The sequence below is a fragment of the Citrobacter sedlakii NBRC 105722 genome (genome assembly GCF_000759835.1).
Taxonomy (GTDB): domain Bacteria; phylum Pseudomonadota; class Gammaproteobacteria; order Enterobacterales; family Enterobacteriaceae; genus Citrobacter_A; species Citrobacter_A sedlakii.
In genome coordinates, this window is record NZ_BBNB01000001.1 from 793043 (window position 1) to 850713 (window position 57671).

The 57671-nt window shown below is 55.6% G+C and carries 53 protein-coding genes (2 of these 53 running past the window's edge); 23 read left to right on the forward strand and 30 right to left on the reverse strand.

All coding sequences use genetic code 11. The features are described from left to right. The 4 genes from CSE01S_RS03865 to bglX all read right to left on the reverse strand — a co-directional run. On the reverse strand, positions 1–283 hold the 5' portion of the coding sequence (locus CSE01S_RS03865; RefSeq protein ID WP_042284447.1) for an ABC transporter ATP-binding protein. The gene continues 665 nt to the left of window position 1, outside the view; only the first 283 of its 948 coding nucleotides appear in the window; the start codon lies at positions 281–283; its stop codon lies beyond the left edge, outside the window. Next, positions 276–1442: an ABC transporter permease gene (locus CSE01S_RS03870; RefSeq protein ID WP_042284449.1), complete on the reverse strand. Its 1167-nt coding sequence runs from the start codon at positions 1440–1442 to the stop codon at positions 276–278. The genes CSE01S_RS03865 and CSE01S_RS03870 overlap by 8 nt, the downstream gene beginning before the upstream one ends. Positions 1443–1458: 16 nt before the next feature. Further along, a complete protein-coding gene (osmF, locus tag CSE01S_RS03875; RefSeq protein WP_042284451.1) occupies positions 1459–2376 on the reverse strand; it encodes a glycine betaine ABC transporter substrate-binding protein OsmF in 918 nt (305 codons plus the stop codon). Between the two features lie 143 nt (positions 2377–2519). Further along, entirely contained in the window at positions 2520–4817 is a 2298-nt protein-coding gene (gene bglX / locus CSE01S_RS03880) for a beta-glucosidase BglX (RefSeq protein WP_042284453.1), read from the reverse strand. 216 nt (positions 4818–5033) lie between these two features. Here bglX and dld point away from each other — a divergent pair, with 216 nt between their 5' ends. Together dld and CSE01S_RS03890 are read left to right on the forward strand one after the other, a co-directional pair. Then, a complete protein-coding gene (gene dld / locus CSE01S_RS03885) occupies positions 5034–6764 on the forward strand; it encodes a D-lactate dehydrogenase (RefSeq protein WP_042284455.1) in 1731 nt (576 codons plus the stop codon). A 101-nt stretch (positions 6765–6865) separates the two neighbouring features. Continuing rightward, a complete protein-coding gene (locus tag CSE01S_RS03890; protein ID WP_042284457.1) occupies positions 6866–7420 on the forward strand; it encodes a GNAT family N-acetyltransferase in 555 nt (184 codons plus the stop codon). A 47-nt stretch (positions 7421–7467) separates the two neighbouring features. Here CSE01S_RS03890 and pbpG read toward each other — a convergent pair whose 3' ends face one another. Both pbpG and CSE01S_RS03900 read right to left on the reverse strand, forming a co-directional pair. Further along, positions 7468–8394 carry a D-alanyl-D-alanine endopeptidase gene (gene pbpG / locus CSE01S_RS03895; RefSeq protein WP_042284459.1) on the reverse strand — a complete coding sequence of 309 codons (927 nt, stop codon included), beginning with the start codon at positions 8392–8394 and terminating at the stop codon, positions 7468–7470. Positions 8395–8563: 169 nt separating this feature from the next. Then, positions 8564–9151: a Yip1 family protein gene (locus CSE01S_RS03900; RefSeq protein WP_042284461.1), complete on the reverse strand. Its 588-nt coding sequence runs from the start codon at positions 9149–9151 to the stop codon at positions 8564–8566. Positions 9152–9319: 168 nt separating this feature from the next. On the opposite strand from CSE01S_RS03900, the gene CSE01S_RS03905 reads away from it, so the two are divergent. Next, positions 9320–9889 (forward strand): DedA family protein, encoded by a 570-nt coding sequence (locus tag CSE01S_RS03905; RefSeq protein ID WP_042284463.1) that lies wholly within the window; start codon positions 9320–9322, stop codon positions 9887–9889. Positions 9890–9897: 8 nt separating this feature from the next. Here CSE01S_RS03905 and CSE01S_RS03910 read toward each other — a convergent pair whose 3' ends face one another. Continuing rightward, entirely contained in the window at positions 9898–10659 is a 762-nt protein-coding gene (locus tag CSE01S_RS03910) for an SDR family oxidoreductase (RefSeq protein ID WP_042284467.1), read from the reverse strand. Positions 10660–10747: 88 nt separating this feature from the next. Continuing rightward, the gene (mdtQ, locus tag CSE01S_RS03915; RefSeq protein WP_042284468.1) at positions 10748–12187 is read right to left on the reverse strand and encodes a multidrug resistance outer membrane protein MdtQ; all 1440 of its coding nucleotides are present in this window, start codon (positions 12185–12187) and stop codon (positions 10748–10750) included. A gap of 244 nt (positions 12188–12431) precedes the next feature. Between mdtQ and yohP the strand changes: the two genes are divergently transcribed. After that, positions 12432–12515, forward strand: coding sequence for a small membrane protein YohP (yohP, locus tag CSE01S_RS23655; protein ID WP_015572324.1), 84 nt, complete (start codon positions 12432–12434; stop codon positions 12513–12515). Positions 12516–12557: 42 nt separating this feature from the next. On the opposite strand, the gene dusC is transcribed toward yohP, so the two are convergent. From dusC to mhbT, 6 genes are all read right to left on the reverse strand, one after another. Next, positions 12558–13496, reverse strand: a complete 939-nt coding sequence (dusC, locus tag CSE01S_RS03920; RefSeq protein WP_042284470.1) for a tRNA dihydrouridine(16) synthase DusC — start codon at positions 13494–13496, stop codon at positions 12558–12560. Positions 13497–13606: 110 nt separating this feature from the next. Next, positions 13607–14800 (reverse strand): 3-hydroxybenzoate 6-monooxygenase, encoded by a 1194-nt coding sequence (locus CSE01S_RS03925; RefSeq protein WP_042284472.1) that lies wholly within the window; start codon positions 14798–14800, stop codon positions 13607–13609. 14 nt (positions 14801–14814) lie between these two features. Then, on the reverse strand, positions 14815–15459 hold the full coding sequence (gene maiA / locus CSE01S_RS03930) for a maleylacetoacetate isomerase (protein WP_042284474.1): 645 nt from the start codon (positions 15457–15459) through the stop codon (positions 14815–14817). Positions 15460–15467: 8 nt separating this feature from the next. After that, a complete protein-coding gene (locus CSE01S_RS03935) occupies positions 15468–16169 on the reverse strand; it encodes a fumarylacetoacetate hydrolase family protein (protein ID WP_042284475.1) in 702 nt (233 codons plus the stop codon). A 14-nt stretch (positions 16170–16183) separates the two neighbouring features. Further along, positions 16184–17221: a gentisate 1,2-dioxygenase gene (gene gtdA / locus CSE01S_RS03940; protein ID WP_042284478.1), complete on the reverse strand. Its 1038-nt coding sequence runs from the start codon at positions 17219–17221 to the stop codon at positions 16184–16186. 11 nt (positions 17222–17232) lie between these two features. Next, positions 17233–18594 carry a 3-hydroxybenzoate transporter MhbT gene (gene mhbT / locus CSE01S_RS03945; RefSeq protein ID WP_042284481.1) on the reverse strand — a complete coding sequence of 454 codons (1362 nt, stop codon included), beginning with the start codon at positions 18592–18594 and terminating at the stop codon, positions 17233–17235. A 126-nt stretch (positions 18595–18720) separates the two neighbouring features. Here mhbT and CSE01S_RS03950 point away from each other — a divergent pair, with 126 nt between their 5' ends. The 6 genes from CSE01S_RS03950 (at position 18721) to CSE01S_RS03975 (ending at position 23022) form a co-directional block, all read left to right on the forward strand. Then, positions 18721–19629, forward strand: coding sequence for a LysR substrate-binding domain-containing protein (locus tag CSE01S_RS03950; RefSeq protein WP_042284482.1), 909 nt, complete (start codon positions 18721–18723; stop codon positions 19627–19629). Positions 19630–19760: 131 nt separating this feature from the next. Then, a complete protein-coding gene (locus tag CSE01S_RS03955; RefSeq protein WP_042284484.1) occupies positions 19761–20159 on the forward strand; it encodes a CidA/LrgA family protein in 399 nt (132 codons plus the stop codon). Further along, the gene (locus CSE01S_RS03960) at positions 20156–20851 is read left to right on the forward strand and encodes a CidB/LrgB family autolysis modulator (RefSeq protein ID WP_042284486.1); all 696 of its coding nucleotides are present in this window, start codon (positions 20156–20158) and stop codon (positions 20849–20851) included. The genes CSE01S_RS03955 and CSE01S_RS03960 overlap by 4 nt, the downstream gene beginning before the upstream one ends. 129 nt (positions 20852–20980) lie before the next feature. Beyond that, positions 20981–21865, forward strand: coding sequence for a cytidine deaminase (cdd, locus tag CSE01S_RS03965; RefSeq protein ID WP_042284488.1), 885 nt, complete (start codon positions 20981–20983; stop codon positions 21863–21865). 196 nt (positions 21866–22061) lie between these two features. Then, positions 22062–22781: an outer membrane permeability protein SanA gene (sanA, locus tag CSE01S_RS03970; RefSeq protein WP_042284490.1), complete on the forward strand. Its 720-nt coding sequence runs from the start codon at positions 22062–22064 to the stop codon at positions 22779–22781. A gap of 1 nt (position 22782) precedes the next feature. Next, positions 22783–23022 carry a DUF2542 family protein gene (locus CSE01S_RS03975; RefSeq protein ID WP_042284493.1) on the forward strand — a complete coding sequence of 80 codons (240 nt, stop codon included), beginning with the start codon at positions 22783–22785 and terminating at the stop codon, positions 23020–23022. 44 nt (positions 23023–23066) lie between these two features. Here CSE01S_RS03975 and mglC read toward each other — a convergent pair whose 3' ends face one another. The 6 genes from mglC to folE form a co-directional block, all read right to left on the reverse strand. After that, positions 23067–24077 (reverse strand): galactose/methyl galactoside ABC transporter permease MglC, encoded by a 1011-nt coding sequence (mglC, locus tag CSE01S_RS03980; protein ID WP_042284495.1) that lies wholly within the window; start codon positions 24075–24077, stop codon positions 23067–23069. A 15-nt stretch (positions 24078–24092) separates the two neighbouring features. Continuing rightward, positions 24093–25613, reverse strand: a complete 1521-nt coding sequence (gene mglA / locus CSE01S_RS03985) for a galactose/methyl galactoside ABC transporter ATP-binding protein MglA (RefSeq protein WP_042284498.1) — start codon at positions 25611–25613, stop codon at positions 24093–24095. Positions 25614–25680: 67 nt separating this feature from the next. Next, positions 25681–26679: a galactose/glucose ABC transporter substrate-binding protein MglB gene (gene mglB / locus CSE01S_RS03990; RefSeq protein WP_042284499.1), complete on the reverse strand. Its 999-nt coding sequence runs from the start codon at positions 26677–26679 to the stop codon at positions 25681–25683. Positions 26680–26973: 294 nt separating this feature from the next. Beyond that, the gene (gene galS / locus CSE01S_RS03995) at positions 26974–27999 is read right to left on the reverse strand and encodes an HTH-type transcriptional regulator GalS (protein ID WP_042284501.1); all 1026 of its coding nucleotides are present in this window, start codon (positions 27997–27999) and stop codon (positions 26974–26976) included. A 142-nt stretch (positions 28000–28141) separates the two neighbouring features. After that, positions 28142–29299, reverse strand: coding sequence for a DUF418 domain-containing protein YeiB (yeiB, locus tag CSE01S_RS04000; RefSeq protein ID WP_042284505.1), 1158 nt, complete (start codon positions 29297–29299; stop codon positions 28142–28144). A 14-nt stretch (positions 29300–29313) separates the two neighbouring features. Continuing rightward, positions 29314–29982: a GTP cyclohydrolase I FolE gene (gene folE / locus CSE01S_RS04005; RefSeq protein WP_042284508.1), complete on the reverse strand. Its 669-nt coding sequence runs from the start codon at positions 29980–29982 to the stop codon at positions 29314–29316. A gap of 307 nt (positions 29983–30289) precedes the next feature. Here folE and fghA point away from each other — a divergent pair, with 307 nt between their 5' ends. Both fghA and CSE01S_RS04015 read left to right on the forward strand, forming a co-directional pair. Beyond that, positions 30290–31126 (forward strand): S-formylglutathione hydrolase, encoded by an 837-nt coding sequence (gene fghA / locus CSE01S_RS04010; RefSeq protein ID WP_042284510.1) that lies wholly within the window; start codon positions 30290–30292, stop codon positions 31124–31126. Between the two features lie 343 nt (positions 31127–31469). Continuing rightward, the gene (locus CSE01S_RS04015) at positions 31470–33455 is read left to right on the forward strand and encodes a ligand-gated channel protein (protein ID WP_042284512.1); all 1986 of its coding nucleotides are present in this window, start codon (positions 31470–31472) and stop codon (positions 33453–33455) included. Between the two features lie 97 nt (positions 33456–33552). Here the strand turns inward: CSE01S_RS04015 and lysP are convergent, their stop codons facing one another. After that, the gene (gene lysP, locus CSE01S_RS04020; RefSeq protein WP_042284515.1) at positions 33553–35028 is read right to left on the reverse strand and encodes a lysine-specific permease; all 1476 of its coding nucleotides are present in this window, start codon (positions 35026–35028) and stop codon (positions 33553–33555) included. Positions 35029–35247: 219 nt separating this feature from the next. Then, positions 35248–36111, reverse strand: coding sequence for a DNA-binding transcriptional regulator YeiE (gene yieE / locus CSE01S_RS04025; protein WP_042284517.1), 864 nt, complete (start codon positions 36109–36111; stop codon positions 35248–35250). A gap of 98 nt (positions 36112–36209) precedes the next feature. Between yieE and CSE01S_RS04030 the strand changes: the two genes are divergently transcribed. From CSE01S_RS04030 to CSE01S_RS04040, 3 genes are all read left to right on the forward strand, one after another. Next, the gene (locus CSE01S_RS04030) at positions 36210–37259 is read left to right on the forward strand and encodes a YeiH family protein (protein ID WP_042284519.1); all 1050 of its coding nucleotides are present in this window, start codon (positions 36210–36212) and stop codon (positions 37257–37259) included. Between the two features lie 113 nt (positions 37260–37372). Then, positions 37373–38236, forward strand: a complete 864-nt coding sequence (nfo, locus tag CSE01S_RS04035; protein WP_042284522.1) for a deoxyribonuclease IV — start codon at positions 37373–37375, stop codon at positions 38234–38236. After that, positions 38233–39324, forward strand: a complete 1092-nt coding sequence (locus tag CSE01S_RS04040) for a sugar kinase (RefSeq protein WP_042284525.1) — start codon at positions 38233–38235, stop codon at positions 39322–39324. The genes nfo and CSE01S_RS04040 overlap by 4 nt, the downstream gene beginning before the upstream one ends. Before the next feature lie 60 nt (positions 39325–39384). Here CSE01S_RS04040 and CSE01S_RS04045 read toward each other — a convergent pair whose 3' ends face one another. The 6 genes from CSE01S_RS04045 to fruB all read right to left on the reverse strand — a co-directional run bounded on the left by CSE01S_RS04045 (position 39385) and on the right by fruB (position 46642). Next, entirely contained in the window at positions 39385–40635 is a 1251-nt protein-coding gene (locus tag CSE01S_RS04045; protein WP_042284526.1) for a NupC/NupG family nucleoside CNT transporter, read from the reverse strand. 82 nt (positions 40636–40717) lie between these two features. Then, positions 40718–41653 (reverse strand): pseudouridine-5'-phosphate glycosidase, encoded by a 936-nt coding sequence (locus CSE01S_RS04050; RefSeq protein ID WP_042284527.1) that lies wholly within the window; start codon positions 41651–41653, stop codon positions 40718–40720. Then, positions 41641–42582 carry a pseudouridine kinase gene (locus CSE01S_RS04055; protein ID WP_042284529.1) on the reverse strand — a complete coding sequence of 314 codons (942 nt, stop codon included), beginning with the start codon at positions 42580–42582 and terminating at the stop codon, positions 41641–41643. The genes CSE01S_RS04050 and CSE01S_RS04055 overlap by 13 nt, the downstream gene beginning before the upstream one ends. 283 nt (positions 42583–42865) lie before the next feature. Next, the gene (gene fruA / locus CSE01S_RS04060) at positions 42866–44557 is read right to left on the reverse strand and encodes a PTS fructose transporter subunit IIBC (protein ID WP_042284531.1); all 1692 of its coding nucleotides are present in this window, start codon (positions 44555–44557) and stop codon (positions 42866–42868) included. A gap of 16 nt (positions 44558–44573) precedes the next feature. Beyond that, positions 44574–45512 carry a 1-phosphofructokinase gene (gene fruK / locus CSE01S_RS04065; protein WP_042284532.1) on the reverse strand — a complete coding sequence of 313 codons (939 nt, stop codon included), beginning with the start codon at positions 45510–45512 and terminating at the stop codon, positions 44574–44576. Next, the gene (fruB, locus tag CSE01S_RS04070; protein ID WP_042284534.1) at positions 45512–46642 is read right to left on the reverse strand and encodes a fused PTS fructose transporter subunit IIA/HPr protein; all 1131 of its coding nucleotides are present in this window, start codon (positions 46640–46642) and stop codon (positions 45512–45514) included. The genes fruK and fruB overlap by 1 nt, the downstream gene beginning before the upstream one ends. Before the next feature lie 367 nt (positions 46643–47009). Here fruB and setB point away from each other — a divergent pair, with 367 nt between their 5' ends. Next, a complete protein-coding gene (gene setB / locus CSE01S_RS04075; protein WP_042284537.1) occupies positions 47010–48191 on the forward strand; it encodes a sugar efflux transporter SetB in 1182 nt (393 codons plus the stop codon). Here the strand turns inward: setB and CSE01S_RS04080 are convergent. Further along, positions 48188–48442, reverse strand: a complete 255-nt coding sequence (locus CSE01S_RS04080) for a YkgJ family cysteine cluster protein (protein ID WP_042284539.1) — start codon at positions 48440–48442, stop codon at positions 48188–48190. The genes setB and CSE01S_RS04080 overlap by 4 nt on opposite strands. Before the next feature lie 139 nt (positions 48443–48581). On the opposite strand from CSE01S_RS04080, the gene yeiP reads away from it, so the two are divergent. Continuing rightward, positions 48582–49154, forward strand: coding sequence for an elongation factor P-like protein YeiP (yeiP, locus tag CSE01S_RS04085; protein WP_042284542.1), 573 nt, complete (start codon positions 48582–48584; stop codon positions 49152–49154). Between the two features lie 111 nt (positions 49155–49265). Here the strand turns inward: yeiP and uxuA are convergent, their stop codons facing one another. Then, entirely contained in the window at positions 49266–50456 is a 1191-nt protein-coding gene (gene uxuA / locus CSE01S_RS04090) for a mannonate dehydratase (RefSeq protein WP_042284545.1), read from the reverse strand. A 203-nt stretch (positions 50457–50659) separates the two neighbouring features. Between uxuA and CSE01S_RS04095 the strand changes: the two genes are divergently transcribed. From CSE01S_RS04095 to CSE01S_RS04120, 6 genes are all read left to right on the forward strand, one after another. Beyond that, positions 50660–52126, forward strand: coding sequence for a mannitol dehydrogenase family protein (locus CSE01S_RS04095; RefSeq protein ID WP_042284548.1), 1467 nt, complete (start codon positions 50660–50662; stop codon positions 52124–52126). Positions 52127–52242: 116 nt separating this feature from the next. Next, on the forward strand, positions 52243–53229 hold the full coding sequence (locus CSE01S_RS04100; protein ID WP_042284764.1) for a CobW family GTP-binding protein: 987 nt from the start codon (positions 52243–52245) through the stop codon (positions 53227–53229). A 38-nt stretch (positions 53230–53267) separates the two neighbouring features. Next, entirely contained in the window at positions 53268–53981 is a 714-nt protein-coding gene (locus CSE01S_RS04105; RefSeq protein ID WP_042284552.1) for a phosphatase PAP2 family protein, read from the forward strand. A gap of 414 nt (positions 53982–54395) precedes the next feature. Beyond that, on the forward strand, positions 54396–54965 hold the full coding sequence (gene mepS, locus CSE01S_RS04110; protein ID WP_042284555.1) for a bifunctional murein DD-endopeptidase/murein LD-carboxypeptidase: 570 nt from the start codon (positions 54396–54398) through the stop codon (positions 54963–54965). Between the two features lie 197 nt (positions 54966–55162). Continuing rightward, positions 55163–56719: a cyclic di-GMP phosphodiesterase gene (locus CSE01S_RS04115; RefSeq protein WP_042284559.1), complete on the forward strand. Its 1557-nt coding sequence runs from the start codon at positions 55163–55165 to the stop codon at positions 56717–56719. 91 nt (positions 56720–56810) lie between these two features. Continuing rightward, a protein-coding gene (locus tag CSE01S_RS04120) for an extracellular solute-binding protein (protein WP_042284562.1) crosses the window boundary here: on the forward strand, positions 56811–57671 show its 5' portion. The gene runs 954 nt beyond the window's last position; 861 of the gene's 1815 nt are visible here — the first part of the coding sequence; it begins with the start codon at positions 56811–56813; its stop codon lies off the right edge, out of view.

Below are 57671 nucleotides of genomic sequence, written 5' to 3' on the forward strand. Positions count from 1 at the left end.
TTTGCGCCACGGTCCAGTGTGGAAACAGACCGATCGACTGAATGGCGTATCCCATACGTCGGCGAAGTTCGAGCAGCGGCAGAGAGCGGATCTCCTCACCGGCAAAGCGAATTCGTCCGCTGTCATGTTCCACCAGGCGGTTGATCATCTTCAGCGTGGTTGATTTTCCCGAACCGGAGGTGCCAATCAGCACCGAAAAACTGCCTTCTTTAAAATGCAGATTGAGATCGTTAACCGCTCTCTGCTCACCGAAGGTTTTACTCACGTGGTTAAATTCAATCATGATGGGTTACCTTCAGCAAAGCGCTCCCTAAGTCAAACAGCGCGTCAATCACTACCGCCAGCACAATCACCGGGATCACGCCAAGCAACACTAAATCGATGGCGCTGCTGAGCAGTCCCTGAAAAACCAACGCGCCGAAGCCGCCCGCGCCAATCAACGCGGCAATCACGGCCATCCCGACTGTTTGTACCATGACCACGCGCAGGCTGCGCAAAAATACCGGTAACGCCAGCGGCAACTGGACGTGAAAAAAGCGCTGGGCGGCGCCCATGCCCATCGCGCGCGCGCTTTCCAGCACGTCACGCGGCACCTGGTCCAGCCCGGCGACCACGCCGCGCACCAGCGGCAGCAGCGCGTACAGCACCAGCGCGATCAGTGCTGGCGTCAGACCGGTTCCCGCGACGCCCAACGATGAAAGCCACGGGAAGGCCTTTACCAGCCCGGCGAGCGGCGCAATTAACAGACCAAACAGCGCCACCGACGGAATGGTTTGGATCACGTTTAACACGGTAAACACCGGTCCCTGACGGGCAGCGGAAAAGTGGCACCAGATGCCCAGCGGCACGCCAATCGCCAGCGCAGGCAAAACGGTTCCCAGCAGCAGCGTCAGATGCTGCGCCAGCGCGTCGTCAAAGACGTCCTGCCGGTTGGCGTATTCTTTAAGCAGAGAAAGCGCGTCGAACGCGCCGGAAAACAGCAGCGCCAGCGGCACGATGGCGATCTGGGCATGCAGAACCCAGCGCCAGAGCGGCTGGACGGTGATTCTGCGAATCGCGTCGCTACAGGCCAGCAGCCCTAACGCCAGCGCCAGCCACAGACCGCTTCCCAGGCTGGTCCGCGCCAACGGCGAGCCCGTTTCAGCCAGATGGCTGGCGGCTTTTCCCGCGCTCCAGAGCATCAGGATCACCAACAGTTGCGCAACAGCAAGCGTGAGCGCAGCGCCTCGTCTTCCCGGCACGAAGCACAGCGTGAGCAAGGCGCACCCGGCGCCCACCAGCAGCGAAACCGAACCGGGCCAGACTGCCCAGATCGGACGCCCCTCGCCAGAAACCAGTCGGTTAGGAGCATAGTTTACGAACGGCAGCGCGGCGGCAACTGCGGTGAGCGCCACCAGCAGCAACAGCACGCGGTTAATACTGACTTTTGCCACGTCACCCAGCCTTATTTCAGTCCTTTTACTTCACCCATCCCTTTTGCTTCAGGTAATCTGCGGCGACTTTTTTCGCGTCCAGCCCTTCCACGGCAATACTGGCGTTTAACTGCTGCAGGGTTTTCGCATCAAGGCTGGCGAATACCGGCTGCAGCCATTCGGCCATTTGAGGATAGTCTTTCAGCACTGCTTCACGCACTACCGGCGCAGGGGCATAGATCGGCTGTACGCCTTTCGGATCGCTCAGGGTTTGCAACCCCAACGCGGCCACCGGACCGTCCGTACCGTAAGCCATCGCCGCGTTTACGCCGGACGTTTGCTGTGCTGCCGCTTTGATCGTTACCGCGGTGTCGCCGCCCGCCAGCGAAAGCAGTTGATCCTGACTCAGTTTAAAATCGTAGGCTTTTTCAAAAGCGGGAAGCGCATCGGCGCGCTCAATAAACTCGGCCGAGGCGGCCAGCTTAAAGGTTCCGCCCGCTTTCAGGTAGCGTCCGAGATCGGCCAGCGAAGTGAGTTTATTTTTCTCAGCGACATCGCTACGCACTGCGATGGTCCAGGTATTATTGGCCGGCGCTGGCGTTAACCACACCAGCTTATGCTGTTCGGCATCGAGCTTTTTGACCTTCTCATAGCCCGCGTTGGCGTTTTTCCACGCCGGGTCGTTTTCATCTTTAAAGAAGAAGGCCCCGTTGCCGGTGTATTCCGGATAAATATCCAGTTCGCCGGAGGTGATTGCCCCGCGCACAACCGGAGTCGTGCCCAGTTGGACTTTATTGACCGTTTTAACGCCGTGGCTTTCCAGCACCTGCAAAATGATATTGCCGAGCAGAGCCCCTTCGGTGTCGATTTTCGACCCCACCGTCACCGGCGACGCCGCCTGCAGGGGTAAACTCACCGCCGCTAACAGCGCCAGCGAGCCCGCACAGATCTTTGAGAGTGTCATTATGCTTTCCTCATCCTTTTGCCGCCCTTTTCAGCGACTTGAGCAAAAAGCATAGTCGAAAAGTGTCTCTTTAACCGGGGAATTCAGTTTTTTCGCGCCAGCGCAAAAAAGAGAGACGGGATTACGCCCGCCTCTCGTCTCTGTTACAGCAGCTCAAATTCCCCTTGCTTGACCCGCGCTGAGTCTACGCCGATAAAGACGTTAAACTTGCCCGGTTCGGCATCATACTGCATTTGTTGATTCCAGAACTTCAGCGCCTCGACGTCAATCGGGAAACTGACGGTCTGAGTTTCCCCTGGTTTCAGGGTCACCTTCTTAAAGCCCTTCAGCGCTTTCACGGGACGACTCACAGACGCCGTCACGTCCTGCAGGTACATCTGAATCACCGTCGCGCCTTCCCGTTTACCGGTGTTCGTCACCTGCACGCTCGCGGTTACGCTGCCGTCACGCGTCATGCTCGGGGCGGAAAGTTTGACGTCAGACACGGTAAACGTGGTGTAGCTCAGACCGTAGCCAAACGGATACAGCGGGCCGTTAGCCTCGTCAAAGTAGCGTGACGTGTATTTATTGGGTTTATCGGCGTTATACGGACGACCGGTATTAAGGTGGCTGTAGTAGACCGGGATCTGCCCGACGGAACGCGGGAAAGACATCGGCAGTTTACCGGACGGGTTGTAGTCGCCAAACAGCACGTCGGCAATGGCGTTACCGCCTTCGGTACCGGCAAACCAGGTCTCCAGGATCGCGTCGGCCTGTTGATTTTCTTTCACCAGCGCCAGCGGACGGCCATTCATCAGCACCAGCACCAGCGGCTTGCCGGTCGCTTTCAGCGCCGCGATCAGATCGCGCTGGCTCTGCGGAATAGTGATATCGGTCCGGCTGGAGGCTTCGTGGGCCATGCCCTGCGCTTCACCGACGACGGCAACCACCACGTCGGACTGTTTCGCCGCGTTCACCGCTTCGTCGATCATCGCTTTCGGCGTGCGTGGATCCACCTTCACCGCTTCTTCGTACTGGTTGAGGAACGTGACGATGTCTTTATCGTCAGTGACATTCGCGCCTTTGGCGTAAACGATTTTTGCTTTATCACCCACGGCGTTCTGAATGCCGGTCAGTACGGTCACTGACTGATCCGCCACGCCCGCCGCGGACCAACTGCCCATCACGTCACGTTTGCTGTCTGCCAGGGGGCCTACCACCGCAATGGTGCCGGATTTTTTTAACGGTAGGGTTTCCAGACGGTTTTTCAGCAGTACCAGACTTTCGCGCGCCACTTCTCGCGCCTCTTTACGATGCAGGCGGCTTTCGGCGTTGGTGTCCGCCGGGTCAGACTCTTTCGGCCCCAGATGGCTGTACGGATCGTTGAACAGCCCCATATCATATTTGACGTTCAGCACATGACGGGCGGCGTCGTCCAGTTCCTCCATCGTCACCTTGCCGGATTTGATCAGCCCCGGCAGGTATTTACTGTAATACTCGTCGCTCATGCTCATGTTGATGCCGGACTTGAGCGCCACGCGCACCGCATCCTCGGGATCGGCGGCGGTACCGTGTTTTATCAGCTCTTTGATCGCGCCGTGGTCGGAAACGGTAATCCCCTTAAAGCCCCATTTGTCGCGCAGAATATCTTTTAGCAGCCAGGCATCAGACGTGGCGGGCGTTCCGTTCAGCGAGTTCAGCGCCACCATGACGGCGCCACTGCCCGCGTCCAGCCCCGCTTTGTACGGCGGCATATAGTCGTTAAACAGACGCTGTGGACTCATGTCGACGGTGTTGTACTCTTTGCCGCCTTCCACCGCGCCGTAGGCGGCGAAGTGCTTCACGCTGGTCATCACCGAATAGCGGTCCGCCGGGCTTTTACCCTGCATCGCTTCCACCATCGTCTTGCCCATGATCGATGTGAGATAGGTGTCCTCGCCAAAGCCTTCGGAAGCGCGTCCCCAGCGCGGGTCGCGGGAAACGTCGACCATCGGCGCCCAGGTCATATTCAGGCCGTCATCTGCCGCTTCATATGCCGACACGCGCCCGACGGTTTTCACCGCCTCAAGGTTAAAAGAGGAAGCCAGGCCCAGGCTGATGGGGAAAACGGTACGCTGACCGTGCAACACGTCATACGCGAAAAAGAGAGGGATCTTCAGGCGGCTCAGTTCCATCACCTGATCCTGCATTTTGCGGATATCCTGGCGGGTGACGGTATTGAAGATCGCCCCAACCTGTCCGTCCTTGATCATTTCCCGGATCGCTTCTTTCGGGTTATCCGGGCCGACGCTAATCAAGCGAAGCTGACCAATCTTCTCATCAACGGTCATTTTGGTCAGGAGTTCAGTCACAAACGCATCCCGCGCTTCCGGCGTCAGCGGGTGGTTACCAAACAGATCTTCCGCCAGCGCTGGCTGCAACGCCAGACTCACCGCGACACCTACAGAACATAGCCATTTCATGTTGTTTCTCTCTTTCTCATTAGCCCGACGTGGCTGCGAAAATATAACAAAAACCGCACGTTGCCATAAGCCTAATTGGCCGCCACGCAGAAAGCGAAGGTTATTCTCTTAATTTTCACCGCCGCTGATTCACAGACAGGGTAAATGAGTAAGCGCAGGGTCAGACAAAGCGCTATGCTTGAACGTGATATTTTGTCCCACCACAAGGAGTGGAAAATGTCTTCCCTGACAACAACTGATAATAAAGCCTTTCTGAATGAACTCGCCCGTCTCGTGGGTCATTCACACCTGCTGACTGAACCTGAGAAAACCGCCCGCTATCGCAAGGGCTTCCGTTCCGGCCAGGGCGATGCGCTGGCGGTGGTCTTTCCCGGCTCGCTGCTTGAACTCTGGCGCGTCCTTAACGCCTGCGTGAATGCCGACAAAATTATTCTGATGCAGGCCGCCAACACGGGCCTGACCGAAGGTTCAACGCCAAACGGCAACGACTACGATCGCGATATTGTGATTATCAGCACTCTGCGCCTCGACAAGCTGCACCTCCTTGGCAAAGGCGAGCAGGTGCTGGCCTGGCCGGGCACCACGCTGTATTCACTGGAAAAAGCGCTGAAACCGTTGGGGCGCGAACCGCATTCGGTCATTGGTTCGTCGTGCATTGGCGCCTCGGTGATTGGCGGTATCTGTAATAACTCCGGCGGCTCGCTGGTTCAGCGCGGCCCTGCCTATACCGAAATGTCGCTGTTTGCGCGTATTGATGAAAACGGCAAGCTCCAGTTGGTCAACCATCTCGGCATCGACCTTGGTCAAACGCCGGAGCAGATCCTCAGTCAACTGGACGATGAGCGCATCAAAGAAGAAAACGTGCGTCACGACGGGCGTCACGCCCACGATCACGACTACGTAACCCGTGTGCGCGATATCGAGGCTGACACGCCGGCGCGTTATAACGCCGACCCGGACCGCCTGTTTGAAGCCTCCGGCTGCGCCGGAAAGCTGGCGGTGTTTGCGGTACGCCTCGACACTTTTGAAGCGGAAAAAAACCAGCAGGTGTTTTACATCGGCACCAATCAGCCTGACGTGCTGACCGAAATCCGCCGCCATATTCTGGCAAACTTTGAGAATCTGCCAGTCGCGGGCGAGTACATGCATCGTGATATTTACGATATCGCGGAGCAGTACGGTAAAGATACGTTCCTGATGATCGACAAGCTCGGTACCGACAAAATGCCGTTCTTCTTTACCCTGAAGGGCCGTACCGACGCAATGCTGGAGAAAGTGAAATTTTTCCGTCCGCACTTCACTGACCGCGCAATGCAGAAGTTCGGTCATCTGTTCCCCAGTCATTTGCCGCCGCGAATGAAAAGCTGGCGCGATAAATACGAGCATCATCTGCTGTTAAAAATGGCCGGGGACGGCGTGGCGGAAGCGCAAAGCTGGCTGAGCGAATTCTTTAAAGCCGCGGAAGGCGACTTCTTCGCCTGCACGCCGGAGGAAGGCAGCAAAGCATTCCTGCACCGTTTCGCGGCGGCGGGCGCGGCAATCCGCTATCAGGCAGTGCATGCCGACGACGTGGAAGATATTCTGGCGCTGGACATCGCCTTGCGTCGTAATGACACTGAGTGGTATGAACATCTGCCGCCGGAACTTGACAGCCAGTTAGTGCATAAGCTCTATTACGGACACTTTATGTGCTACGTCTTCCATCAGGATTACATCGTTAAAAAAGGCGTTGACGTACATGCGTTGAAAGCGCAGATGCTTGAACTGCTTCACCAGCGCGGCGCGCAGTATCCCGCCGAGCACAACGTCGGGCATCTGTACAAAGCCCCGGAGGCGTTGACCCGTTTTTATCGCGAAAATGACCCGACCAACAGTATGAATCCCGGAATTGGCAAAACCAGCAAGCAGAAATTCTGGAAAGACCCCTCTACCGGGCAAACCGTGTAAGCAGGCCCGCCGTGCAGGCTGGATCTGCTCGAAATATCGTGCAAAAGTAACGACATGTGCCGGAGCTATGACTCCGGCTTTTTATCCTGAAGGTGATAACCATGTCTGCTGCCGATACGCTTTCTGATGATGATATTGTGGTGCGCGACGCTTCGCCCGGCGACGTGGAGGCCATTTCCGCGCTGTATGCCTGGCATGTGCTGAATGGTCGCGCCTCTTTCGAAGAGATCCCCCCGACGGTAGAAGAGATGCGCCAGCGAATGCTCAAGGTCGCGCAGTATGGCCTGCCCTGGCTGGTGGCTTTGTATCGCGGCGTGGTGGTGGGCTATTGCTATGCCACTCAGTACCGCCCTCGCCCCGCCTACCGTTATACCCTGGAAGAGTCGATATACGTTGACGCCAGCATGACCGGGCGCGGTATCGGTAGTCTGTTAATGTCCACGCTCATCAGTCGCTGTGAAGCAGGCCCATGGCGACAAATGGTGGCGGTGATCGGCGACGGGCACAATAACCCTGGCTCATTACGGTTACATAAAAAACATGGTTTTGAAATTGCCGGACAGCTTCGCAGCGTCGGCTACAAGAAAGGCGACTGGCGGGACACATTGATTATGCAGCGCCCGCTTAACGAGGGTGACTGGACGCTGCCGGAATAACGTTGATGTCGCCGGATGGCGGAGAACCGCCTTATCCGGCTTTCAGCTCAATCGTTTTGCGCGGTCTGCTGCGCCATCTGCGCGGCTTTTTGCTTTTTATAGCTTAATGCCGCCGCCGGAACCGGCATCACTTTGCCGGTCTCAATCCAGGTACGTAAACGGCTGGCGTCGGCAAAATGGGTATATTTGCCAAAGGCGTCCATCACGACCAGCGCCACCGGTTTGTGATTAATTACCGTGCGCATCACCAGGCAGTGCCCCGCCGCGTTGGTGAAGCCCGTTTTCGTCAACTGAATGTCCCAGTTGTCGCGGTACACCAGATGGTTGGTATTGCGAAACGGCAGGGTATACGCCGGGTTCGAGAAGGTCGCCATATCCTCACGCGTCGTACTCAGTTGCCCAATCAGCGGATACTGCTTGCTGGCAATCAGCATTTTGGTGAGATCGCGCGCGGTAGATACGTTGTGAATGGATAACCCGGTCGGCTCGACAAAACGCGTATGGGTCATGCCGAGCGCTTTCGCCTTCGCATTCATCGCCTTAATAAAGGCGTTATAGCCTCCCGGATAATGGTGCGCCAGGCTTGCCGCCGCGCGGTTTTCCGAGGACATCAGCGCCAGCAACAGCATGTTTTTACGACTGATCTCACTGTTCAGCCGCACACGGGAATAGACGCCTTTCATTTCTGGCGTCTGGCTGATATCGATCTTCAGCTTCTCGTCCAGCGGCAGTCGCGCGTCCAGCACGACCATCGCGGTCATTAATTTGGTTATCGAGGCGATCGGACGCACCCGATCCGGATGGTTCGAATAGATCACCTTATTGGTGTTCAGATCGACGATCATCGCGCTACCGGAGGCGATTTCCGGTTGGGAGGCCGCGGTCGTCGCCGCCGCTTTGGCCATCGCCTGCGGTGCAAAAGGCACCGCCAGTATTAACGCCAGGCTAAGAACAGAAACTCGGAATGTCAGCATGATGAGATTTCAGAAAATGATTCACACGTGTGATAACACGCACCGCTTGAGTGAGAATTTACTTAAGCTAGCGAAAGAATCATAGCGAGCTAATAACGTTGCCGCCATAAGAGAATCGTCAGGAAAGGCTGCATTGCTGGCTTTTACACCAACAATGCAGAGAATGACCTCAGAAGACCCGGTAACCGTATCCCCACAGAATAACGGTCAGCGCGAGCAGCACTTCCAGCACCAGCACGCCAATCGCCAGCGTCGAACTGGAGAAGCTCAGCCCCTCCTCCTTATTAATGTTCAGGAAGGTCGGTATACCGAGATACAGTAAGTAACCGGTATAAAACAGCGCCACCGTTCCCACCAGCGCGCACAGCCAGACCAGCGGATACAACGCCACCACCCCACTCAGAAACAGCGGGGTCGCTACATAACCGGCAAACACCATACAGTGCGCCAGCGACGGGCGCTGCGGAAAGCTACGCGCCATCCACCAGATCACCCGTCCCATCACCGCCACGCCAGCGAGCATGACGGCGTAGAACAGCACAGCCAGCGCAAGCCCCGTTACCGGCGACAGCTTCAGTACGTTGCCGTCGCCAAAATTCCAGCCGATTTGCGTGGTGCCAATAAACGCGCAGATAACCGGAATCGCCGCCATCAGCAGTACATGATGGGTGTAGTGATGCGATACCGTTTCATTCTCGCTTTTGATCACCTGCATTTCACGATCGGGATGGGAAAACAACCCCCAGACATGGTTCATACCGCCCCCTTGTGTCAGTTCCGGCCCCTAACACCTCAAGTATAATTCGCTTTTCGATTATTTTATGTACAGTTCAGGAAATGTCAGGGCGGACGATCCCCTCCTCCTTTTTCATTCAGCAACATAAATTCACAAGGTGTATGCTTAGTGCGGAGGTCATTCAGACACATGGATATAAACAGTCTTATTGCACAATACGGTTATGCCGCGCTGGTCATCGGTAGTCTGGCGGAAGGCGAAACGGTGACCCTGCTGGGCGGCGTCGCCGCTCATCAGGGATTACTGAAGTTTCCTTTGGTGGTATTGGCCGTCGCCGTAGGCGGCATGATTGGCGATCAGGTATTGTATTTGCTCGGGCGCCGCTACGGTGACCCGCTCCTGCGCCGTTTTTCCCGTCATCGTGACAAAATCCGCCAGGCGCAAAAGATGATCCAGCGTCGTCCATATCTGTTCGTCATCGGCACGCGCTTTATGTACGGTTTTCGCGTCATTGGCCCGCTGCTGATTGGCGCAAGCCATCTGCCGCCAAAAATTTTTCTGCCGCTGAATATTCTCGGGGCGCTGATCTGGGCGCTGATCTTCACCACACTCGGCTACGCGGGTGGTGAAGTCATTGCCCCCTGGCTGCACAGCCTTGATCACCATCTAAAACATCTGGTCTGGCTGTTTCTTGCCATTGCGCTGGTGGTCGGCGTTCGCGGGTGGCTAAAACGCCGCAGCCGCCGCAAAGCCGACTAATACGAACGCTACTGCGGTGTAAACTGTGGATTGGCGAGCATAAATCCGCCGTCGACGATCAGCGACTGACCGGTGGTGTAGCTTGCCCCGTCCGAACACAGCCACGCCACCAGGCTGGCAATTTCGCGCGTCGCCCCCATTCTGCCCAGTGGGATCGACGGTTCAGCGCCAGGCTTCACGTCGCTGTCGTCCATATCATTCATCGGGGTGGCGATGGCTCCCGGCGCCACGGCGTTGACCAGAATATTGTGTTTGACCAGCTCAAGCGCCATGGATTTGGTCAGCCCGCCAAGAGCGTGTTTCGCGGCGGTATAAGCGCTGGCCTCGGGCAGCGGCGTATGCTCATGTACCGAGGTGATATTGATAATACGGCCGCCCTCCCCCTGTTTTACCATCTGGCGAGCAGCCAGTTGGGAACAGAGAAATGCGCCGTCGACGTCCACCGTGAAAATCTGTCGCCAGTCGTCGAAGGGCATCTCAAGAAACGCGGCTTTGCGCATTGTGCCCGCATTATTCACCAGCACGTCAATCCGGCCCAGCCGGGTAATCAGTTGCTCAAGCGCCTGTACCCCCGCAGGTAGCTGGCTGAGATCTAACTGGACGGTCTCAGCGCGAACGCCGTGCTTCATCACCTCTTGCGCTGTCGCGCGCGCGCCCTGTTCATCGGAATGCCAGGTGATGCCAATATCAAATCCCTGCTGCGCCAGATGCAGGGCGCAGGCTTTGCCGATACCTGAATCAGACGCGGTGACAATGGCCACTTTTCTCATAATATCTCCGGTTGAATCAAACTGAACCTTAAGAATCTGTCTCATCAGGCTCTAAGTATAGAAGCTCAGTCTGAGAGAGCCGGAAAGATCAGGAGTGCGGGTAGCCGCCGCCGAGCGCGCTGGTGAGCTGTACCGACGCGTCCAGCCACTGGCCTTGTAAAATCAGGCCGTTACCCTGTTCGCGCAGCGCCGGAATTTTCGCCTCGCTAACGCGGGAACCGGCAATAATCCCCGCCCTGAAGCGCGCTTCAGCCAACGTTACCACCCGTCGGGCATCGTGCTCAATCTGCTGCTGATGGGCATTTTTTTGCGCCAGCGTTGCCACCTGACTGGCGGCGCGTGCGACGTCATTTACCGCCTCCACCACCGCTTTGTTGTAATTCGCGATCGACAAATCGCTTTGCGCCTGGGCGATATCCAGATTCGCGTTCAGTCTGCCGCTGTCGAAAATCGGTAGCGTCAGCCCGGCGGTAACGCCCATCTGCTGCGCGGAGCTACGGAACAGATCGCTTAAATGCAGCGCATCCTGTTGCAGAAAAGCCATCAGGTTGATATCAGGATAAAACGCCGCTTTCGCCGCCTCCACGCTGCTGAGCGACGATTCGATATACCAGTGCGCCGCCTGCAAATCTGCCCTGCGCGCCAGCAATTCATAGCCCAGGCGATCCGGCAGTCGGCTTTCCACGTTCGGCAGCGCCACCGGGTGAAGCGCCAGCGAGGTCGACTGGGCATTAATGAGCGCGCTGAGTCGCGCCTCTATGACCTTCATCTTTCCGGCAGCATCATTCAGTTGCTGTTGTGTTTTGCTGTCATCGATATCGGTTTCAACACCCTCGACCGAAGACGTTATCCCGTTCTGGTACAGCTGGCGATCGCTGTTAATAATATTGCGCTGTTCGTCTTCGATTTGCTGGAGCAGCGTGCTTAACGCCGCCTGCGTTTGCCATTCCCAGTACAACCGCGTGACGCTGCTTGCCAGCAACTGGCGGGTCTGCTCACGTTCCGCTTCCCGCGCTTTCACCGCGCCGATTCGCGCCGTCACTTCCGCACGATTTTTCCCCCATAAATCCAGATCCCAACCGGCGGTTAAGCCAAACGTACCGTTGGTATACCACGGTCCCGTGGTGCCTGCCGCGGGATCGGTCAGTGCGAACGGCCCCATTAACCCTTCCGCTGACATTTTCTGCCGCTCGAGATCCGCTGAAAAATCCAGTTGCGGACCGTCCTGGGTTTCAACCGCTTTCGCCTGCGCTTCCGCCAGTTGAATGCGTTGTTCAGCCACCTGCATATCCGGCGAGTGCAGCAGGGCGTGCTCAATCAGACCGTTGAGCTGGGGATCGTGATATACCTGCCACCATTGGCTTTCCGGCCACCCTTTTTTGAGTGACGCAGGCAGTGAGGCGTCAACGTGAGTCGCGGGGGTTTGCTGCGCCAGCGTCTGATGACTGTCATGCATGGGGGCGCATCCCGCCAGCAAAAGTGCAAAGGGGAAGCACGCTTTCACAGCGTGAAAAGAGTTACGATTCATGAAGAAGTTCTGCTTAGAAAGGGTGCGCGGAGCTTACCCGTTGTTGAATGCGGTTTTTTAGTTACGCGTGGCATAACATCTTTGGCAAATAACCGTCATATCCGGCAATGTATTTTTCAAATAAATATCATTAATGGGATTTATTTATCTGATTTATGTGTTTGTTATTTACGGACGATATCCCGGCGGCAGGTTGCAGAAGATTTCCTATACTTAATCTGAACGTACCAATAAGGGAACGGCAATGAAGATTTTACTGTGGGTGATTTTGATTATTTTTCTGATTGGGCTGTTGGTGGTCACCGGCGTGTTTAAGATGATTTTTTAACGGCTGCGCCGGGTAGCGACGTTTCGCTTACCCGGCCAGTTATCATAGGGTTATCGCCTGGATCGCCCGTGCAATGTCCGGTGAATGATTTAACGCGCGGATGTGCTGAAAGAGAACGGTGGCTTCATCATATTCTTTACGCAAATACCCCAGCCACTGCTTGATGCGCGCCACGTGATAAAGCCCGGTATCTCCCTGCTTTTCCAGTCGGGTATATTTTTGCAGTAGCGCCACCACCTCCGGCCACGGCATCCGCGGCTGGTTGTATTTCACTACCCGGCTGAGGTTGGGAATATTCAGCGCGCCACGGCCAATCATTATCGCGTCACAGCCGCTTGCCGCCATGCAGGCCTGCGCGCTTTGCCAGTCCCAGATTTCCCCGTTGGCGATCACCGGAATGGTCAGACGCTGGCGAATCTCGCCGATGGCCTGCCAGTTGATATGTTCGGCTTTGTAGCCCTGCTCTTTCGTGCGGCCATGCACCACCAGCTCACTGGCCCCGGCCTGCTGCACGGCGTCGGCGATCTCAAATTTTTTATCGCCGCTGTCCCAGCCGAGACGGACTTTTACCGTCACCGGCAGGTGGGCAGGCACCGCCTCACGCATCGCTTTGGCGCCCTGATAAATCAGCTCCGGATCTTTCAGAAGCGTCGCGCCGCCACCGCTGCCGTTAACCATTTTCGACGGGCAGCCGCAGTTGAGATCGACGCCGTAGGATCCCAGCTCAACGGCGCGGGCGGCGTTCTCCGCCAGCCACTGTGGATATTGACCCAGCAGTTGCACGCGCACCAGCGTCCCGGAAGGCGTTCGGCTGCCGTTCATCAGTTCCGGACACAGGCGATGAAACACTTTTACCGGCAGAAGTTGATCCACCACGCGCACAAATTCGGTGATGCATAAATCGTAGTCATTCACTTCCGTCAGAAGCTCGCGTACCAGGGAGTCGAGTACGCCTTCCATCGGCGCCAGTAAAACACGCATAAGGTTATCCGCAAAAAAAGAGGCGCTATCATAGCGCCTCTCTGCGAGGATCAAAACCTTTTGCCGGATGGCGGTAAAACGGCTGCCCAGGCCGATGATGAAGCACAGCGCTAGCGCGGCAGCAGACAGTTATCCTCTTTCCAGCCGTATAACCACTCCATGCCGCGATAAAATTCCGCCTGCGATTTGCCTTTCCACAGCAGATTACGCACCTGACGTTCGACGCCCGCAGCGTGGTAGACGCGCCCCATTTCGCGGGTCGACCAGACAATTCGCGCCGTGCGCGGAATGCGCACCGACTCATACAGCGCAAAGGCGCTTGCCGCATCGCCCTCGCATTTTTCCAGCGCTTTGCCGAGGGTCACCGCATCTTCCAGCGCCATGCATGCGCCCTGGGCCATATACTGCGCGACCGGGTGCGCGGCGTCACCGACCAGCGTAATGCGCTCCGTTCCCCATTTTTCCACCGGTTCGCGATCGGCGGTGGACCAGCGACGCCAGGAGGTGGGTTTGTCGAGCATCTGACGTGGACGAGGATGGATACCGGCAAAATACGAGAGCACCTCTTCTTTACTGCCGTCCTTCACCCCCCACTCCTCCTGCTGACGGCTATGGAACGTCACCACCAGGTTGTACTGCTTGCCGCCGCGTAGCGGATAGTGAACAAGGTGACAGTGCGGCCCCGCCCACAGTACCGGCGCGTTAATGCGCAAATCTTCCGGCATATCGTCACAGTCAATCACCGCCCGGTAGACCACATGTCCGGTCACCCGCGGGGAATCCCCCAGCAGACTCTGGCGCACAACCGACTTCACGCCGTCACAGCCCACCAGAATATCGGCTGTCCAGCTGTTTCCCTGCTCATCAAATACCGTGACGTCGTCCGGCGTCTGGCGAATATCCACCACATTGGTGGATGTCCGGTATTCAACATCAGGATGGGTCAGCACCGCTTCCCAGACCGAGGCATGAATGTCGACGCGGTGAATCACGGCATACGGCCCGCCGAAATGGTCGCGAAACGCCTGGCCGGTTTCAATGCGGACAACTTCCTCCGCGTTTACCGCATCCATCATGGTGATATGGTCGGTAAATACCGCCCGCTGGCGCGCTACGTCGCCAACACCGAGGCTGTCCAGCGCCGAAAAGGCATTTGGGCCAAGCTGGATGCCTGCGCCAATCTCGCCAATCTCGTGCGCCTTTTCCAGCAGCATCACCTTGATACCCTGGCGCGCCAGCGAAAGCGCGGTTGCTGCCCCGCCAATGCCGCCGCCAACGATAATTGCGCTCTTCACTTTAGCCATTGTCGTTCTCCTTCTCAGGCTGAGAGTTTATCTTGTTGATTTTCGGGCGCGGCGGCGATAAACGCCGGAAGCTGTGTGCAGGCTTCATACACCGCATTGCAGCGCGGAAAGGCGCTTAAGTCACACCCCATACGCAGCGCGTTCGCCCACTGCGGGATCAAGCAACAGTCGGCAAGCGTTGGACGGTTTCCGACGCAGTACGACTGAGACTGGCTTTGACGCAACAACTGTTCAACAGCGCTCAGCCCCTGCTGGATCCAGTGCGCGTACCAGCGTTTTTTATCCTCTTCGCTGATCTTCAGTTCGTCAGTGAGATAGCGCAGCACCCGCAAATTATTCACCGGATGAATATCACAGGCGATGGCGTAGACAATCTCCAGTACCTGGCTGCGCGCCGGATCGCTGGCCGGCAGCAGTGGCGACTGCGGGAAATGCCGGTCCAGCCAGTCGATAATCGCCAGCGACTGGCCAAGCGCGTCGCCGTCATCGGTCACCAGCGTTGGCACCAGCCCCACCGGATTCATCCGCCGGTAGGCCAGTTCATTTTGCTGACCAATGCGGATATTGACGCCCACCGTCTGGTAGTCGATACCTTTCAGCGCCAGTGCAATGCGCACGCGGTACGAGGCCGAACTATTGAAAAAACTGTACAGCTTCATGCCTCACCTCAGACAATCTTCACGGCGAGGGGGGTTAACCCGTCCACATTACCGGTGATCACATCGCCCTTCACCACTGCCCCCACCCCTTCCGGCGTGCCGGTAAAAATGAGATCCCCCGGTTGTAGTTCGAAAAAGCCGGACAGATAGCTAATGGTTTCGTTCACCGACCAGATGAGGTGGCGGATGTCGCTGCGCTGATGATCTTCGCCGTTGACCTGGAGCCAGATAGGCGCGGCATTAACGTCCGGCGCCTGGCTGGCTTTATGCAGCGGCGCGATGGGCGCAGAGAGATCGAACGCTTTGCCAATCTCCCACGGGCGGCCCATCTGGCGCATCTCCATCTGCCGATCGCGGCGGGTCATATCCAGTCCGGTGGCATAGCCCCAGACATATTCATGGGCGTTTTCTAAAGGGATATCACTGCCTTTTTTGCCTATCGCCACCACCAGCTCAATTTCATAGTGGTAATTGTCGGTTTGCGCCGGATACGGCAGTTCGAGCGTTTCACCTGCCGGCACCGGCACTACGGCATCGGCGGGCTTGCAGAAGAAGAACGGAGGCTCGCGATCCGGGTCGAAGCCCATTTCCCGGGCATGGGCGGCGTAGTTGCGTCCGACGCAATACACGCGGCGGACGGGGAAACGTTCATCGCTGCCGACCACCGGTACGGTAACGGGCGCTTGCGGTTCAAATACATACTGAGTCATTGTTTTCTCCCTTATTAATAACGTGCTTCGCGGAATAACCCGAGGGCTTCCTGTACCGGCCGGTCTGAAAAACTGAATAACACGGTGTCATCGGAGGATGTAAACGACACGCCGTGCCAGGTCGGCACCACGAAAATGTCTTTGGCGGTAAAGGTGAAGGTTTCATTGCCGATGGTCACTTCGCCGCTGCCCTCCACCACGTGGTAAATGGTGCTGTCGGTGGTACGCGCCATCCGCGAGACAAAGCCTTTCGGCAACAGCTGCAGGAAAGTGCCCATCGATGGCATCGGGTATCCGCCGGTGACCGGATTGACGTAGCGCATTTTGTAGCCGTCCCACTCGTCGGCCTCGCCGAAACGGGTCAGATCGTGCAGCGCTTCGCGACTGCGATCGTAGCGATAGTTGAAGATTGGTGATGAATTCCCCTTTTGCTGACGCAGCGGCAGCATGTTAGCGGCATAGCGCGGCAGGTAATCGCCCTCTTTGCGCGTCACCGGCTGCTGATCTTCCGGGTAATCCTCGGCAAAGCCGCAGCCGAGAAGATTCACCAGCGGTAGGTCCAGCCCGTCAAGCCAGACAACTGGCTCATCGCCCGGGTTGCCATGGTCATGCCACTGCCATTGCGGCGTCAGAATAAAGTCACCGACGTGCATCTGCGTGCGCTCGCCATCCACGGCAGTGAACGCCCCTTTCCCTTCCACAATAAACCGCAGCGCCGACTGGTTATGGCGGTGGCTTGGGGCGACCTCTCCCGGCATGATCAGCTGAAGCCCGGCATACAGCGTCGAAGTGATAGAGGATTGTCCGCGCAGCATCGGGTTTTCCAGCACCAGCACGCGGCGCACCGCCTCTTTTGCGCCAATCAGGTTGCCGCTCTCCAGCAGCAGCGGACGAATTTCCTGGTAGTTCCAGTAAGCCGGCGCGCAGTTAGCGTTCGGGGTTTGCGGCACCAGGTGATGCAGCGACTCCCACAACGGGGTCAGGTTTTGCCCCGAAATATGCTGATAGAACTGCTGACGGCTGTTTTTGACATCCTGGTTATGTTCAGACATAGGGATTCTCCTTATTCATTTACCATACCGCCAGTGCGCGGCACGTTATCGGGGACAGAGGCTGACTGACGGACAACCACGATCAGCAGGGTCAACATCACCGCGCTGATCGCCGCCGGGACAGCGATAATGAAAAACAGCGTATTGAATGAGAAATTCATCGCCATCATCACGCCGCCGGAGAGCGATCCGACGATGGCGCCGCAGCGACCCACCGCGTTTGACCAACTGACACCTGTCGCGCGGCTTTGCGTCGGGTAGAGCGTGGCGGTTAAGGCGTTCAGTCCCACCTGCGATCCGCTGATCCCTACCCCGGTACCAAAAATCGCCAGCGCCATCAGCCACAGGCCGTTTTCGCTCAGGCCAATCATGATGATGCACACCGCGCCCAGCGCATAGCTCACCGCCAGAACCCGGAACGGGTTGTGTTTATCCATCAGTACGCCCAGCGCCAGCGCCCCCAGCGTACCGCCAATCTGGAAAGCCGCCGTCACCCAGGAGGCCTGCTGGAGGTCAATGCCGCGGTGGTTGAGCAGCGTGGGCATCCAGCTTGAAAGCAGATAAATAATCAGCAGGCTCATGAAGAACACCACCCATAACATCAGGGTAATGGGCAACTGGCGACCCACGAAAAGCTGACGAATGCTGCCTTTGGCGATCGCCGCCGCTTCGTTAAGGTAAAAATGCGTGTCCTCGTAACGCTGACGGGTAATGGCGCTGACCGTGCGGGCAATGGTGGCCTGCGGCAGTTGGCGACGAACCTGCCAGCGCGGAGATTCCGGCAGCACGAACAGCAGCGCGGCGAACAGCATTAACGGCAGCACACCGCCAAGGATCAGAATGCCGTGCCAGCCAATGACCGCCACCAGTTGGGCGCTGACGATCCCCCCCATCGCCGAACCGAGGGTAAAGCCGCAGAACATCAGGGTCACCAGCGCGCCGCGCCGCCGCGCAGGCAGATATTCAGAGGTCATGGTGATGGTGTTCGGCATCGCGCCGCCCAGCCCAAGCCCGGTCAAAAAGCGCAGGAATACCAGCGTTTGCAGATCCGGCGAAAACGCCGAGATCAGACTCAGAGCGCCGAACAGCGCCACGCAAAGCTCGATAACCCGTTTGCGGCCAAAGCGGTCGGAAAGTGGGCCGCAGAGCAGCGCGCCCGCCGTCAGCCCCAGCAGTCCCGCGCCAAACAGCGGCGCGAGGTCACCGGCGGTCAGTTGCCAGTGGCTGCGAATGTCGGGTGCAATAAAGCCAATCGCGGCAGTATCAAAGCCGTCCAGCATCACCACCAGAAAGCAGCAGATGATCACCCGCCACTGGGTTTTGCCGACGGGGGCGGCATCGATCAGAGCCTGTAGTTCACGTCGTTGAGTCATTGTGTATGCCTCGGTGCAGGTAAGGTAAGAGGTTCTTTTGTTTTTGGTATGTTACGAGTTTGTAGATGGGGCGATAAAATGTACAATGGCTTTTCATGCAGAGACATAACCTGGAGGTTATCGCGGATGGCAAACTGGGCGCAGAAATTGAAACTTCATCACCTGCAAACGCTGATGGCGCTGGGCGAGCAAGGCAATCTCACGCAGGTGGCGCGAATGATGAATATCAGCCAGCCCGCGCTGTCGAAATGGTTGTCACAGCTCGAAGATGAGATAGGGATCACGCTCTTCGAACGTCACAGTAAAGGCCTGCGCCCGTCCGAAGGCGGCAAATTGTTGTTGCAGCATGCTCAGCGCTTAATCAACGACATGGAGCGATCCCAGTATGAAATTGCCCGCTTTAAGGCCGGTGGTCTGGTCGGCAGCCTGAAAATCGGTTGCTCGCCGGTGGCGACTGACTGTGTGTCACAGGCGATCCTCGGTTTGCTTAGCGAAATGCCGACGCTGCACCTCAACATCGAAGAAAAAGTGATGACGCCGCTGCTGCACGATCTGCTGGCGGGGTCAGTGGATGTGGTGGTTGGCCGGGTTGGCGGGCGGGCGCTCCAGCTTCCGCTGAACTATCAGGTCCTGTATACCGAACCCGTCTGCTTTGTTGCGCGGCCGGATCACCCGCTGGCCAGCCATGCCAGCCTCTCCTGGAACGATCTTGCCAGCTGGCGCTGGATCGTCTGGCCCACGGGGACGCCCATCCGCATCAGCATTGATAACGCGCTGGTCGATAACGGCGTGATGCTGCCAGAAAACACCATTGAATCGGCATCCATGAACGTCAGCACTAACCTGCTGCAAAGCAGCGACATGATCTCTATTCTTTCTTTACGGCTGGCGCAGCGCTATGCCAGCCAGGGGCAACTGGTGATCCTGAACCTGCCGAAGATAGAGCAGAAAGGCAGCGTCGGCGTGTTCTGGCGCAACAACGAAACGCCTTCGGCGGCGCTCAGCCGCTTTCTGCACTTTCTGACGCAGGTCTAGCCCGACGAAGGGAGAACATGGCACGATGTTCCCGTTGTCTATCCTCAGTATGCTAAGAATTCATGATGTGATCGGTAGCACGTTTTAACGTTTAATTGTATGATGAATCCATCTCATTTAAGGCGTATCCCATGAGTAAGACACTGAATATCATCTGGCAATATTTACGCGCTTTCGTGCTGATCTATGCCTGCCTGTATGCGGGCATTTTTATTGCAACTCTGCTTCCTGTCGCCATTTCCGGCAGCATTATCGGCATGCTGATCCTGTTTGTCCTGCTGGCGCTACAAATCATCCCCGCTAAATGGGTCAATCCTGGCTGCTATGTCCTGATTCGCTATATGGCGCTGCTGTTTGTGCCAATTGGCGTGGGCGTGATGCAGTATTTTGACTTACTGCGCGCGCAGTTTGGCCCGGTGGTGGTCTCGTGCGCCATCAGTACGCTGGTGGTTTTTCTGGTGGTCAGCTGGAGTTCGCACCTGGTTCACGGTGAACGTAAAGTGGTTGGACAGAAAGGATCAAAAGAATGATGGCCTATATCTGGTGGTCGCTGCCGCTGACCTTAGCGGTCTTTTTTGCCGCGCGGAAGCTGGCGGCGCGCTTTAAGTTTCCGTTGCTGAACCCGCTGCTGGTGGCGATGGTGGTCATCATTCCGTTTTTGCTGCTTACGGGGATTCCCTACGATCACTATTTCAAAGGCAGTGAAGTGTTAAACGATCTGCTGCAACCGGCGGTCGTGGCGCTGGCCTATCCGCTATATGAACAGTTGCACCAAATCCGCGCCCGCTGGAAATCCATCATCACCATCTGCTTTGTCGGCAGCGTTGTGGCGATGGTGACCGGCACCTCGGTTGCGCTGCTGATGGGGGCAACTCCGGAAATTGCCGCGTCGGTGTTGCCAAAATCCGTCACCACGCCAATCGCAATGGCGGTGGGCGGCAGCATTGGCGGCATCCCGGCAGTGAGCGCGGTTTGCGTGATATTTGTCGGTATTCTCGGCGCCGTCTTTGGCCACACCCTGTTAAATGCCATGCGTATTCGTACTAAAGCCGCGCGTGGCCTGGCGATGGGAACGGCTTCTCACGCCCTCGGCACCGCCCGCTGCGCGGAGCTGGATTATCAGGAAGGGGCGTTCAGTTCGCTGGCGCTGGTGATCTGCGGGATCATCACCTCCCTGATCGCGCCGTTTTTGTTTCCGCTCATTCTGGCGGTAGCCGGCTAAAATTTGCGATACGTCGCGCATTTTTCATTTAAGTTTCATAAGTTGCACAAATAATAAGATTCATATCACATATAAAGCCCTGGCAGGCCCGTACACTACGATCCCATTACATTATTTTGAGGCAACGCCATGCACCCACGTTTTCACACTGCCTTTGGCCAACTTGCGGATAATTTGCAATCAGCGCTGGCGCCGATCCTGGCGGAAACGCATTTCCCCGCCTTGCTGACCGCAGAGCAGGTCGCGTGGCTGAAAAGCGCCACGGGACTTGACGAAGACGCGCTGGCATTTGCGCTGCTGCCCCTGGCTGCGGCCTGCGCCTGTACCCCGCTCTCCCATTTCAACGTCGGCGCGATTGCGCGCGGCGTCAGCGGCACGTGGTATTTCGGCGGCAATATGGAATATCTGGGCGCCACCATGCAGCAAACCGTCCATGCCGAGCAAAGCGCTATCAGTCACGCGTGGCTGCGCGGGGAAAAAGGCCTTGCGGCGATCACTGTCAACTACACGCCATGTGGTCACTGTCGTCAGTTTATGAATGAACTGAACAGCGGGCTGGATCTGCGCATTCATCTGCCAGGACGCGAACCGCATACCCTGCGCGACTATCTGCCGGACGCCTTCGGCCCTAAAGATCTGGACATTAAGACGCTCTTGATGGACGAGCAGGATCATGGCTTCTCCGCCGAAGGCGACGCGCTGGCGCAGGCGGCCGTTGCCGCGGCGAACCGCTCACATATGCCTTACAGCCAGTCACCAAGCGGCGTGGCGCTGGCGTGCAAAGACGGCAACATTTTTAGCGGAAGCTACGCCGAAAATGCGGCGTTTAACCCGACTCTGCCGCCGCTTCAGGGCGCGCTGAATTTATTGAATCTCAACGGATATGATTTTGCCGATATTCAGCGGGCGGTGCTGGCGGAAAAAGCGGATGCCTCGTTGATTCAGTGGGATGCCACCGCCGCAACGCTGAAGGCATTGGGCTGCAATAATATCGACCGCGTATTGTTAGCATAAACCTGTCATCATCCAGGCCGGCGTGAGCAACATCCTCCCTCTCTCTCAATTGCCGTTGCCTTTTCCTGCCTGGATGTTACGCGTTTTTTCCCGGGCGTATTGCTGAAAATCCCTTCAAACAGACTGCCGTTTCTTGCGCTTCGCAGGCGGGTAAAGTAGCCTGATTGAAATTTCATCCCGTTACCGAGTTTTCTTCATGCTAAAGCGCGTTTTTTACAGCCTGTTAGTCCTGATCGGCTTGCTGCTGTTGACCGTGCTCGGCCTTGACCGCTGGATGAGCTGGAAAACCGCGCCCTATATTTATGATGAACTGCAGGACCTTCCCTATCGTCAGGTCGGCGTGGTGCTCGGCACCGCGAAATATTATCGCGCTGGCGTCATCAACCAGTACTACCGTTACCGCATTCAGGGCGCGCTCAACGCCTATAACAGCGGGAAAGTGAACTATTTGCTGCTTAGCGGCGACAACGCCCTGCAGAGTTATAACGAACCGAGAACCATGCGTAAGGATCTGATTGCCGCAGGCGTCGATCCGGCGGACATCGTGCTGGATTATGCCGGGTTCCGCACGCTGGATTCAATTGTCCGCACCCGCAAGGTTTTTGACACCAACGACTTTATTATCATCACTCAGCGCTTCCACTGCGAGCGCGCGCTGTTTATCGCTCTGCATATGGGCATTCAGGCGCAGTGCTACGCCGTCCCGTCGCCGAAGGATATGCTGACGGTTCGGGTTCGCGAGTTTGGCGCACGCTTTGGCGCGCTGGCGGACCTGTACTTGTTTAAGCGTGAACCGCGTTTCCTCGGCCCGCTGGTGCCTATCCCGACACAGCATCAGATCCCCGATGACGCGCAGGGTTACCCGGCGGTTACGCCAGAGCAATTGCTGGAATTGCAAAAGAAACTGGGAAAATAACATGGAAGATAAAACGATTTTTATCGTCATTGGCGTACTGATGATCGTCCTGTGGACCTTTCGTGAAGGGCTCAAAGCGCTACGCGCAGGCAGTGTAGAAAAAACGGTAAAAGGCTCGCAGACGCCGCTTATCATTCAGCGGACCGGGCAGCCGGGCGTCTACTGGAGCTACGTTATCGCCTATTTTGGCGTTGCCGTTGGCGCGCTGGTTGTCGGCGTCTGGTTAGTGTTCTTTAAATAAAAAACCGGCACAGAGGCTCAGCGCCGGTTTTTTTGTCCTGCCGGTTACTTCTTACGTGCGTACTTCAGGGAGTCCAGCGCAACGGCGAAAATGATAATGCCGCCCTTGATAATGTACTGCCAGTACGGGTTAACGCCGATATAGGTCAGACCGTAGTTGATAACCGTAAAGATAATGACCCCGGTCACCACGCCCAACACCGTCCCAACGCCGCCGCTAAACGATACGCCGCCTACGACACACGCGGCAATCGCATCCAGTTCATACATAAAGCCGAGGTTGTTGGTGGCGGAGCCGATACGCCCCGCTTCCAGCAAACCGCCAAACGCGTAGAACACGCCGGAGAGGGCATAGATCATCAGCAGGTTCAGCGCGACGTTGACGCCAGACACTTTCGCCGCTTCAGGGTTGCCGCCGATGGCGAAAATGTTTTTACCGAAGCGGGTTTTGTTCCACAACACCCACACGAACGCCACGGCGATCAGTGCGTAGAACGTGATATAGGAAAGCCGGAAGCTGCCTAACGCGATAAAGCCCTGCGCGAAGGTCGAGAAACCGCTGTCAAAGCCGGAAATCGGCGATGCCCCAACGAAGTCGTAATACAGGGAGTTAATACCGTACACGATAATCATCGTACCCAGCGTGGTAATAAACGGCGTCACGTTCAGATAGGCGATAATGATGCCGTTGATCAGGCCGATAATCGCGCCAATAGCGCAGACAATCAGGATCACCAGCGCAATCGGCATGGTCGCCATTTCCGGAAAGACCTTATTGGCGTTCTCCATCGACTGCAATAGTGTTGCCGCAACCACCGCCGCCAGCCCGACCTGACGCCCGGCTGACAGGTCTGTCCCCTGGGTGACGATCAGCCCCGCCACGCCGAGGGCGATAATAATGCGCACCGAGGACTGAGTCAGAATGTTACTCAGGTTAAGCAGACTTAAGAACGTGGGATCCTGAAAAATAATAATTGCCAGTAAAACTAAAAGAACGACGTAAATACCGCCCTCTTTCAGATAAGTGAGAAAACTTTTCTTATTTAACGCACTCATGAGGAGCCCCTGATCTTAAAGGTGCAAAGACGCAAGACGCAAAATTTCATTTTGCGTGGTCGTTTTAGTATCAACAATTCCAGACACGAGTCCGTTGCTCATGACCAGAATACGATCGGTTATCCCTAACAATTCCGGCATTTCGGAGGAGATAATGATGATCCCTTTTCCTTTTTTGGCCAGTTCCGCAATTAACTGATAGATTTCAAATTTGGCGCCAACGTCAATTCCACGCGTGGGTTCGTCGAGCATTAATATCTCCGGCTGGGTCAGCAGCCAGCGACCAATAATCACTTTCTGCTGGTTGCCTCCGGAAAGCGAACCAATTTGCGTGCGGTGGCCAGGGGTTTTTACCCGCATGGAGTCAATAACCCACTGGGTGTCGCTTTTCATCCGCGAATTGTCTAACAGACCGACCTTGTTTTTATAATTATGGATATTGGAGATTAAGGAGTTAAAACCAATATCCAGATAGGCATAAATACCGGTAGAACGTCGCTCCTCGGTAACCAGCGCAAAGCCGTGATTGATGGCTTCGTTCGCATTATGGTTATTGATTTTTTTGCCGTGCAGGGTAATGGTGCCGGAAGATTTCTCACGAATACCAAACAGCGTTTCGACGATGTCGGTACGTTTTGCGCCTACCAGCCCGGCAATACCGAGAATTTCACCTTTATGCAGATCAAAAGAGACGTCACGAATCGACGGCTGGCGCAGCGACGTCAGATTACGCACTTCCAGTATCACTTCACCAGGTTTGTTCTCTTTATCCGGGAAACGCTGGTTCAGCGAGCGTCCAACCATCATGGCGATGATCTTGTCCATATCCAGCCCTTCGAGCGGCTGAGTGGCAATCCACTGACCGTCGCGCAGCACCGTGACCTCATCGCAGAGCTGGAAAATCTCTTCCATTTTATGCGAGATATACACAATGCCGCAGCCGCGTTCTTTCAGCTTACGAATAATCGTAAACAGATGATTAACCTCTTTTTCGGTTAACGACGAGGTCGGCTCATCCATGATGACGATTTTGGCGTTATAGGAAAACGCCTTGGCAATTTCGATCATCTGCATTTGCGAAACGGAAAGCGTCCCGACGCGCGCCCGCGGGTCGATATCAATATCCAGTTCGTCAAATATCGCTTTTGTGTCGCGATACATTTTGTCCTGATCGACAAACATGCCTTTGGTGGGATAACGCCCGAGCCACATGTTGTCCATCACGGAGCGTTGTAATACCAGGTTTAATTCCTGATGAACCATTGAAATACCGTTTTCCAGCGCTTCTTTCGCTGAATGGAAATCGATCTCTTTCCCCTGAAATAATATGCTGCCAGAATCTTTTTGATAGATGCCAAAAAGACATTTCAATAGTGTCGATTTCCCCGCGCCGTTTTCTCCCATCAATGCATGAATAGAGTGTGGACGGACTTTTAAATTAACATTATCAAGTGCCTTAACGCCGGGAAAAGACTTGTTGATACCGCTCATTTCCAACAAGTATTCGCCTGAGGACAGTGTCGTTGTGCTGACCATAATTATACCTTGTCGGCCTCGCAGAGTGCGTGATTAAAGGGCGCGATCACAATCGCGCCCAACAGTCTTACTTTTTGGAGAACTCGGCCAGGTTATCTTTATCTACGCCCACGTAAGGAACGCGCACAATTTTGTTTTCAATTTTCCAGCTGGTGCCGTCTGCGGCGCCTTTGCCATCCGCCAGGTTTTTCGCCAGATCGAATGTCGCTTTCGCCTGGTTGTTGGCGTCATTCAGCACAGTACCGGCCATCGCTCCGGATTTCACCAGCGCCAGCGCTTCTGGCAGCGCATCCACGCCAAAGACCGGAATGCTGGTTTTATTGTGCGCTTTCAGCGCTTCTACCGCCCCCATTGCCATCGCATCGTTGTTAGCGATAACCACTTCAATTTTGTTAGCGTTCGGGCCGGACAACCACGCGTCCATTTTGTCTTTCGCCTGAGCGGTATCCCACATGGCGGTATCTAACTGAAGCTGTTCGGTCTTGATGCCTTTGTCGTTCAATTCTTTAACCACGTAAGTGGTACGCGCTTCCGCGTCCGGGTGACCCGGCTCGCCTTTCAGCAGTACGAACTGAATCTGACCGTCTTTATTCAGATCCCAGCCCTGATTCGCCGCCCAGTGTTTCGCGATCAGATCGCCCTGGATAATACCGGATTCTTTGGAGTCAGTGCCGACGTAATAGGCTTTGTCATAACTGTCCAGCGCTTTACGGGAAGGTTCTTTGTTGAAGAAAACCACCGGCACGTTCTGGCCGCGGGCTTTTTCAATAACAGTGCCAGCCGCCGCCGGGTCGACCAGGTTGATCGCCAGCGCTTTCACCCCCTTCGCCAGCAGGACGTCTATCTGATCGTTCTGTTTGGACTGGTCGTTTTGCGAGTCGTTCATCAGCAACTGGACGTCCGGCGCCGCTTTCGCGTCTGCTTCGATAGCCTTACGCACCACGGACATAAAGTTATCGTCATATTTATAGATTGTCACACCGATGCGAGTATCCGCGGCGTGCGCAGCCGCGCCGAACAACATGCCTGCCATTACAGCAGAAAGGGTCAACACCTTCTTATTCATGGTAACTCCGGTTTTATTATGCAGGGTAGTGCTTCAGATAAATGCCCGGCGGGACAAAACGTTAATGAAGTGTTAATTGAACGCCGAGGCTCTTTTTAAAAAAATCGTTCTTCCTTGCCCGGTAACGCTCCAGAAATAGGCTTTAATTTTGCTTAAAGCAGCTTTCACTCGTTAAAAGTGATTACTCACGGTTACATCGTAGTTACACTGCGCTAAGCGGTGCCATCATAGCGACGGCAATGTTAATATACTGTGAATTTACTCACATATTGAAAACGGTTACATCTGCCGACGTCATGAGTTAGTGATCACCACCGCATTCTGCCGGGCGGCGACGGAATGCCGCCTGACCAGCGTCGGCATAAAACAGTGGGTCGCCGTTGCGTCCAGCGTCCCCGCCGCGCCCTGTAATGCCAGTTCGGTCGCCAGTTTCGCCATTGACGCGATGGGATAACGCACCGTTGTCAGTTGTGGATCGGTGTAACGGGCAATGGGAATATCATCGAAACCAATGATCGAAAGATGCAGCGGGATGGCAATGCCGTTATCCTTGAGTGCCGTCAGCGCGCCGGCGGCCATGCTGTCGTTATAGGCGAAGACGGCGGTCAGTTGCAGGTTGCGCCCCAGCAGTTCGACCATTGCAGACTCCCCGCCCTGCATGTCCGGCGAGCCCACGCCTGTCCAGCTTTCCGGCGGCGTTATCCCCTGCTCGCCAAGCGCGCTCAGCCACCCTTCCCTGCGCATATCGTCATCTTCAATTCCGTGGCTGGAGGCCAAATAACCAATCCGCTGGTGACCGTTGTTCAGCAGCATCCGGGTCGCCATTTTCGCGCCGCTGATGTTGTCCAGGCAGACGCAGCGATGAGCATAGCCAGGCACGATACGGTTAATCAGCACCATGCCGGGGATTTGATCCATAAATTCGCCCAGTTCACGATCGCTCAGCGCCTTTGAATGGACGATCAGCGCGTTACATCGCTGACGGATCAGCACTTCAATCGCATGGCGCTCTTTTTCCGCCTCATGATAGCTATTGCCGATCAGGACATATTTCTGATGCTGTTGGGCGACCATATCGACCGCTTTCACCAGTGCGCCAAAAAAGGCATCTGAGACATCCATCACCACCACGCCGATGGTTTCACTCACCTGCGTCGCCAGCGCCTGCGCATTGGCGTTGGGGCGATAGCCCAGCAGCGTCACCGCTTTCATTACCGCCTCGCGCGTATCGGGACTGACCAGCGCGCTGTTGTTTAAAACCCGGGAAACCGTCGCCACGGATACGCCAGCCTGACGCGCCACATCACGTATGGTGATCATATTCACTACCCTGTTTGACAATGCAGTGGTTCACTGCACAACTGGCGGCTATTTTGTCAGCGGTAGGAAAAGCGCTACGTGAGTAAGGTCACAGGGATGAAAGCGCTTACATCCGTTTTGTTAATGATTGTGATCCAGATCGTTATCCGGATGTATGAGAGATGCGCGCTCCTGATGCCCGCAGGGTTAACTGACGCCATACCCATTCTACCGGCCCCTGCGGCAGGAAGCGCAACCAGAAAACCGAGAACAGCAGGTTTACCAGCCAGACGGGGATGACGAACAGCAATAGCGTGCTACGGTCAAACTGCATAAATAAGCCAAACTGATAAAACAGCGTGGTACAGAGGAGCGTTTGTAGCAGGTAGTTGGTCAGCGCCATCCGCCCAACGCAGGCGATGGCAAATACGAGTTTTAGACGACTTAGCTGCGGCCAGTAGCCGAACAGCAGCGCGGCATAGCCGATCGTCTGTAACGGCGCGCTCAGCTCGCGCGGCGCTTGTAACAAAAACGCGCACCAGCGGTAGCTCCACGCCAGTTGCCACTGCGCAACCACGGCAGGCAGATTAATCAGCAGGCCAACGGCAATCAGCAGGAAACCGGTGCGTCGATAGTGGGCAAGGCTATACTGCCCTTTCAGCCAACCGCTGCGCATCAGCGATGCCCCGACCAGCATCATCCCGGCCAGTTGCCAGCCATACTGCGCGCCCAGCGCCAGCAGACTGTTGGACAACGCGTCAACCCGGTTGCTGATGGCTTCCATACCCCCGTTCACCTTCCAGTATTTTTCATACAGAAGCGCCGCGTCGTCTGGCGTCCACGCGCGACTGGTTTGGCTGTCAGAGATCGCGCCGAGCAGCAGTAATACGCCAATACCGACCAGATACAGCAGAATGCCCGTATTCATCAGGCTTTTTACCGAAGGCGCATCGCGCACCAGCCGCCAGCAAATCAGCCCGACCAGGCCATAAGCCAGCAAAATATCGCCATCCCAGAACAACAGGGCATGCAAAAAACCCAGCAAAACCAGCAGGGTCAGTCGCGCCTGGATCCAGCGTTTTCCGCGCGGCAGCAGCATTTGCAGTCCCGCTCCAAACAACAAGGCAAAAAGCGTGAGGAATTTGGCCTGGGCGAACACATCGAGTACAGCCCAGGTCCAGGCATCCTGCGCGGTAATCTCGCCATACCAGGCAGGATTAAGGTAAGCCGCCTTTGGTAAACCAAAGGCGCTGATATTCAGAAGCAGAATGCCCAGAACGGCGACGCCACGAACAACATCCAGCGTGACATTTCGCGCCATAGCCTCTGCCCCGATCAGTTATGGTGACGCACTGCGCGCAAGAATTCCTGACGCGTATTCTGGCTGGACTTGAACAGACCGCCGAGCGAAGTGGTGGTGGTGGCGCTGGTCGCATCGCGGATACCGCGCGCTTTCACGCAATAATGCACAGCATCAATCGATACCGCGACATTGTTCGTGCCGAGCAGGGTCTGCAAGGCGGTCAGGATCTGCTGGGTTAAGCGCTCCTGCACCTGCGGACGCTGTGCGAAGAACTGCACGATGCGATTGATTTTTGACAGGCCGATCACCGAATCTTTCGGGATATAGGCGACCGTCGCTTTACCGTCGATAGTCACAAAATGGTGCTCACAGGTACTGGTCAGCGTGATATCGCGCACCGTCACCATTTCATCCACCTTCATTTTGTTTTCTATGACGGTAATTTTCGGGAAGTTGGCGTAATCCAGACCAGAGAAAATTTCATCGACATACATTTTCGCAATGCGATGCGGCGTTTCCATCAGGCTGTCATCGCTCAGGTCGAGATTAAGCAGCTGCATAATTTCGGTCATATGGCCGGCGATAAGACGTTTGCGCGTTTCGTTATCCATCTCATGCACGGGCGGGCGCAACGGTGTTTCCAGCCCTCGCGCGACCAGCGCTTCATGTACCAGAGCCGCTTCTTTACTCAGTGATGACATCAATTTTTCTCCTGCAGGTGTGGCGCCTCTGCCCTGCGTGGGGCAAAGTTTGTCGGCTGTGTGACAGCCCGATTATTGTGCGTGAGGCCGTGCACATAATCCAGTATTCACAACGATAATTATTGAAATCGTCGTTGCCTTTCGTTCCGCCGCCAGAACAGACTGCGGAAATCTGTTAATTATACGTTGTGCAAATGATGAGGCATCTTTGCTGAATGCGGAAGTGAAAGTTACTCACAGCACCATGAATTATCTGTATTATGGGGCGTTTGCGAACACATTCCGATCACATAACAAGGAGCCACGCATGGAAATGCTTGAGGAGCACCGCTGTTTTGAAGGTTGGCAGCAACGCTGGCGACACGACTCCACCACGCTGAACTGTACAATGACGTTCAGCATTTTTCTTCCGCCGCCCCGCGACAACACACCGCCTCCGGTCCTGTACTGGCTCTCGGGCTTAACCTGTAATGACGAAAACTTTACCACCAAAGCGGGCGCGCAGCGGATTGCCGCAGAACTGGGGATGGTACTGGTCATGCCGGACACCAGCCCGCGCGGTGACGCGGTCGCCAACGATGACGGTTACGATCTCGGCCAGGGCGCCGGTTTCTACCTCAATGCCACGCAGCAGCCCTGGGCCGCGCATTTCCGCATGTACGACTATATTCGCGACGAACTGCCTGCGCTGATCCAGGCGCAATTCAACGTCAGCGATCGCTGTGCGATCAGCGGCCATTCAATGGGCGGACACGGCGCGTTGGTACTGGCGTTAAAGAACCCCGGCAAATATACCAGCGTTTCCGCCTTTGCGCCGATCGTTAACCCCTGCCGCGTGCCCTGGGGCGAAAAAGCTTTTTCCGCTTATCTGGGTGAGGATAAAGCCGACTGGGCACAATGGGACAGCTGCGCGCTGATGTATGCCAGCAAGCCGGAAGAGGCCATACCGACGCTTATCGATCAGGGCGACAGCGATCAGTTCCTCGCCGATCAGCTCCAGCCTGCCGTTCTGGCGGAAGCCGCCCGGCAGACCGCGTGGCCCATGACGCTGCGTATTCAGCCGGGCTACGACCACAGCTATTACTTTATCGCCTCCTTTATAGAGGATCATCTGCGGTTCCACGCCGAACATCTGATGAAATAATGCGCATGCCCGGCTCTGTCGCCGGGCACAACGTCGGTGGGGGCACGCGCCCTCTCCTGTTTACCGGGCTTGCCGCGCCTCTCCAATTTTTCCGTCATATCTCCTTTTTTTCTTCATTTTTTCGTCACATTTACGTTTACGTATCCTGTTGACTTGCAAGCTTTTTCTTTATAAATCAACTAAACACAAATGATTTCAATTATCATTTGTGTTTACAAATATTGATTATTTTGTACAATTCTTCCGCTTCTTTACCGCAAAGAGTCCTTAAAAGACAAAGACATACAGTTGTCATGGCCTTTTACATGACAAGCGGATTTTACTCGTTTAATGGAATGACAAAATGACCATACCTCACGTTAAGGCTCTCGCTGTCGCCGTCGGCGCGGCATGCCTCCCATCGCTCGTTCAGGCTGCCGATCAGGATACCGTTGTGGTGACAGCAACCGGATTTGAGCAGAAAATTCAGAACGCGCCTGCGTCGATTTCGGTTATCACCAAACAGCAACTTGAAGATAAAGCGTATCGCGACGTGACCGACGCGCTGAAAGACGTCCCCGGTGTCGTGGTCACCGGCGGCGGAAGCAGCAGCGACATCAGCATCCGCGGGATGGCGTCGCAGTACACGCTGTTCCTCGTCAACGGCAAACGCATTAGCACCCGCGGAACCCGCCCGAACAGCGACAATTCCGGTATCGAACAAGGCTGGCTGCCGCCGCTGGAGTCTATCGAACGTATCGAAGTGATTCGCGGCCCGATGTCCTCGCTGTACGGTTCCGATGCCATGGGCGGCGTGATTAACGTGATCACCAAAAAAGTCTCCAACACTAAAGGCTGGAGCGGCTCGCTGCATGGCGACGCCACCTTCCAGGAAGACAGTGATTCCGGCGATCTGTTTCAGACCAACGCCTATGCCTCCGGTCCGCTGATCGACGGCCTGCTGGGGGCGAAAGTGACCGGCCTGCTCTCTCGCCGCGCGGAAGACCAGATCGTCAACGGCTATAATGAACAGCGCCTGCGCAACGGCGGCCTGACCCTGAACTTCACGCCGGACGATAAAAACGATTTCGATTTTGATATTGCCCGCGAGCTTCAGGATCGCAACAGTACGCCGGGTAAATCCATGGCGGCGGAAACCTGCCGCAATGGCACCTGCAAGCCGAACAGCAAAAGCGAAAACCGCTATGAGCATACGACATATTCATTGACTCACAGCGGCTACTATGAAGACGTCAACAGCACCAGCTACATCCAGCAGGAAGAAACCAACAATCCTGGCCGTGAGATGAAGTCCTATAACACCATCTTCAATAACCAGAACCAGATTTTCCTCGGGGCGCATACGCTGACGCTGGGCGGTCAGTATCGCTATGAAAAACTGACGGACAACGGCAACCAACTGGAAGCGGCAGACGGTCTGAACAAACTCACCCGCTGGAGCTGGGCGCTGTTTGCGGAAGACGAATGGGCGATGACCGACAGCTTCACGCTGACCGGCGGCATTCGGATGGATAAAGACGAAAACTACGGCGATAACTGGACACCGCGCGGTTACGGCGTCTGGCATCTGAACGATCAATGGACGTTGAAAGGCGGTGTATCTGCGGGCTATCGCGCGCCGGATCTGCGTCAGTCCTCTGCAAGCTGGGGGCAAGTCACCGGCGGGGGCCGTCTGAACGGAATCATCGTAGGCAACCCGGACCTGAAACCGGAAAAAAGCCTGAGCGAAGAGCTGGCGTTGCTGTGGGATAACGGTGAAAACCTTAACGCAGGCGTCACCCTGTTCAATACCGATTTCAAAGATAAAATCACCGAAGTGCGCCGCTGTAACAGCAGCGCCGACCCGGCCTGCACCATCGGCAGCACCCAGTATGATTTTGTCAGCGATCGCGTCAACGTTGATGAAGCCACTATGCGCGGCGTGGAATCCACCTTCGGCTGGAAAATCACCCCCGATATCAACTGGACGGCGAACTATACCTATACCGAATCAGAACAAAAGAGCGGTCAGTTTTCTGGCAAGCCGTTAAACAAAATGCCTAAGCATATGTTCAACACCACGCTGGACTGGCAGGCCACACAGGACGTGGGATTCTGGAGCCGGGTGAACTTCCGTGGTAAAACCTCTGAATACCTGAGCCGAACCTCGATGTCGCAGGGCACGCCGTCGTATACCCAGGTGGATGTTGGCCTGCGCTATAACGCGAATAAAAACCTGCTGGTGACCGCCGGGGTGTATAACGTTCTGGATAAACAGATCGATTACGACACGTATGACACGGTACTGGATGGCCGTCGCTATACGGTGGGGCTGACGTATAACTTCTGAGGCTGAGAGCATAAAAAAACCCCGGCATGATATATGTCGGGGTTTTTTGTTTGCCGGAAGGCGATGCAATAGTCTTTTCCGGCCTACAGGTAAGCGCTTAGCGCGGTTTCTTCAGGCGTTCGGGGAACTGCATTTCGCTGTAGCGAACAAAACGAGAGCCTTTTACCAGCTTGTAGCCAAACCAGATAATCAGGAACAGCGGGATACCAATGTAGGTTGCCGCGACGCCGCCCCAGTCAATGGTGTCTTTCAGGAATGCTTCGTAGTTCTGGCCGAGCGTAATGATCAGGCACAGCACAAAAGCGAAGATGGGTCCCAGCGGGAAGAAGCCTGAACGATACGGCAGGTCGTTAATATCGTTGCCCTGCATAACATAGCCGCGACGGAAGCGATAATGGCTGATCGCAATCCCCAGCCAGGCGATAAAACCGGTCATCCCCGAGGTGTTGAGCAACCACAAATAGACCGTCTGGTTTCCGAACATGGAGGTCAGGAAGCACAGACCGGCAATCACGGTGGTGGCATACAGCGCGTTACGCGGTACCCCGCCGCGGGACAGCTTCGCGAAAATACGCGGCGCTTTACCGTCGCAGGCCAGGGTGTAAAGCATACGGGTTGACGCATACATCCCGGAGTTACCCGCCGACAGTACCGCCGTCAGGATCACCGCATTCATTACCGCCGCCGCCGAAAGCAGACCCGCATGCTGGAACACCAGCGTGAACGGACTGACGCTGATGTCTTTCACATCGTTACGCAGCAGGCTCGGATCGGTATACGGAATGATCAGGCTGATAATCAGGATAGCGAAGACGTAGAACAACAGGATTCGCCAGAACACCTGACGTACCGCGCGCGGAATGTTTTTTTCCGGATCTTCAGACTCACCGGCGGCGATACCGATAAGCTCAGTCCCCTGGAAGGAGAAGCCGACAATCATCGCCACGCCGATCATCGCCGCAAAGCCGCCCGCAAACGGCGCATCGCCGGTTGTCCAGTTGCTCCAGCCCACCGGCTGCGTGCCTTTGAAAATACCGACAATCATCATGATGCCCACGATGATAAAGATGATTACCGTCGCCACTTTGATCAGCGAGAACCAGTATTCCGCTTCACCAAACCCGCGTACCGAGATGTAGTTCAACAGGAAAATCACCCCAAGGAACAGCGCGCTCCAGATCCAGCCGGGCGTGTCGGGGAACCACCAGCTCATCACCAGTTGCGCGGCGACCAGGTCAACAGCGATCGTCACCGCCCAGTTGTACCAGTAGTTCCAGCCCAGCGCAAAGCCAAAGCCTTCTTCAACATAGTTCTGGCCATAGGTGGCAAACGAACCTGAAACCGGCATATACGCCGCCAGTTCGCCAAGACTGGTCATCAGGAAGTAGACCATCAGGCCAATCAGGATATAGGAAAACAGCGCGCCGCCTGGACCCGCTGCTGAAATGGTTGCGCCAGATGCAACGAAAAGCCCCGTACCGATAGAGCCGCCGATGGCGATCATCGTCAGGTGGCGCGCCTTCAGTTCGCGACGTAGCGCGGGCGCTTCTGTGGTTTTAGTTTTGGAAACCATGTGAAAATGCTGTCCATCCAAAAAATGAGGCGCGATTGTAGCAGACGAAACGCCATCCTTCCGGCACAAATGCGCAGTTATAAGAGACCTTCATGACTGGCCGCGGATTATAAGTAAAGCACTAAAGTGTAGGCCGGACAGGACGATTTCGCGTCCTGGTTCTCTAAGGACGCGAAGAGGATGCCGGATAGAGGAGAGACCGCCTCCCGCTTGCGGAAGTTATTCGCAGTAGCGTAAAAAGCGCAGCAGCGCGTTTGACAGGTGTTTCTGGCGATGGTGAATGCGCCACAGGGTACGCACCAGCCGCGGCAGCGGTACCGCTACTTCGCTCAGCGTACCGGCATGCAACTGTTCTTCAATCACCCGCCGCGACAGGCAACTGATGCCCAGTCCGTGGCGTACGGCGTGCTTAATGGCTTCCGAATTTCCCAGCTCCATCGCCATTTCAAATTTGGGTAAATGCGACAACAGCAGGTAGTCCACGATTTCCCGTGTGCCGGAACCCCGTTCGCGCAAGATCCAAGGGGCGGCGGCAAGCTGCTCCAGCGTCACCGGTTTTTGCGCCAGCGGCGAAGAGGGCGCGGCAAACACCACCAGCTCATCCTCAAGCCACGGCTCCGAAATGATTTCCGTACTGTGACATGGCCCTTCGATCAGGCCGATATCGACGCGAAAATCGAGCACCGCGGTGATCACATCCTGACTGTTACCCACGCTCAGCTCCAGCGGTAAATCCGGGAAGTCATGACGATAACGGGCAATGACCGCAGGAAGAATATAGTTACCAATGGTGCTGCTCGCATAGACCCGAAGAGCGCCGTTATCTTCGCGAAACAGTTGTTCAATTTCCGAGGCCTGCTCCAGCAGCGCCAGCGCCCGTGGGTACAACAATCGCCCGTGTTCGTTCACCACCAGCCGCTTTCCCACCCGGTCAAATAGCTGAACGCCAAGCTGTCCTTCCAGGTCGGTGAGCGCCGCGCTGACCGCCGATTGCGACAGCGCCAGCATCACCGATGCCTGGGTTGTCGAGCCGCTTTTTAAAACTTCGGTGAATACTTCCAGTTGTCGCAGGGTGATGTGCATGGTCGCTTACCACTTATAAAGATTAATTATAAATATATAATCAATTTTATTTTTAAACCAGATCGCCGTAATCTTTTGCCCAGATAAAGGAGAAGGTTATGACAGAACTCACCTTAACGAATCATCGTCGTACTGTGTGGCATTTTATTCCGGGGCTCGCCCTGAGTGCAGTGATTACCGGGGTGGCCCTGTGGGGTGGTTCCATTCCCGCCGTAGCGGGGGCCGGGTTCAGCGCCCTCACCTTAGCTATTCTGTTGGGCATGGTGATAGGTAACACCGTATACCCGCACATCTGGAAAAGTTGTGACGGCGGCGTGCTGTTTGCCAAGCAGCATCTGTTACGTCTGGGGATCATTCTTTACGGCTTTCGCCTGACCTTCGCGCAAATTGCCGACGTCGGGGTAAGTGGGATCCTGATCGATATTCTGACCCTTTCCAGCACCTTTATGCTGGCCTGCTTCCTCGGGCAGAAGGTCTTTGGTCTGGACCGTCATACCAGTTGGTTGATTGGCGCGGGCAGCAGTATCTGCGGCGCGGCGGCCGTACTGGCGACCGAACCTGTCGTTAAAGCAGAAGCGAGCAAAGTGACGGTTGCGGTGGCGACGGTGGTGATCTTCGGTACGCTGGCGATCTTCCTCTACCCGGCGATGTATCCGCTGCTGGCGCACTGGTTCAGCCCGGAAACCTACGGCATTTACATAGGGTCAACCATGCATGAAGTGGCGCAGGTGGTTGCCGCCGGACATGCAATTAATCCGGATGCGGAAAACGCGGCGGTGATTGCTAAAATGCTGCGCGTGATGATGCTGGCGCCGTTCCTGATTTTCCTGGCGGCGCGGGTAAAACAGCTTTCCCCGGCGAGCGGTGCGGAAAAAAGCAAAATTACCATTCCATGGTTTGCGATTCTGTTCATCGTGGTGGCGATTTTCAACTCGTTCCACCTGTTACCGAAGGCGGTGGTCGATATGTTGATCACGCTGGACACGGTACTGCTGGCGATGGCGATGGCGGCGCTGGGGCTTACCACCCACGTGAGCGCGCTGAAAAAAGCGGGAGCGAAGCCGCTGCTGATGGCGCTGGTGCTGTTTGCCTGGCTGATTGTAGGCGGCGGCGTGATTAACATCCTGGTTCATCACGTTATTGCATAAACTGCTACATTCCCCCCCTGTTAACCCGTTATGATTGGAGATTGTCTTTATCAGATACGCAACGTCCTTCACGTTTTATCATGGTTGCGTAGGCGGGTTAACAGGAGTCCCTTATGAAATACATCGGAGCGCACGTCAGCGCGGCTGGCGGCCTGGCAAATGCCGCGATTCGCGCCGCGGAAATCGACGCGACGGCCTTTGCTTTATTTACCAAGAATCAGCGCCAGTGGCGCGCCGCCCCGCTTACCGCGCAAATCATTGATGACTTCAAAGCCGCCTGCGAGAAGTACCACTACACCTCCACGCAAATTCTACCGCACGACAGCTATCTGATTAATCTCGGTCACCCGGTCAGCGACGCGCTGGAAAAATCCCGCGACGCGTTTCTCGATGAAATGCAGCGCTGCGAGCAGTTGGGGTTGTCGCTACTGAACTTCCACCCGGGCAGCCATCTCCAGCAAATTGCGGAAGAGGCGTGTCTGGCAAAGATTGCCGAGTCAATCAACATCGCCCTCTCGCGTACCGATGGCGTGACCGCGGTCATTGAAAATACCGCCGGTCAGGGCAGCAACCTTGGGTTTAAATTTGAACACCTCGCGGCGATTATCGATGGCGTGGAAGACAAGTCACGCGTCGGGGTATGCATCGACACCTGTCACGCTTTCGCGGCAGGCTACGATTTACGTTCCGCAGACGCGTGCGAGAAAACCTTCGCCGAATTTGAGCGAATCGTCGGCTTTCGCTATTTGCGCGGCATGCATCTTAACGATGCTAAAAGCGCCTTCGGCAGCCGCGTTGACCGCCATCATAGCTTAGGGGAAGGCAACATTGGTCACGACGCGTTCCGCTGGATCATGCAGGATCCGCGCTTTGACGGCATCCCGCTGGTCCTTGAAACCATCAACCCGGATATCTGGGCCGAGGAGATCGCCTGGCTAAAGGCGCAGCAAACTGAACAGGCGGAAGCGTTGTCATGAACGACAGGGAAAAACAGATCCTTAAAATCCTGCGCCGTAATCCTCTGATTCAGCAAAATGAAATCGCGGATATCCTGCAGATCAGCCGCTCCCGCGTTGCCGCGCATATCATGGATTTAATGCGAAAAGGGGTGATTAAAGGCAAAGGGTATATCCTCACCGAGCAGGCGTACTGTGTGGTGGTCGGGGCGATCAACATGGATATTCGCGGCGTGGCGGATATCCATTATCCCCAGGCGGCGTCGAATCCCGGCAGCATCCAGTGCTCCGCGGGCGGCGTGGGGCGCAATATCGCCCATAACCTCGCGCTGTTAGGGCGCGACGTGCATCTGATTTCCGCCGTCGGCAGTGATTTTTACGGTGAAACGTTGCTGGAGCAAACGCGCCAGGCTGGGGTGAATATTTCCAGCTGTATCCGGTTGCACGGGCATAACACCTCCACCTATCTCTCCATTGCCAACCAGCAGGAAGAGACGGTGCTGGCGATAAACGATACCCATATCCTGCAACAGCTGACGCCGCAGTTGCTGAACAGTTCCCGCGACTTAATCCGCCATTCCGGCGTGGTGCTTGCCGATTGCAACCTGACCCCGGAAGCCATTGAGTGGGTCTTTACGGTGGCCGACGATATTCCGGTGTTTATCGATACGGTGTCAGAGTTTAAGGCCACAAAAGTGAAAACCTGGTTCACGCGCATTCATACGCTGAAACCCACGCAAAAAGAGCTGGAAATATTGTGGGGCCACCCTGTTCACAACGAAGCGGATCGGATTGCCGCCGTTAATGCGCTGCATCAGCAGGGCGTTCAGCAGATTTTCGTCTGTCTGGAAGATGAGTCGGTATTTTGCAGCCAGAAAGACGGCGAGCAGTTCCTGCTCACACCGCCTGCGCACACGGTCGTCGACAGCTTCGGCGCTGACGACGGTTTTATGGCCGGGCTGATTTACAGCTTCCTGGAGGGCAACAATTTCCGCGAAAGCGCGCAGTTTGCTATGGCCTGTGCGGCGCTTTCGCGCGCCAGCGTCAGCATCAACAACCCTACCCTGTCTGCCGATAACGCCGCGTATTTGTTAGAGCACAGCGCCTGATGGCGCGGTGCTTCTTTCTGGCCGGACAGGACGCGAAGCGTTGCTGTCCGGCTCTGTTCGCTACGCCAGTCCGATAAAGAACCCGGCGATTGTCGCGCTCATCAGGTTAGAGAGCGTGGCCGCCGCCAGCGCCCGCATACCTAACTGCGCAATCTCCGGCGCGCGCTGGGGAGAAATGGCCGAAAACGCCCCGACAACCACGCCAATCGAGCCAAAGTTAGCAAACCCGCAGAGCGCGAAAGAGATAATGGCGATGGTTTTCACATCCAGCGTGCTCCCGGCCTGCAAATATGGCGAGAAGTTCAGATACGCGACAAACTCATTGATCGCCAGCTTCTGCCCGATCAGGCTGCCGGCCAGCGTCGCATCGCTCCAGTCAACGCCCATAATCCACGCCAGCGGTGCAAGAATGTAGCCGAAAATGCCCTCCATCGTTGCCGGACCAAAGCCCGCCCAGCCGCTGATGCCGCCGATAATGCCGTTAATCAGCGCGATTATCGCCACAAACGCCATCACGACCGTCGCCACCCCGGCGGCAATTTTCAGTCCGGTCATTGCGCCGCTGGCGGCGGCCTCAATAATACTTTTGGGCGGCGTCTCGGTGAATGAAAGATTCTCAAAGCTAACCCGGGATTCTTCCGTTGCCGGGCTGAGAATACGGGCGAACAGGATCCCTCCGGGGATCGCCATTAACGATGCCGCCAACAGATAATCAATCGGTACGCCCATTCCGGCGTAGCCAATCATCATCGAACCGGCAATGGAGGCCATCCCGCTACAGATTGCGGTGAACAGTTCGTTGCGGTTAAGGCGATCGATAAACGGCTTTACAATCGCCGGGATCTCATTTTGCCCGAGGAAAATGGTGGTAACCGCCACAAACGACTCAATCTTGCTGATATTCAGCGCTTTCTGGAAAATACCGCCCAGAATGCGGATCAGCAGGCCCATGACGCCGATGTAGTACAGCAGACTGATCAGCGCGGTGACAAAGATAACGGCGGGCAGCACGCGGAAGGCGAAAATAAACCCTGCGCCGTCAAACAGCACATCCATTTTTGGCCCAACCAGAGAGCCAAAGATAAATGCGCTGCCCGCGTCGCTGTAAGACATGACCTTGTGCACACCCAGCGCGGCCTGCTCCACCAGCCATTTCCCGGGGGGAAAATAGAGCATGATACCGCCAATGGCGATTTGCAAAACCAGCGCTGCGCCCACGGTGCGTAAACTGATGCGTTTTTTATTCACTGACAGTAAGTATGCGATCGCCAGCAGTACCGCCATACCCACGAGACTTCTCATGACGTCCATAATGATTTCCCTTCATGCCAGGAAACCCGGCGCGAAGCCAGGTTTTGGTTATTTCGGGCGACCGCATCCTGCCCGTGTGTGATCAGGCGAGACGCTGATACTCTTTAGCAATCTCACAGGCCAGAACGGCGTTATTGAACACCAGCTGAATATTCGACTTCAGGCTGTCGCCTCCGGTCAGCTCCGCCACGCGCGCCAGCAGGAACGGCGTGCTTTCTTTGCCCACTACGCCCTGCTCTTCGGCTTCCCGGACCGCCTGGTCAATGGCGGCATTGATTTTTTCTTCCGCCATCGCATACGCGTGCGGAATCGGGTTAGCGACCACCAGACCGCCGTTCAGACCGGCTTGCCACTTCACCGCCATCGCGCGGGCTATCTCTTTCGCGCTGTCGAGGCGAATGCTGACCTCAAACGGACTGGTGCGGCAGAAAAACGCCGGTAGCGCGGTAGTCTGATAACCAATTAACGGTACGCCGAAGGTTTCTAAATATTCAGTGGTCAAGCCGAGGTCGAGAATAGATTTTGCGCCCGCGCACACGACTGTCACATTGGTATGCGCCAGTTCCTGCAAATCGGCGGAAATATCAAACGTATGCTCAGCTCCGCGATGAACGCCGCCAATTCCACCGGTGGCGAAAACATGAATACCGGCCAGTGCGGCAATAATCATGGTAGAGGCGACGGTCGTTGCGCCATGTTTTCCGGCGGCGACCACAAAAGGTAAATCGCGACGGCTGACTTTTGTGACGTTATGTCCTTCGCGACCTAATAATTCGATTTCGTCTTTGCTCAGCCCTACTTTCATTACGCCGCCAATAATGGCGATCGTTGCCGGCACGGCGCCGTGTTTACGAATCGTTTCTTCAACCTCAATTGCGGTTTGCGCATTTTGTGGAAAAGGCATACCGTGAGAAATAATTGTCGACTCCAGTGCAACAACAGGTTTTTTGTTATTTAAGGCTTCCTGCACTTCTGGTGAAATTTGTAATAATTCAGAGGAAATCGTTAATTCAGACATTCGGTGTTCTCCACAAGAGTTCTGACGTTCGCAACGGATAATTCAGGGTTATTGGTATATTCACTGGCCAGCGCCATAGCGGAACAACCCTGGGCAAATCGAATGGAATCCATTAATGGCATGTCTTCCATCCAGCAGGCGGCAAGTCCGGCCATCATGGCGTCACCTGCCCCGGTGACGTTGATCACCTGCGTTTTAATCGGTGGCGACCAACCGCTGTCGCCCTGTTTTTCGCTGTAATACACCCCGTCGCCACCCATGCTCAGCACCAGACGATGTAGCCCACGCGCGTGGAACCAGGCGGCCACGTTTTCCACATCATCACGTCCGGCAAGCGCAATACCGCTCAGGGTTTCGGCTTCCAGACGATTGGGTTTAAGGGTATGAATACGGGACAGGCGGTCGCGAATTTTGACGCATTTCCACGCCGAGACCGGGTCGACAAACACCGGCACCCCACCGGCGTTATCCAACAGCCACGCCAGCGCGTCTTCACTGATATTGCAGTCGGCGACAATCACCTTCGCTCCGTGGATAAAATCACGATGCTGCGCAAGAAACGCTGCGGAAATATGGTCGGTAATACTCATGTCATTTATCGCCACCAGCATTTCACCGGTATTATCAAGCAGCGATAAATAACTCGACGTATTTTCTCCGGGAACGATCAAACATTTGTCAACATGCACACCCGACTGGTTTGTTTGCGCCAGAAGCGAGCGACCGTAAAAATCTTCGCCAACCGCGGTCATTAGCCAGGAGTGCTTACCCAATAAAGCAAGGTTATGCGCGATATTGCGCCCTACGCCGCCGGGCGTGAATTTTATTTTCCCTGGATTCGAATCCGCATAATTTAATGACGCATGCAAATATCCGGCGACATCCATATTGGCGGAACCAATGGTGATTATGTATTCCTTTTCGCGCATAGCACGCCCTCTGGTAAGAAAATACCATTACGATAGCGAGAGTAAGGCCTGACTTGGCCTTAGTAAAAACTATTTGAGCACATGTTCATATTCAAACATGTGTTTATGGTAAACCTCTTTTGACGAAAGTAAACGGGCTGACAAGTGCAAAAAGTGACAGATATGAACAGAATCACAATTTTTTATCGTGACAGTTTATTAGGGAGGAAAAACTTGAGAGGAAGAACACAAAACAGAGATAAAAAAAAGGGCAGAGATCTCTCTGCCCTTGAGGAAATTCGGTTTATACCGCTTTCGCGGCGATCTCGGCTTCCGGACGTTTCAGGAACGCATAGGCCAGCCCCGCCACCAGCGTACCGGCGACAATCGCCAGCAGGTATCCCAACACCGGACTAATAGCGCCTGGGATCAGCAGCACAAACAGGCCGCCGTGCGGCGCCATCAGCTTCGCGCCGACGGCCATGGAGATCGCGCCGGTAAGCGCACCGCCAACGATACAGCACGGCAGAACGCGCATGGGATCACGCGCGGCGAACGGAATCGCCCCTTCGGTGATAAAGCACAGGCCGAGCACCAGCGCCGCTTTGCCGCCTTCCTGCTGCGCTTTATCAAACTTACGACGCGCAACCAGCGTAGCCAGCCCCAGCGCCAGCGGTGGCACCATACCTGCCGCCATTATCGCTGCCATTGGCGCGTAGGTTTGCGTACTGAGCAGACCCACGCCGAACGCGTATGCCGCTTTGTTGACCGGCCCCCCCATATCGGTACACATCATCCCGCCGAGGATCGCGCCCAACAGTACCGCATTCGCGGTGCCCATGGTTTGCAGCCAGTGGGTCAGACCTTCCAGGATACCGGCTACGGGTTTGCCGATGAGGTAAATCATCGCCAGGCCCACCACCAGGCTGGAGATCAACGGAATAATCAGGATCGGCTTCAGCGCTTCCATACTCTGCGGCAGTTTCAGCCGGGTGCTGATCCCCTTCGCCACATACCCGGCAAGGAAACCGGCAATAATCCCGCCGATAAAGCCGGAACCGGTGCTGACAGCCAGCATACCGCCGATAAGGCCCGGCGTCAGACCCGGACGGTCAGCAATCGAGAAGGCAATATAGCCCGCCAGAACCGGCACCATCAGCGCGAACGCCGAGCCGCCGCCAATCTGCATTAGCGCCGCCGCCAGCGTGCCTTCTACTTTGAACGCTTCTATACCAAAGGCAAAGGAGAGCGCGATACACAGCCCGCCAGCCACCACCATCGGCAACATATAGGAAACGCCCGTCAGCAGATGACGGTAAGCGCCAGCACTCTCTTTCTTCCCTTCCGCCGCCGCCGACTGCGTTTTGGCCGTTGGTTGATACGGCGTCGCTTCCGCTACCGCTTTGTCCAGCTCCTGCGCCGTTTTCTTCAGGGCCAGCCCGGTAGAAGTACGGTACATCGGCTTACCGGCAAACTTCGCCAGATCCACTTCGATATCTGCCGCAACAATCACCAGATCCGCTTCAGCCACTTCTTCCGGCGTGATGGCATTGCCTGCGCCAACCGAACCGCGGGTTTCGACCTTCACCCACCAGCCGCGTTTTTTCGCTTCGGTTTCAATTGCTTCTGCCGCCATAAAAGTATGGGCGACGCCCGTCGGACAGGCGGTGACCGCCACCACGCGCTTCGGCCCGCTGGTTGCAGGCGCCACCGTCGTTGCGGTTGGCGCGCTATAGGGTTTTGCGTGACCTTTCGCTTCGCTCAGGAACAGTTCAGGATGCGCCACCGCCCGGGCAATGTCGCCCAGCCAGACTTTTTTGCCGTTCAGCGCGCTGTCTTCCGGGATACGGTCGCCCAGGACGATAGCCAGCTCAGCATCGTTTGGGTTATCGATAATCTCCAGATGTGCTTTTTGTGCCGCCGCGCCAAGCAAGGTTTTCGCCATATACGCGCGAGCCTGCCCGAGGTTAGCGTCAATAATCAGCAGCGTTTTCATTATGCCTCTCCTGCTGTCAGTTAAACGGTTGTAAGTCGACGCGCGCCATCATTGCGGCCAACTGAGGACGATCGGTAATGCCGACATTGCTTTGGCTAACCGCCAGCGCGGCGACAGCGGTCGCCAGGCGCAGCGTATGCTCGCTGGATTCGCGCATCAGCAGGCCATAGATCAGGCCGCCAACCATCGAATCGCCTGCGCCCACGGTGCTCACAACGTCCACCGAAGGCGGTCTGGCGATCCATTCGCCCGACGCGTTCACCCACAGGGCGCCTTCTTCCCCGAGGGAGATCACCACGTGTGCGATGCCCTGCTCACGCAGGGCGTGGGCGGCTTCGATCACATCTTTCATCTCTGGCAGCTTGCGGCCTGCCCAGATCTCCAGTTCGCGACGGTTCGGTTTAACCAGCCACGGCGCCGCTTTCAGGCCCGCGACCAGCGCTTCACGACTACTATCAAAGATGATGCACGGACACTGGCTGCGCAGGCGGGTCATCCAGTCGGTAAAGGCTTCCGGGCTAACGCCGGCCGGCAGGCTTCCGCTGACGCAAACCATATCGAACTGACCGAGCCAGCTCAGGGAATCGTTAACAAAACGCTCCCAGTCGGCAGGGGTCACGTCGAAACCAGAGAAGTTAAAGTCGGTGACTTCGCCATCTTTTTCCGTCAGCTTGACGTTGATACGGGTACGCCCCTGCACCACCTGAAAACGGTTAGCAATGCCCAGTTCGCTGAACAACTGCTGAAAACCGTCCTGGTTGTCTTTGCCGAGGAAACCGCCTACGGTGACGTCAATGCCCAGGTCTTTCAGCACCTTGGCGACGTTGATGCCCTTGCCCGCCGCGTGCAGGCCGGTCGTTTTCACCAGATTGACTTCGCCGCGCTCAATTTCAGGGCAGAAGCCCACCAGATCATAAGCCGGGTTAAGAGTGATTGTGGCAACGCGTCTGCTCATTACGCGCCCTCCCCAAGACCGGCAGCGATAGCATCGCCTATCGCCTTCAGCGCCTGTTCAGCATCTGCCCCCTGCGCGGTAAAGCGCAGACGGTGTCCTTTTTTCACGCCCAGCGCTACCACTTTCATCAAACTGCGTCCATTAGCCGGTTTGCCGGTTCCATCAAGATTTGCCACGGTAATTTCACTGCTAAATTGTTTAATCGTATTGACCAGCATGGTCCCCGGACGGGCATGCAGCCCGTGTTCGTTGCGCACGACAAACTCTGCGCTCAGCAGATCCTCAGTCAACGCCTCATCGCTGGTCAGCAAGGCCAGCACTGTCGCCGCATCCGCGTTCAGCAGTCGGTCAGCTTTATTGTCGAGCAGCAGATCGCCCAGACGCTTCAGCACGGACACCGGCTGATCGTCAGCCATCGCAACGGTGACCAACAGCGACGCTTTTTCGCCGCCAACATCGAAGGCCTTCGCCGCACGGCTGACAGCAACGGCGCTACGCAGGTTGCCTTCCGCGCTGTCGCTCAGCCAGACGCCTTGTCCCAGGTTCATCGGCAGTTCGTTGATGGCTTTGGCGACAAACGCCGCATCCACGGCGCCCGCTTCTTTCAGCCGCGCTGCGTTCAGCGCCTGGAGCGTAACCAGAGATTGGGCCGCCACATCAAGCGACAGCGTGTCGTTGTCCAGCTTCAGTTGTTCGCTCTGTTTTTCTCCCATCAGCAGCGCGCGCAGTTCCTCTGCGGTGGTGGCGGATTTCAGCTGTTCAGCAACGGAATCATCACTAAGGACATGCGTCAGCTGACGCAGCAGTCCGAGGTGTTCGTCGGAGCTGGCGGCGATACCGATTGCCACATAGGCAACCTGACCTTCCCCCCAGGTGACGCCCTGCGGAAACTGAAAAACCTGTACGCCGGTTTTCAGCACCTGGTCACGCGTGTCGGTCGTGCCATGAGGAATAGCGATCCCGTTGCCGAGAAAGGTAGACGTCTGTTGCTCGCGCGCGAGCATGCCGTCAACATAGCCTTCCGCCACGTTGCCCGCCTGTACTAACGCGGCGGCAACCTGGCGGATGGCCTCTTGTTTATCTCCGGCCTGTTCGCCCGGATGAATGTCCTGAACGGATAACTGGAACATGGTTCTCCTCTCCTGCTGAATTGAAACGATTCAGCTTACATGAGAAAAAAGGCGCTAACGGGCTTCGTTGAGTGAAACACGACAGCGCTGAAACGTTTCAAGAAGTCTTGCGCTTTCTGCTTCAGCACGCAAGAAAAGTTGTATTTTTGATCGCAAAATTTAGATGTAATGCACATTTTTCCGCCATCGCTTTTGCCTTGCTGAAGCAAATCGGGTCGCGTTTCGTTTAAGGTTCAGCAGCGTCAGCACCCGCTTTGCATAATGAAATGCCATTTTGATTTTTCGTGTCGAATTTGATTCAGGCACCTGTTTATTTTCTGACAAGCGGCGTAAACTCCGCGTCTCGTCACATCACTGATACTGAAACATGCATAACAGTCCCGCTGCCGCCGCGCCAAAAACGTTTGACCTGACGTCTACGGCCTTCCTTATTGTCGCCTTTCTTACCGGCATTGCCGGCGCGCTTCAGACCCCGACGCTGAGCCTTTTTCTCACCGATGAAGTGCATGCGCGACCGGGTATGGTCGGCTTCTTTTTTACCGGCAGCGCCGTGATCGGCATACTGGTAAGCCAGTTTCTGGCGGGACGTTCAGATAAAAAGGGCGATCGTAAAACGCTGATTGTTTTTTGCTGCGCGCTGGGGATGCTGGCCTGCGTGTTATTCGCCTGGAACCGCAACTACTTTGTTCTGCTGTTTATCGGGGTGTTCCTGAGCAGCTTTGGCTCGACAGCCAACCCGCAGATGTTTGCGCTGGCCCGCGAGCACGCCGACCGTACCGGGCGGGAAGCCGTAATGTTCAGCTCGATCCTACGCGCCCAGGTATCGCTGGCCTGGGTGATTGGTCCGCCGCTGGCCTATGCGCTGGCGATGGGCTTCAGCTTTACGGTAATGTACCTGAGCGCCGCAGTGGCGTTTGTGGTCTGCGGCGCGATGGTGTGGTTCTTTTTGCCCTCTATGCGTAAAGAGACCACGCTGGCGACCGGCGCGCTGGAAGCGCCGCGCCGCAACCGTCGCGATACCCTGCTGCTTTTCGCGATCTGTACGTTGATGTGGGGAACTAACAGCCTGTATATCATTAATATGCCGCTGTTTATTATCAACGAGTTACATCTTCCGGAGAAGCTGGCTGGCGTGATGATGGGAACCGCTGCCGGGCTGGAAATCCCAACGATGCTGATTGCGGGCTACTTCGCGAAACGTCTGGGTAAACGGTTACTGATGTGCATCGCCGTCGCGGCGGGCCTCTGCTTTTATGCGGGAATGTTGGTCGCCCACTCCCCGGCGGTGTTGTTGGGTCTGCAATTGCTGAACGCTATCTATATCGGCATTCTTGGCGGTATCGGCATGCTCTATTTTCAGGATCTGATGCCGGGCCAGGCGGGTTCCGCCACCACCTTATATACCAACACCATTCGCGTGGGCTGGATCATCGCCGGTTCGCTGGCGGGCATTGCCGCGGAGATCTGGAATTACCACGCGGTGTTCTGGTTTGCGCTGGTGATGATTATTGCCACCATGGCCTGTCTGGCACGAATCAAAGACGTTTAAGGCGCGGTCATCGCTTCCAGTTCGATGAGGTACGTCATCGCCTGTTCGCGGCTGCGTCCGCACATTTCGGCGTCCGGTTGCAGTCCGGCACAAACTTTAGGACGCTGCGGCGAACCAAAAATTTTGCAGCGCAGGCGCGCGTCCAACTGGACGCACGGCGTATTGGCGGGCTTGCCGTTGGGCATGCCGGGGATGGGGCTGGAAATCGAGGGGGCGGTGCAACACGCCCCGCAATCCGGACGGCATTCCATAACGGGCTCTCTTTTTTTGACGTCCGGACAGTACCACCTTTTGTACACCAGTAAAAGTGCGAATTCCGCTTGCCTGAAAGCCCCGGCGCGAGTAGTTTGACGCGATAATTTAGCTAATCTCCACAACAGGATCTTTTCGATGCCAAGAGCGAACGAAATCAAAAAAGGTATGGTACTGAACTACAACGGCAAGTTGCTGATTGTGAAAGATATCGATATTCAGTCTCCTACCGCCCGCGGCGCGGCGACGCTGTATAAAATGCGTTTCTCCGACGTCCGTACCGGTCTGAAAGTTGAAGAGCGCTTTAAGGGCGATGATATCGTTGATACCGTGACCCTGAACCGCCGTGGCGTCGATTTCTCTTATATCGACGGCAATGAATATGTCTTCATGGATAAAGAAGACTATACGCCTTATACCTTTACCCAGGATCAAATCGAAGAGGAATTGCAGTTTATTCCTGAAGGCGGCATGCCGGACATGCAGGTCCTGCTCTGGGACGGACAACTGTTGGCGCTTGAATTGCCGCAGACCGTGGATCTGGAGATCGTGGAAACCGCGCCAGGAATTAAAGGCGCCTCTGCCAGCGCACGTAACAAACCTGCGACCCTGAGTACCGGTCTGGTGATTCTGGTACCGGAATACCTGAGCGCCGGAGAGAAAATCCGCATTCATATCGAAGAACGTCGCTATATGGGACGCGCGGATTAACAGAAGAGGTAGCCGGATGGCGGTGTAAACCTTTTATCCGGCCAGTGCTCTCTTCGCTGTAGGCCTGATGAGCGCAGCGCCATCAGGCCTCTTTACGTCAATAACGCGTCATTACAGCAGATCGCGGAACTGAGTCTGTTTCAACGCCAGTTCAACGCCGCGCACTTCCGCTAGCCCTTTCAGACGGCCAATCGCCGAGTACCCTGGATTGGTTTTCTTATGCAGATCGTCCAGCATCTGATGCCCGTGATCGGGACGCATTGGAATGGGGCGGAGATCTCCCGCCTGTTTACGACGCTGCTCTTCACGCAAAATAGCCGTCACCACGGCAACCATGTCGACATCGCCCTGCAGGTGCGCGCCTTCGTGGAAGGTTTTCGGATTGTCTTCACGGCAGGTGGAGCGCAGATGCGTAAAGTGAATACGATCGCCAAAGGTTTCGATCATTTTCACCAGGTCGTTGTCCGCGCGCACGCCGTAAGATCCTGTACACATGGTGAAGCCGTTGTGAATGCTGTCCACCGTCTCCTTCAGCCATTGCATGTCCTCAATGGTCGAGACGATGCGCGGTAAACCGAGGATCGGGCGCGGCGGATCGTCCGGATGAACGGCAAGACGGACGCCCACTTCTTCAGCCACCGGCACAATCGCGCGCAGAAATACGGCCATATTCTCACGCAAATCGTCTTTGCTGATGCCGTCATACTCCGCCAGGCGCGCGCGGAACTGATCGAGAGTATAACCCTCCTCCGCGCCCGGCAGGCCGGCGATAATATTACGGGTCAGCTTTTCGATATCCGCCGCGCTCATGGCGTTGAAATACGCCTGCGCCTGACGCTGTTCTTCATCGGTATAATCCGCTTCAGCACCTGCACGCTTCAGAATGTGCAGCTCAAAAGCAGCAAAGGCGATCTGATCAAAACGCAGCGCTTTTGAACCGTCCGGCAGCGTGTATTCCAGATCGGTACGCGTCCAGTCGAGGATCGGCATAAAGTTGTAGCAGACGGTATCGATACCGCAGGTAGCCAGATTGCGGATGCTCTGCTGGTAGTTAGCAATCCAGGTCTGATACTGACCGGAACGGGTTTTGATATCTTCATGCACCGGAATGCTTTCGACCACGGACCAGGTAAGCCCTTTCTCCGCCAGAACCGCCTGACGCTTTTTGATCTCTTCGACCGGCCACACTTCACCGTTTGGAATGTGGTGCAATGCCGTCACAACGCCCGTTGCGCCCGCCTGACGCACATCATCAAGCGATACCGGATCGTTTGGTCCGTACCAACGCCAGGTTTGTTCCATTGTTCACCTCACAAGTTGTTATACCAAAATAGGGTCATTGAATGACGACTACCATACAGGCTTCTCATCCCCGATCAATCAGGGCCGTATCATTGATTGATCCAGCTCACATTCCCTGGAATAATTCGGCTTACCAATTCAATTTGTTGTCATATAACTTTACACTGAGCCTGTTAATTTATCGTTAATCAGGTGTATAAAAAATGACTACTATTGCCTCAGCCATCCTGCCCGATAGCGTCCGGACGCCGCAGTATGACCGCAGCCGACTCGCCTCGCGTATCGTCCATTTCGGTTTCGGCGCGTTTCATCGCGCCCATCAGGCGCTACTTACCGACCGGGTACTGAATGCGCAAGGCGGCGACTGGGGCATTTGTGAGATCAGCTTGTTCAGCGGCGACAGGCTGATGAGTCAGCTCCGCGCTCAGGATCATTTATATACCGTGCTGGAGAAAGGCGCGAACGGCAACCAGGCGATCGTTATCGGCGCTGTCCATGAATGTCTGAACGCAAAGCTCGACTCGCTGACCGCGATTATTGAAAAATTTTGCGAGCCGCAGGTGGCGATTGTCTCGCTGACTATCACTGAGAAAGGCTACTGCATTGACCCCGCTACCGGCACGCTCGATCTGACCCATCCCCGTATCCGGCACGACATTGACTCACCGGGTGAGCCGCATTCCGCGCCGGGCATTCTGGTCGAAGCGTTGTCCCGCCGTCGGGAGCGGGGGCTACTCCCTTTTACCGTACTGTCCTGCGATAACATTCCTGACAACGGTCATGTGGTAAAAAACGCGGTGCTGGGAATGGCCGAAAAGCGCGATCCGGCGCTGGCAATGTGGATCCGCGAGCATGTCAGCTTTCCCGGGACGATGGTTGACCGGATTGTCCCCGCCGCCACAGACGAAACGCTGGATGAAATCTCCCGGGCGCTGGGCGTTGCCGACCCGTGCGGCATCAGCTGCGAGCCGTTTATCCAGTGGGTCATTGAAGATCGCTTCGTCGCCGGGCGCCCGGCATGGGAAACCGCGGGCGTTCAGTTGGTCACCGATGTCCGGCCCTGGGAAGAGATGAAGCTGCGAATGCTGAACGGCAGCCACTCATTCCTCGCGTATCTGGGTTACCTGTCCGGATTTCAGCATATCAGCGAATGTATGCAGGACGAGGCCTTCCGTGAAGCCGCGTATCAACTGATGATGCGCGAACAGGCGCCCACGCTGAGCATTACCGATGTCGATCTGCAGCGCTATGCCGGAAGCCTGATCGCCCGTTTCGCCAATCCGGCGCTGAAGCACAAAACCTGGCAAATCGCGATGGACGGCAGTCAAAAACTGCCGCAACGCATGCTGGCGGGGGTTCGAATTCACCTTGAACGCGGCAGCGCATGGCCGCTGCTGGCGCTGGGCATCGCGGGTTGGATGCGCTATGTGTGCGGCGTTGACGACGCGGGCGCGCCAATTGACGTTCGCGATCCGCTGAGCGACAAAATTCGTCTGCTCGTCGCCAACGTGGGTGAAAACGAGAAGGTGGCAAACCTGCTCACTTTACAGGAAGTTTTTGGTAGCGATCTGCCGAAAAACCCTGTTTTTGTGCAGGCTATTGAAACAGCCTGGCAGCATCTTGCCCGGCACGGCGCGCATCAGGCGGTCATCAGTACGTTAAAAATTTAACAATTTCTGCCATTAAGGCGAACGAATGCCGCGTTCGTTCGCCCCGCCCTTCTCTTTTCCGCTTTTTTTCGCCAGGATTAATGCAAATCGTTACGGCATATCGTTCTGGAGCAGGCGTGACCAAAACTAACCTCATCACTGGTTTTCTGGGAAGCGGAAAAACCACCTCCATCCTTCATCTGTTAGCACACAAAGATCCCGCAGAAAAATGGGCGGTGCTGGTTAATGAGTTCGGCGAGGTCGGTATCGACGGCGCGCTACTCGCCGACAGCGGCGCATTGCTGAAAGAAATTCCCGGCGGCTGCATGTGTTGCGTTAACGGCTTACCGATGCAGGTTGGCCTGAATACCCTGCTGCGTCAGGGAAAGCCGGATCGTCTGCTGATTGAACCAACGGGGCTGGGTCATCCAAAACAGATCCTCGACCTGCTTACCGCGCCGGTATACGAGCCGTGGATCGACTTACGCGCCACCTTATGTCTTCTCGACCCACGCCTGCTACTGGATGAAAAAACCGTTGCCAATGAGAATTTCCGCGACCAGTTGGCCGCAGCGGATATCGTGGTGGCGAATAAAAGCGATCGTGCAAGCGCAGAGAGCACGCGCGCGCTGAACGCCTGGTGGCGGCAAAATGGCGACAATCGCCAGCTCGTTCACGCCGATCACGGACAAATTGACGCTCAGTTGCTGGATTTACCCCGCCTTAACCTGAAAGCGCTCCCCGCCAGCGAAGCGCACTCGCACAGCCATCCGGAAAAAAGAGGGCTCGCGGCGCTGAGTCTGCCCGCCCAGCAGCGGTGGCGACGCAGCCTCAGCAGTGGACAGGGACACCAGGCCTGCGGCTGGATTTTCGATGCCGATACCGTTTTCGACACCATTGGCCTGCTGGAATGGGCGCGGCTGGCGCCGGTTGGACGGGTGAAAGGGGTGATGCGCATCCCGGAAGGGCTGGTGCGTATTAATCGCCAGGGTGACGATCTGCATATTGAAACGCAAAACGTTGCCCCGCCGGATAGCCGCATTGAGCTGATTTCCAGTCGTGATGCCGACTGGAATGCGCTGCAGTCCGCATTGTTGAAGCTTCGTTTAGCTGACCACGCGTAAGGTTGTCTGCCGCCAATAAACAGCGAAAAGATGTCACTATGAAAACCCGGTTGTCCCTGATACTTCTGCTGAACGCGGCAGGCCTGGCCTTATTCATGAGCTGGTATCTTCCTGCTCAGCACGGAATCTGGTCCACCGCCGATTCCAGCATTTTCCACTTCTTTAATCATAAGCTGGTAGAAAGCCGCGCATTTCTGTGGCTGGCCGCGCTCACCAATAACCGCGCGTTTGACGGTTGTTCGCTGCTGGCGATGGGCTGTCTGATGCTCAGTTTTTGGCTCAAAGAAACCCCTGCGGGTCGCCGTCGCATCGTCATGACAGGTCTGGTGATGCTGCTTACCGCCGTGGTTCTCAATCAATTGGGCCAGGCGCTGCTGCCCGTCAAACGCGCCAGCCCAACGCTCAGCTTTGAACACATTTATCGCGTCAGCGAGCTGCTGCATATTCCGACGAAAGATGCATCGCGCGACAGTTTTCCTGGCGATCACGGCATGATGCTGCTTATTTTCGCCGCCTTTATGCTGCGCTATTTCGGCAAAACCGCTGGCGCGATCGGCCTGCTTATTGCGCTGGTTTTTGCTTTTCCGCGCGTGATGATTGGCGCCCACTGGCTGACTGATATCGTCGTTGGATCATTGACCGTGGTGTTGATTGGGCTGCCCTGGTGCCTGATGACACCATTAAGCGATCGGCTGATTGGACTTTTCGACCATTATCTTCCCGGTCAAAACAAACAAGTTTTAAACAAATAAATTAAAGTGATTAACATCATCAGGGGGTTTGCTTATCCCTCTGCTGATGTGCAAGGTAAATTTATCTTTATTATTGTCATTTTCCTGTCACACTATTCCTGTTATGAATGAGTAAGTTGCGTATATTGCCCTCTTTTTGTACTTAATTTAACCAATCCCGTTTATTCACTTTCCCTATCACAATTTCTTATAAAAATTCAGATAAAATCGCTCGCAAAGCCTGTTGCATTACGGTAACCTCGGACTCGTTTTGCCTCGCCAGGGAATTATTCTTGCCGCGAATAAATTTGTGCGTTCTGCCACACTTTTGTGCTTAAAGAATTGTCTCATTGTGCGCTGGTAATTAGTCTCGTCACGTTTGGCATTTTTTATAACGATATTTATCGTTAAGGACTTCAAGGGAAAACACACAAAATGGTCAAATCTCAACCGTTCTTGAGATATATCTTGCGCGGGATCCCCGCGGTAGCAGTAGCGGTACTGCTTTCGGCATGTAGTACGCCATCCAACACCGCAAAGAATGTGCATTCTGAGACGCTTGGTGTGAGTCAGGAGACTTCTTCACTGCAAGCTTCTCAGGATGAATTTGAGAGTATGGTGCGTAACCTCGATGTAAAATCGCGGATTATGGATCAGTATGCCGACTGGAAAGGCGTGCGTTATCGTCTCGGCGGCACCTCCAAGAAAGGCATTGATTGTTCCAGTTTTGTACAGCGTACATTCCGGGAACAGTTTGGTTTAGAGCTTCCACGCTCCACCTACGAACAGCAGGAAACCGGTAAATCGGTGTCACGCAGCAATCTGCGTACCGGCGATCTGGTTCTGTTTCGCGCAGGATCAACAGGTCGTCATGTGGGGATCTACATTGGTAATAACCAGTTTGTCCATGCATCCACCAGCAGCGGCGTCATCATCTCCAGCATGAACGAGCCGTACTGGAAAAAGCGCTACAACGAAGCGCGTCGGGTTCTTACCCGCAGTTAATCGTGAGGTTGCTATCCCTTGGCTATCCTGACGAGACTCCGGAATACATTGCAGGCACCGCTTCGGCGGTGCTTTTTTTTGCCCTGTCCCCCGCCCGTATTGGGGAAAAATATGTCTCGCCGAAGCAATCCAGGCTATAGTCTTGTAATTACGTCATTTTCGCCATCAGCGGCAACCGTAAGGTCAAACCCGGTATCATGTTCACTCGCGTCTTAACGTCTGGTCGAAAAATCATCTTGACCTGTCTGGTTACCGGGGTCATCGTTGCCCTGTTTATCAGCAGCCTGCAATTTCTGATGGCGTGGCATAAACGAGAAGTTAAATACGACACCTTAATTTCCGACATTCAGCATTATCTTGACAGCTATTTTGCTGACCTGAAAACCACGTCTGATGTCCTTCAACCGTTCACCCTGAACACCTGTGAGCAGGTGGGTTCAGAGCTGACCTCCCGCGCCGCGTTTAGTCTGAACGTACGTGCATTTCTTCTGGTGAAGGAAAAAAAAGCCTTTTGCTCCTCGGCGACCGGCGCGATGGATACGCTGCTGAACGAACTGGTGCCCGCAATTGATATCAGCAAAGACATTGATATGGCGCTCCTGCCGGGTACGCCCATGATGCCCAATAAACCGGCCATGGCGATCTGGTATCGTAATCCTTTGTTGGTTAACAGCGGCGTATTCACCTCACTGAATATCAATCTCACCCCTTACCTGCTCTATACCGCAAGACAGGAGGAATTTGACGGTGTGGCGATTATCGTCGGCAACAACGCGCTTTCCACCTTTTCCGACCATTTGCTGACCCTAAACGAGCTGGGCGATAACCCGATACGTGAAGCCAAAATTGACGGTGTGCCGATGACGATTCGTCTGTACGCAACCAACTGGACCTGGCCGGAATTGTGGTATGCCCTGCTGCTTGGCGGCATGGGCGGCAGCATCGCCGGTTTGCTCTGTTATTACATTCTGTCTCTGCGCCTGCGCCCCGGCAGGGAGATCCTGATCGGCATTAAACGCGATCAGTTCTACGTGGTGTATCAACCGGTGGTCGATACGCAAACCCTGCGCGTGACCGGCCTCGAAGTACTGCTCCGTTGGAAGCATCCAACCGCCGGGGAGATCCCCCCCGATGCGTTTATCAATTACGCTGAAGCGCAGCAGATGATCGTGCCGCTGACGCAGCATCTGTTCAGGCTGATCGCACGCGACGCGCCTGCCTTACAAGCCGTTTTGCCCGTGGGGGCGAAATTTGGCATCAATATCGCGCCAGACCATCTGCACAGCAGTAGTTTTAAAGACGATGTGCGCCAGCTGGCTGCCGCGATGCCGCCAAATCATTTTCAGCTGGTGCTTGAAATTACCGAACGCGACATGCTCCAGCAGCACGAAGCCGCGCAATTGTTTGAATGGCTGCACAACGCAGGCTTTGAAATCGCAATCGACGACTTTGGTACCGGACACAGCGCGCTTATTTATCTGGAGCGTTACACCCTGGATTATCTGAAGATCGATCGCGGCTTTATTCACGCGATCGGTATGGAAACGGTCACTTCACCGGTGCTTGACGCCGTGCTCACCCTTGCGAAACGCCTTAATATGATGACTGTGGCCGAAGGCGTGGAAACGCCCGAGCAGGCGAAATGGCTGCGTGACAGAGGCGTTCGCTTCCTACAGGGCTACTGGATCAGCCGACCGCTGCCGCTCGACGATTTTGTGCGCTGGGTGTCAGAGCCCCCTACGCTGAAGAGGTAATACGCAAACTCGGATTCACAATACGCACAGCCTGCCCTATTATTCCCTTGCCTGCGCTGACAGGCAGTCACGATAAGGAATCCCGTTGCAAATGATCGTTCGCGTATTGCTGCTGATTGTTCTGTCATTGGCCTTTAACATCCAGGCCCAGACAATTAAAGAGAGCTATGCTTTTTCCGTTCTGGGCGAGCCACGATACGCCTTTAATTTCGATCATTTTGATTACGTTAATCCGGCCGCGCCGAAAGGGGGACAGATCACCCTTTCCGCCATTGGCACCTTTGACAACTTCAATCGTTATGCCCTGCGCGGCAACCCCGGCGCGCGTACCGAGCAGCTTTACGACACGCTGTTCACCACGTCGGACGATGAGCCAGGCAGCTACTACCCATTAATTGCCGAGAGCGCTCGCTATGCCGACGACTATTCCTGGGTGGAAGTGACGATTAACCCGCGCGCCCGCTTTCACGACGGCACCCCCATTACGGCAAAAGACGTCGCCTTTACCTTCCACAAGTTTATGACCGAAGGCGTTCCTCAGTTCCGCCTGGTTTACAAAGGCACGACCGTAAAAGCCATTGCGCCGCTGACCGTGCGGATGGTGTTAGCGAAGCCAGGTAAAGAAGATATGCTCAGCCTGTTCTCGCTGCCGGTGATGCCGGCGTCTTACTGGAAAGATCATAAGCTCAGCGATCCATTATCGACGCCGCCGTTAAGCAGCGGACCTTACCGCATCAGCCAGTGGAAAATGGGTCAATACATTGTTTATACGCGGGTGAAAGAGTACTGGGCGGCTAACCTGCCGGTGAACCGCGGGCGCTGGAATTTTGACACTATCCGCTACGACTATTATCTCGACGACAATGTGGCTTTCGAAGCGTTTAAAGCCGGGGCATTTGACCTGCGTCTGGAAGGCGACGCCAAAAACTGGGCGACGCGTTACGTGGGAAAA

What these genes read in the sequence shown, in the direction of transcription:
- fruB (WP_042284534.1), bottom strand. Translation starts at nt 46,642, where the DNA reads ATGTTCCAGTTATCCGTTCAGGACATTCATCCGGGCGAACAGGCCGGA.
- CSE01S_RS03975 (WP_042284493.1), top strand. Translation starts at nt 22,783, where the DNA reads ATGGAAGATAAAACGATTTTTATCGTCATTGGCGTACTGATGATCGTC.
- gtdA (WP_042284478.1), bottom strand. Translation starts at nt 17,221, where the DNA reads ATGTCTGAACATAACCAGGATGTCAAAAACAGCCGTCAGCAGTTCTAT.
- fghA (WP_042284510.1), top strand. Translation starts at nt 30,290, where the DNA reads ATGGAAATGCTTGAGGAGCACCGCTGTTTTGAAGGTTGGCAGCAACGC.
- mdtQ (WP_042284468.1), bottom strand. Translation starts at nt 12,187, where the DNA reads ATGAATCGTAACTCTTTTCACGCTGTGAAAGCGTGCTTCCCCTTTGCA.
- CSE01S_RS04115 (WP_042284559.1), top strand. Translation starts at nt 55,163, where the DNA reads ATGTTCACTCGCGTCTTAACGTCTGGTCGAAAAATCATCTTGACCTGT.
- CSE01S_RS03890 (WP_042284457.1), top strand. Translation starts at nt 6,866, where the DNA reads ATGTCTGCTGCCGATACGCTTTCTGATGATGATATTGTGGTGCGCGAC.
- CSE01S_RS03925 (WP_042284472.1), bottom strand. Translation starts at nt 14,800, where the DNA reads ATGGCTAAAGTGAAGAGCGCAATTATCGTTGGCGGCGGCATTGGCGGG.
- yieE (WP_042284517.1), bottom strand. Translation starts at nt 36,111, where the DNA reads ATGCACATCACCCTGCGACAACTGGAAGTATTCACCGAAGTTTTAAAA.
- pbpG (WP_042284459.1), bottom strand. Translation starts at nt 8,394, where the DNA reads ATGCTGACATTCCGAGTTTCTGTTCTTAGCCTGGCGTTAATACTGGCG.
- CSE01S_RS03950 (WP_042284482.1), top strand. Translation starts at nt 18,721, where the DNA reads ATGGCAAACTGGGCGCAGAAATTGAAACTTCATCACCTGCAAACGCTG.
- CSE01S_RS04080 (WP_042284539.1), bottom strand. Translation starts at nt 48,442, where the DNA reads ATGGAATGCCGTCCGGATTGCGGGGCGTGTTGCACCGCCCCCTCGATT.
- mepS (WP_042284555.1), top strand. Translation starts at nt 54,396, where the DNA reads ATGGTCAAATCTCAACCGTTCTTGAGATATATCTTGCGCGGGATCCCC.
- maiA (WP_042284474.1), bottom strand. Translation starts at nt 15,459, where the DNA reads ATGAAGCTGTACAGTTTTTTCAATAGTTCGGCCTCGTACCGCGTGCGC.
- sanA (WP_042284490.1), top strand. Translation starts at nt 22,062, where the DNA reads ATGCTAAAGCGCGTTTTTTACAGCCTGTTAGTCCTGATCGGCTTGCTG.
- fruK (WP_042284532.1), bottom strand. Translation starts at nt 45,512, where the DNA reads ATGAGCAGACGCGTTGCCACAATCACTCTTAACCCGGCTTATGATCTG.
- yohP (WP_015572324.1), top strand. Translation starts at nt 12,432, where the DNA reads ATGAAGATTTTACTGTGGGTGATTTTGATTATTTTTCTGATTGGGCTG.
- yeiB (WP_042284505.1), bottom strand. Translation starts at nt 29,299, where the DNA reads ATGGCGCGAAATGTCACGCTGGATGTTGTTCGTGGCGTCGCCGTTCTG.
- CSE01S_RS04055 (WP_042284529.1), bottom strand. Translation starts at nt 42,582, where the DNA reads ATGCGCGAAAAGGAATACATAATCACCATTGGTTCCGCCAATATGGAT.
- cdd (WP_042284488.1), top strand. Translation starts at nt 20,981, where the DNA reads ATGCACCCACGTTTTCACACTGCCTTTGGCCAACTTGCGGATAATTTG.
- CSE01S_RS04050 (WP_042284527.1), bottom strand. Translation starts at nt 41,653, where the DNA reads ATGTCTGAATTAACGATTTCCTCTGAATTATTACAAATTTCACCAGAA.
- bglX (WP_042284453.1), bottom strand. Translation starts at nt 4,817, where the DNA reads ATGAAATGGCTATGTTCTGTAGGTGTCGCGGTGAGTCTGGCGTTGCAG.
- lysP (WP_042284515.1), bottom strand. Translation starts at nt 35,028, where the DNA reads ATGGTTTCCAAAACTAAAACCACAGAAGCGCCCGCGCTACGTCGCGAA.
- CSE01S_RS04105 (WP_042284552.1), top strand. Translation starts at nt 53,268, where the DNA reads ATGAAAACCCGGTTGTCCCTGATACTTCTGCTGAACGCGGCAGGCCTG.
- dld (WP_042284455.1), top strand. Translation starts at nt 5,034, where the DNA reads ATGTCTTCCCTGACAACAACTGATAATAAAGCCTTTCTGAATGAACTC.
- CSE01S_RS03905 (WP_042284463.1), top strand. Translation starts at nt 9,320, where the DNA reads ATGGATATAAACAGTCTTATTGCACAATACGGTTATGCCGCGCTGGTC.
- folE (WP_042284508.1), bottom strand. Translation starts at nt 29,982, where the DNA reads ATGTCATCACTGAGTAAAGAAGCGGCTCTGGTACATGAAGCGCTGGTC.
- mglA (WP_042284498.1), bottom strand. Translation starts at nt 25,613, where the DNA reads ATGGTCAGCACAACGACACTGTCCTCAGGCGAATACTTGTTGGAAATG.
- CSE01S_RS03910 (WP_042284467.1), bottom strand. Translation starts at nt 10,659, where the DNA reads ATGAGAAAAGTGGCCATTGTCACCGCGTCTGATTCAGGTATCGGCAAA.
- dusC (WP_042284470.1), bottom strand. Translation starts at nt 13,496, where the DNA reads ATGCGTGTTTTACTGGCGCCGATGGAAGGCGTACTCGACTCCCTGGTA.
- CSE01S_RS04015 (WP_042284512.1), top strand. Translation starts at nt 31,470, where the DNA reads ATGACCATACCTCACGTTAAGGCTCTCGCTGTCGCCGTCGGCGCGGCA.
- CSE01S_RS04095 (WP_042284548.1), top strand. Translation starts at nt 50,660, where the DNA reads ATGACTACTATTGCCTCAGCCATCCTGCCCGATAGCGTCCGGACGCCG.
- setB (WP_042284537.1), top strand. Translation starts at nt 47,010, where the DNA reads ATGCATAACAGTCCCGCTGCCGCCGCGCCAAAAACGTTTGACCTGACG.
- nfo (WP_042284522.1), top strand. Translation starts at nt 37,373, where the DNA reads ATGAAATACATCGGAGCGCACGTCAGCGCGGCTGGCGGCCTGGCAAAT.
- galS (WP_042284501.1), bottom strand. Translation starts at nt 27,999, where the DNA reads ATGATCACCATACGTGATGTGGCGCGTCAGGCTGGCGTATCCGTGGCG.
- mhbT (WP_042284481.1), bottom strand. Translation starts at nt 18,594, where the DNA reads ATGACTCAACGACGTGAACTACAGGCTCTGATCGATGCCGCCCCCGTC.
- osmF (WP_042284451.1), bottom strand. Translation starts at nt 2,376, where the DNA reads ATGACACTCTCAAAGATCTGTGCGGGCTCGCTGGCGCTGTTAGCGGCG.
- CSE01S_RS03935 (WP_042284475.1), bottom strand. Translation starts at nt 16,169, where the DNA reads ATGACTCAGTATGTATTTGAACCGCAAGCGCCCGTTACCGTACCGGTG.
- CSE01S_RS04045 (WP_042284526.1), bottom strand. Translation starts at nt 40,635, where the DNA reads ATGGACGTCATGAGAAGTCTCGTGGGTATGGCGGTACTGCTGGCGATC.
- CSE01S_RS04030 (WP_042284519.1), top strand. Translation starts at nt 36,210, where the DNA reads ATGACAGAACTCACCTTAACGAATCATCGTCGTACTGTGTGGCATTTT.
- CSE01S_RS04040 (WP_042284525.1), top strand. Translation starts at nt 38,233, where the DNA reads ATGAACGACAGGGAAAAACAGATCCTTAAAATCCTGCGCCGTAATCCT.
- CSE01S_RS03900 (WP_042284461.1), bottom strand. Translation starts at nt 9,151, where the DNA reads ATGAACCATGTCTGGGGGTTGTTTTCCCATCCCGATCGTGAAATGCAG.
- yeiP (WP_042284542.1), top strand. Translation starts at nt 48,582, where the DNA reads ATGCCAAGAGCGAACGAAATCAAAAAAGGTATGGTACTGAACTACAAC.
- CSE01S_RS03955 (WP_042284484.1), top strand. Translation starts at nt 19,761, where the DNA reads ATGAGTAAGACACTGAATATCATCTGGCAATATTTACGCGCTTTCGTG.
- CSE01S_RS03960 (WP_042284486.1), top strand. Translation starts at nt 20,156, where the DNA reads ATGATGGCCTATATCTGGTGGTCGCTGCCGCTGACCTTAGCGGTCTTT.
- mglC (WP_042284495.1), bottom strand. Translation starts at nt 24,077, where the DNA reads ATGAGTGCGTTAAATAAGAAAAGTTTTCTCACTTATCTGAAAGAGGGC.
- mglB (WP_042284499.1), bottom strand. Translation starts at nt 26,679, where the DNA reads ATGAATAAGAAGGTGTTGACCCTTTCTGCTGTAATGGCAGGCATGTTG.
- uxuA (WP_042284545.1), bottom strand. Translation starts at nt 50,456, where the DNA reads ATGGAACAAACCTGGCGTTGGTACGGACCAAACGATCCGGTATCGCTT.
- fruA (WP_042284531.1), bottom strand. Translation starts at nt 44,557, where the DNA reads ATGAAAACGCTGCTGATTATTGACGCTAACCTCGGGCAGGCTCGCGCG.